This is a genomic window from Pseudomonas sp. G166, assembly GCF_037027455.2.
Classification (GTDB): Bacteria; Pseudomonadota; Gammaproteobacteria; order Pseudomonadales; family Pseudomonadaceae; genus Aquipseudomonas.
Genome location: NZ_CP146985.1, coordinates 6,417,472 through 6,475,142 on the forward strand (window position 1 = coordinate 6,417,472; position 57,671 = coordinate 6,475,142).

The 57,671-nt window shown below is 61.1% G+C and carries 50 protein-coding genes (2 of these 50 only partly in view); 26 read left to right on the forward strand and 24 right to left on the reverse strand.

Features of this window, described 5'->3' with window-relative positions; translation table 11 throughout:
* The 3 genes in view from spoT to SGN16_RS28605 are tightly spaced (at most 55 nt apart) and all read left to right on the forward strand, a layout consistent with a single transcriptional unit that may run on beyond the window.
* Positions 1-8, forward strand: partial view of a bifunctional GTP diphosphokinase/guanosine-3',5'-bis pyrophosphate 3'-pyrophosphohydrolase gene (gene spoT / locus SGN16_RS28595; protein ID WP_053190083.1) — the final stretch only. 2,098 nt of this gene lie to the left of the window's left edge; 8 of the gene's 2,106 nt are visible here — the last part of the coding sequence; its start codon lies off the left edge, out of view; it ends in the stop codon at positions 6-8.
* A gap of 36 nt (positions 9-44) precedes the next feature.
* The gene (locus SGN16_RS28600; protein ID WP_014340863.1) at positions 45-425 is read left to right on the forward strand and encodes a RidA family protein; all 381 of its coding nucleotides are present in this window, start codon (positions 45-47) and stop codon (positions 423-425) included.
* Between the two features lie 55 nt (positions 426-480).
* Positions 481-1,221: a hypothetical protein gene (locus SGN16_RS28605; protein WP_335944547.1), complete on the forward strand. Its 741-nt coding sequence runs from the start codon at positions 481-483 to the stop codon at positions 1,219-1,221.
* 48 nt (positions 1,222-1,269) lie between these two features.
* On the opposite strand, the gene SGN16_RS28610 is transcribed toward SGN16_RS28605, so the two are convergent.
* Together SGN16_RS28610 and SGN16_RS28615 are read right to left on the reverse strand one after the other, a co-directional pair.
* Positions 1,270-2,169, reverse strand: coding sequence for a DMT family transporter (locus SGN16_RS28610; protein WP_210642026.1), 900 nt, complete (start codon positions 2,167-2,169; stop codon positions 1,270-1,272).
* 294 nt (positions 2,170-2,463) lie between these two features.
* The gene (locus SGN16_RS28615; RefSeq protein WP_335944548.1) at positions 2,464-3,321 is read right to left on the reverse strand and encodes an NAD-dependent epimerase/dehydratase family protein; all 858 of its coding nucleotides are present in this window, start codon (positions 3,319-3,321) and stop codon (positions 2,464-2,466) included.
* 188 nt (positions 3,322-3,509) lie between these two features.
* Here SGN16_RS28615 and exbB point away from each other — a divergent pair, with 188 nt between their 5' ends.
* The 6 genes from exbB to SGN16_RS28645 all read left to right on the forward strand — a co-directional run bounded on the left by exbB (position 3,510) and on the right by SGN16_RS28645 (position 10,330).
* Positions 3,510-4,490, forward strand: coding sequence for a tonB-system energizer ExbB (gene exbB / locus SGN16_RS28620; protein WP_210642028.1), 981 nt, complete (start codon positions 3,510-3,512; stop codon positions 4,488-4,490).
* A 6-nt stretch (positions 4,491-4,496) separates the two neighbouring features.
* Positions 4,497-4,925 carry a TonB system transport protein ExbD gene (gene exbD / locus SGN16_RS28625; RefSeq protein WP_025216142.1) on the forward strand — a complete coding sequence of 143 codons (429 nt, stop codon included), beginning with the start codon at positions 4,497-4,499 and terminating at the stop codon, positions 4,923-4,925.
* Positions 4,922-5,677 (forward strand): energy transducer TonB, encoded by a 756-nt coding sequence (locus SGN16_RS28630; protein ID WP_335944549.1) that lies wholly within the window; start codon positions 4,922-4,924, stop codon positions 5,675-5,677. The genes exbD and SGN16_RS28630 overlap by 4 nt, the downstream gene beginning before the upstream one ends.
* A gap of 171 nt (positions 5,678-5,848) precedes the next feature.
* Positions 5,849-6,769, forward strand: a complete 921-nt coding sequence (locus SGN16_RS28635; protein ID WP_210642030.1) for a hydrogen peroxide-inducible genes activator — start codon at positions 5,849-5,851, stop codon at positions 6,767-6,769.
* A gap of 9 nt (positions 6,770-6,778) precedes the next feature.
* Positions 6,779-8,854, forward strand: coding sequence for an ATP-dependent DNA helicase RecG (gene recG, locus SGN16_RS28640; protein WP_210642031.1), 2,076 nt, complete (start codon positions 6,779-6,781; stop codon positions 8,852-8,854).
* Positions 8,855-8,932: 78 nt separating this feature from the next.
* Positions 8,933-10,330: an HDOD domain-containing protein gene (locus tag SGN16_RS28645; RefSeq protein WP_335944550.1), complete on the forward strand. Its 1,398-nt coding sequence runs from the start codon at positions 8,933-8,935 to the stop codon at positions 10,328-10,330.
* 240 nt (positions 10,331-10,570) lie between these two features.
* On the opposite strand, the gene SGN16_RS28650 is transcribed toward SGN16_RS28645, so the two are convergent.
* The gene (locus SGN16_RS28650) at positions 10,571-11,878 is read right to left on the reverse strand and encodes a hypothetical protein (protein WP_335944551.1); all 1,308 of its coding nucleotides are present in this window, start codon (positions 11,876-11,878) and stop codon (positions 10,571-10,573) included.
* A 142-nt stretch (positions 11,879-12,020) separates the two neighbouring features.
* On the reverse strand, positions 12,021-12,404 hold the full coding sequence (locus SGN16_RS28655) for a helicase (RefSeq protein WP_335944552.1): 384 nt from the start codon (positions 12,402-12,404) through the stop codon (positions 12,021-12,023).
* 528 nt (positions 12,405-12,932) lie between these two features.
* Between SGN16_RS28655 and SGN16_RS28660 the strand changes: the two genes are divergently transcribed.
* Complete coding sequence (locus SGN16_RS28660; protein ID WP_335944553.1) at positions 12,933-13,316, forward strand: DUF6124 family protein; 384 nt, start codon at positions 12,933-12,935, stop codon at positions 13,314-13,316.
* Positions 13,317-14,055: 739 nt separating this feature from the next.
* On the opposite strand, the gene tagQ is transcribed toward SGN16_RS28660, so the two are convergent.
* The 12 genes from tagQ to tagH form a co-directional block, all read right to left on the reverse strand.
* A complete protein-coding gene (tagQ, locus tag SGN16_RS28665) occupies positions 14,056-14,997 on the reverse strand; it encodes a type VI secretion system-associated lipoprotein TagQ (RefSeq protein WP_335944554.1) in 942 nt (313 codons plus the stop codon).
* A gap of 86 nt (positions 14,998-15,083) precedes the next feature.
* Positions 15,084-16,826 carry an SUMF1/EgtB/PvdO family nonheme iron enzyme gene (locus SGN16_RS28670; RefSeq protein WP_210642036.1) on the reverse strand — a complete coding sequence of 581 codons (1,743 nt, stop codon included), beginning with the start codon at positions 16,824-16,826 and terminating at the stop codon, positions 15,084-15,086.
* A complete protein-coding gene (locus SGN16_RS28675; RefSeq protein ID WP_335944555.1) occupies positions 16,804-18,000 on the reverse strand; it encodes an FtsX-like permease family protein in 1,197 nt (398 codons plus the stop codon). The genes SGN16_RS28670 and SGN16_RS28675 overlap by 23 nt, the downstream gene beginning before the upstream one ends.
* Complete coding sequence (locus tag SGN16_RS28680; protein WP_335944556.1) at positions 18,000-18,716, reverse strand: ABC transporter ATP-binding protein; 717 nt, start codon at positions 18,714-18,716, stop codon at positions 18,000-18,002. Before SGN16_RS28680 ends, SGN16_RS28675 begins: the two co-directional genes overlap by 1 nt.
* Positions 18,716-21,811, reverse strand: coding sequence for a serine/threonine-protein kinase (locus SGN16_RS28685; RefSeq protein WP_335944557.1), 3,096 nt, complete (start codon positions 21,809-21,811; stop codon positions 18,716-18,718). Before SGN16_RS28685 ends, SGN16_RS28680 begins: the two co-directional genes overlap by 1 nt.
* Positions 21,808-22,539: a protein phosphatase 2C domain-containing protein gene (locus SGN16_RS28690; protein WP_210642039.1), complete on the reverse strand. Its 732-nt coding sequence runs from the start codon at positions 22,537-22,539 to the stop codon at positions 21,808-21,810. Before SGN16_RS28690 ends, SGN16_RS28685 begins: the two co-directional genes overlap by 4 nt.
* On the reverse strand, positions 22,540-23,193 hold the full coding sequence (gene tagF / locus SGN16_RS28695; RefSeq protein WP_335944558.1) for a type VI secretion system-associated protein TagF: 654 nt from the start codon (positions 23,191-23,193) through the stop codon (positions 22,540-22,542).
* Positions 23,190-26,690, reverse strand: a complete 3,501-nt coding sequence (gene tssM, locus SGN16_RS28700; protein WP_335944559.1) for a type VI secretion system membrane subunit TssM — start codon at positions 26,688-26,690, stop codon at positions 23,190-23,192. Before tssM ends, tagF begins: the two co-directional genes overlap by 4 nt.
* A complete protein-coding gene (locus tag SGN16_RS28705; RefSeq protein ID WP_335944560.1) occupies positions 26,687-27,997 on the reverse strand; it encodes a DotU family type VI secretion system protein in 1,311 nt (436 codons plus the stop codon). Before SGN16_RS28705 ends, tssM begins: the two co-directional genes overlap by 4 nt.
* 6 nt (positions 27,998-28,003) lie before the next feature.
* Positions 28,004-29,338 carry a type VI secretion system baseplate subunit TssK gene (tssK, locus tag SGN16_RS28710; protein WP_335944561.1) on the reverse strand — a complete coding sequence of 445 codons (1,335 nt, stop codon included), beginning with the start codon at positions 29,336-29,338 and terminating at the stop codon, positions 28,004-28,006.
* 15 nt (positions 29,339-29,353) lie between these two features.
* The gene (gene tssJ, locus SGN16_RS28715; protein WP_210642044.1) at positions 29,354-29,860 is read right to left on the reverse strand and encodes a type VI secretion system lipoprotein TssJ; all 507 of its coding nucleotides are present in this window, start codon (positions 29,858-29,860) and stop codon (positions 29,354-29,356) included.
* Positions 29,861-29,928: 68 nt separating this feature from the next.
* Positions 29,929-31,377 (reverse strand): type VI secretion system-associated FHA domain protein TagH, encoded by a 1,449-nt coding sequence (tagH, locus tag SGN16_RS28720; RefSeq protein WP_335944562.1) that lies wholly within the window; start codon positions 31,375-31,377, stop codon positions 29,929-29,931.
* 415 nt (positions 31,378-31,792) lie between these two features.
* Between tagH and tssA the strand changes: the two genes are divergently transcribed.
* From tssA to SGN16_RS28775, 11 genes are all read left to right on the forward strand, one after another.
* Complete coding sequence (gene tssA, locus SGN16_RS28725; RefSeq protein ID WP_210642046.1) at positions 31,793-32,830, forward strand: type VI secretion system protein TssA; 1,038 nt, start codon at positions 31,793-31,795, stop codon at positions 32,828-32,830.
* An 81-nt stretch (positions 32,831-32,911) separates the two neighbouring features.
* The gene (gene tssB / locus SGN16_RS28730) at positions 32,912-33,418 is read left to right on the forward strand and encodes a type VI secretion system contractile sheath small subunit (RefSeq protein WP_003177230.1); all 507 of its coding nucleotides are present in this window, start codon (positions 32,912-32,914) and stop codon (positions 33,416-33,418) included.
* Between the two features lies 1 nt (position 33,419).
* Positions 33,420-34,916 carry a type VI secretion system contractile sheath large subunit gene (gene tssC, locus SGN16_RS28735; RefSeq protein WP_072407496.1) on the forward strand — a complete coding sequence of 499 codons (1,497 nt, stop codon included), beginning with the start codon at positions 33,420-33,422 and terminating at the stop codon, positions 34,914-34,916.
* 221 nt (positions 34,917-35,137) lie between these two features.
* Positions 35,138-35,626 (forward strand): type VI secretion system tube protein Hcp, encoded by a 489-nt coding sequence (locus SGN16_RS28740; protein WP_003206927.1) that lies wholly within the window; start codon positions 35,138-35,140, stop codon positions 35,624-35,626.
* 81 nt (positions 35,627-35,707) lie between these two features.
* Positions 35,708-36,163, forward strand: coding sequence for a T6SS effector amidase Tae4 family protein (locus SGN16_RS28745; RefSeq protein ID WP_134926465.1), 456 nt, complete (start codon positions 35,708-35,710; stop codon positions 36,161-36,163).
* Positions 36,160-36,609, forward strand: a complete 450-nt coding sequence (locus tag SGN16_RS28750; protein WP_335944563.1) for a hypothetical protein — start codon at positions 36,160-36,162, stop codon at positions 36,607-36,609. The genes SGN16_RS28745 and SGN16_RS28750 overlap by 4 nt, the downstream gene beginning before the upstream one ends.
* A complete protein-coding gene (gene tssE, locus SGN16_RS28755) occupies positions 36,603-37,115 on the forward strand; it encodes a type VI secretion system baseplate subunit TssE (RefSeq protein ID WP_335944564.1) in 513 nt (170 codons plus the stop codon). Before SGN16_RS28750 ends, tssE begins: the two co-directional genes overlap by 7 nt.
* On the forward strand, positions 37,112-38,971 hold the full coding sequence (gene tssF / locus SGN16_RS28760; protein ID WP_335944565.1) for a type VI secretion system baseplate subunit TssF: 1,860 nt from the start codon (positions 37,112-37,114) through the stop codon (positions 38,969-38,971). Before tssE ends, tssF begins: the two co-directional genes overlap by 4 nt.
* Positions 38,935-39,987 (forward strand): type VI secretion system baseplate subunit TssG, encoded by a 1,053-nt coding sequence (gene tssG, locus SGN16_RS28765; RefSeq protein WP_210642050.1) that lies wholly within the window; start codon positions 38,935-38,937, stop codon positions 39,985-39,987. The genes tssF and tssG overlap by 37 nt, the downstream gene beginning before the upstream one ends.
* The gene (gene tssH / locus SGN16_RS28770; protein ID WP_210642051.1) at positions 39,980-42,658 is read left to right on the forward strand and encodes a type VI secretion system ATPase TssH; all 2,679 of its coding nucleotides are present in this window, start codon (positions 39,980-39,982) and stop codon (positions 42,656-42,658) included. The genes tssG and tssH overlap by 8 nt, the downstream gene beginning before the upstream one ends.
* 171 nt (positions 42,659-42,829) lie before the next feature.
* A complete protein-coding gene (locus SGN16_RS28775; RefSeq protein WP_335944566.1) occupies positions 42,830-44,770 on the forward strand; it encodes a type VI secretion system tip protein VgrG in 1,941 nt (646 codons plus the stop codon).
* Between the two features lie 77 nt (positions 44,771-44,847).
* On the opposite strand, the gene SGN16_RS28780 is transcribed toward SGN16_RS28775, so the two are convergent.
* The 7 genes from SGN16_RS28780 to SGN16_RS28810 all read right to left on the reverse strand — a co-directional run bounded on the left by SGN16_RS28780 (position 44,848) and on the right by SGN16_RS28810 (position 49,267).
* Positions 44,848-45,111, reverse strand: coding sequence for a hypothetical protein (locus SGN16_RS28780; protein ID WP_335944567.1), 264 nt, complete (start codon positions 45,109-45,111; stop codon positions 44,848-44,850).
* Complete coding sequence (locus SGN16_RS28785; protein WP_335944568.1) at positions 45,108-45,413, reverse strand: hypothetical protein; 306 nt, start codon at positions 45,411-45,413, stop codon at positions 45,108-45,110. The genes SGN16_RS28780 and SGN16_RS28785 overlap by 4 nt, the downstream gene beginning before the upstream one ends.
* A 19-nt stretch (positions 45,414-45,432) precedes the next feature.
* On the reverse strand, positions 45,433-46,644 hold the full coding sequence (locus tag SGN16_RS28790) for a PAAR domain-containing protein (protein WP_335944569.1): 1,212 nt from the start codon (positions 46,642-46,644) through the stop codon (positions 45,433-45,435).
* Positions 46,645-46,765: 121 nt separating this feature from the next.
* Positions 46,766-47,188, reverse strand: coding sequence for a GTP pyrophosphokinase (locus SGN16_RS28795; protein ID WP_210642057.1), 423 nt, complete (start codon positions 47,186-47,188; stop codon positions 46,766-46,768).
* On the reverse strand, positions 47,185-47,403 hold the full coding sequence (locus SGN16_RS28800; RefSeq protein WP_335944570.1) for a hypothetical protein: 219 nt from the start codon (positions 47,401-47,403) through the stop codon (positions 47,185-47,187). Before SGN16_RS28800 ends, SGN16_RS28795 begins: the two co-directional genes overlap by 4 nt.
* A 1-nt stretch (position 47,404) precedes the next feature.
* A complete protein-coding gene (locus SGN16_RS28805) occupies positions 47,405-48,778 on the reverse strand; it encodes a PAAR domain-containing protein (RefSeq protein ID WP_210642059.1) in 1,374 nt (457 codons plus the stop codon).
* Between the two features lie 54 nt (positions 48,779-48,832).
* On the reverse strand, positions 48,833-49,267 hold the full coding sequence (locus tag SGN16_RS28810; protein ID WP_135847818.1) for a DcrB-related protein: 435 nt from the start codon (positions 49,265-49,267) through the stop codon (positions 48,833-48,835).
* 248 nt (positions 49,268-49,515) lie between these two features.
* Between SGN16_RS28810 and SGN16_RS28815 the strand changes: the two genes are divergently transcribed.
* The 3 genes from SGN16_RS28815 to SGN16_RS28825 all read left to right on the forward strand — a co-directional run bounded on the left by SGN16_RS28815 (position 49,516) and on the right by SGN16_RS28825 (position 52,766).
* Positions 49,516-51,447, forward strand: a complete 1,932-nt coding sequence (locus tag SGN16_RS28815; protein WP_335944571.1) for a type VI secretion system Vgr family protein — start codon at positions 49,516-49,518, stop codon at positions 51,445-51,447.
* An 18-nt stretch (positions 51,448-51,465) separates the two neighbouring features.
* Positions 51,466-51,900, forward strand: coding sequence for a DcrB-related protein (locus SGN16_RS28820; RefSeq protein ID WP_210642061.1), 435 nt, complete (start codon positions 51,466-51,468; stop codon positions 51,898-51,900).
* Positions 51,901-52,292: 392 nt separating this feature from the next.
* On the forward strand, positions 52,293-52,766 hold the full coding sequence (locus tag SGN16_RS28825; protein ID WP_339101911.1) for an SMI1/KNR4 family protein: 474 nt from the start codon (positions 52,293-52,295) through the stop codon (positions 52,764-52,766).
* Positions 52,767-52,833: 67 nt separating this feature from the next.
* Here SGN16_RS28825 and SGN16_RS28830 read toward each other — a convergent pair whose 3' ends face one another.
* Positions 52,834-53,550 (reverse strand): class I SAM-dependent methyltransferase, encoded by a 717-nt coding sequence (locus SGN16_RS28830; RefSeq protein ID WP_339101912.1) that lies wholly within the window; start codon positions 53,548-53,550, stop codon positions 52,834-52,836.
* 717 nt (positions 53,551-54,267) lie between these two features.
* On the opposite strand from SGN16_RS28830, the gene SGN16_RS28835 reads away from it, so the two are divergent.
* Together SGN16_RS28835 and SGN16_RS28840 are read left to right on the forward strand one after the other, a co-directional pair.
* Positions 54,268-55,959 carry a trypsin-like peptidase domain-containing protein gene (locus SGN16_RS28835; protein ID WP_339101914.1) on the forward strand — a complete coding sequence of 564 codons (1,692 nt, stop codon included), beginning with the start codon at positions 54,268-54,270 and terminating at the stop codon, positions 55,957-55,959.
* Between the two features lie 930 nt (positions 55,960-56,889).
* Positions 56,890-57,671, forward strand: partial view of a reverse transcriptase domain-containing protein gene (locus tag SGN16_RS28840; protein WP_335944950.1) — the 5' portion only. The gene runs 472 nt beyond the window's last position; 782 of the gene's 1,254 nt are visible here — the first part of the coding sequence; it begins with the start codon at positions 56,890-56,892; the stop codon falls past the right edge of the window.

The following is a 57,671-nucleotide window of genomic DNA, read 5'->3' on the forward strand; positions in this document are numbered from 1 at the left end:
GCGCATAGCCCCCCAATAGGCCCATCCATTACAAGGAGTCATCAATGACCAAAACCGTTATCACCAGCGACAAGGCCCCGGCCGCCATCGGTACTTATTCCCAGGCGATCAAGGCGGGCAACACCGTGTACATGTCGGGCCAGATCCCGCTGGACCCCAAGACCATGGAGCTGGTGGAAGGCTTCGAAGCCCAGACCGTGCAGGTGTTCGAAAACCTCAAGGCCGTGGCCGAAGCTGCCGGTGGTTCGTTCAAGGACATCGTCAAGCTCAACATCTTCCTCACCGACCTGAGCCACTTCGCCAAGGTCAACGAGATCATGGGCAAATATTTCGACCAGCCTTACCCTGCCCGTGCCGCCATCGGCGTGGCAGCCCTGCCAAAGGGCGCGCAGGTTGAGATGGATGCCATCCTGGTCATCGAGTAATAAGGTCGGCGCAGCCTCCCCCGCTGCGCCGTTTTCGTCTTGAAAGGATTCCACCATGCGCAAAGCGCTTGCTTTCTCGTTGGTCGCCCTGCTCCTGGGCGGCTGCGCCAGCGACCCTGCCGACCGTGACATCAGCGGTACCTGGATCAACCAGGCAGCCATCGACGCTGCCGCCAAGGGTGGCCCGCTTCGCGAGGCATTGCAGGGCTATGGCCCCAACCTGGAATGGGACGTCAACACCCGGGCTGGCCAGGCGCGCTACACCAACGGCTTTGAAAATGTCGAAGGCAAATTGCTGGGCGAAGAAGACGGCGCCTGGAAAGTCGATTTCTACGGCAGCTCCGCCAGCGAACTGAAGCGCGACGGCAACCAGTTGAACCAGGCGGCTACCGAGAACGAGCCGCAGCAGGTGTTCGACCGCGCACAAGTCCAGGTCCCGGAAGGCGCGCCCATCGGCGCCAGTTTCGAGCGAGCGCTGTATGCCGCCTACCTCGGCGGCACCTGGAACATCGTCAACGGCCCCGGCCAGGGCGCCAGCGTGCAATTCCAGCCCGACGGCCAGGTCAGCGGCCTGCCGGGTGCTGATCGTTACGCCCTGTGCCTGGCGGGCGACTGCGCCTCCATGAGCGGCGGCAACGATAATATCTGGCTGCAGCACAATGGCCAGGGCAACACCTGGATCTTTGCCCGCGACGGCAAGAAGCTGGAAATCTTCCAAACCGTCAATACCGCGCTGGCCGATGAAATGCCGTCGTTCACGCCGGGTACTCGGCAGTGGTTGTTGGAAAAGCAGTAAGCGAGACGGCGCCTTGAAATAAATGTACGGGCGCCCTCCGGTCAAGGTTCACGCGCGAGATGGGACAGGCTTTTTTCTGCCCAGGCGGATCAGCTCATTGGAGAAACACAACCCAACGATGATCAGCAGCGCTCCGGGATACAGGCTTTCGCGGGGCACTTCATTGAGCACTACAAACGCCAGCAGCGCGGCGAAAAGCGGCTCGGTCAGCTCCAAGGCTTGCACCTGGGATGGCTTGAGGTACTCGATTGCCTTGGTGGTGCAGAAAAAGCCGAGGATGGTCGGCAGCGCAGCCAACCCCAGCAGTGCGGCAATTGCCAAGGGCGACAGTTCACCGATGACGAAGCCGTCGGCCGAAGCCGGCATAAGCAAGTACAGGCTGCCGAAGAACAGCAACTGACGAGTAAAGTGCAGCCCACCGGACACCCCCATCCCCTTCATGGCTACCGAAAACGCCCCGTAGCCGCAGCCCGCCATGGAAGCGAGTGCAACGCCTTGGAGCGTGAAGCCCTGTCGCAGGTCGGCGCCGAAGATCACCGCGATTCCGGCGATAGCCAGAGCGGCACCCACGGTGGCGTTCGCGGTGATCGCATCCTTGAGAAATATGCGTGCGAGCACAATCGAGGAGATGGAAGCACTGGCCATCAGCATCACCACTACGCCCGCCGCGGCGTAATGCCGATAGGCAGCCGTTTCGAAGTGGAACAGCACAAAGATACCGAGAAACGCGCAGATCGCCGCCTGGGTCCATTTGGCCGTCGTTGTCGGGCGCTTGAGAAATAGCAGCAAGGCTGAGAGCAGCACACAACCCAGGACCGTCTTTATGACGGCGACACTGCTGGCAGTGAAACCATTACTCATGAGCACTTTACTGAGCACGCCTATCGTGGCGTTAAGCGCGGCGGCGGAGAGTGCAAAGATAACGCCTTTGCTGAAACTAGCTTGCATTGATGACGGTCCCTGTCGCTGTTAGGTAGGCTCGAACGGATTGACTGAAGCGGTTGCGGGTGGCCTGCACATCGCTCTTGGCTTGGGCAAGCGTCGGACAATGCTCCGCGAGCTCGATGAAACAAGTCAAGACCGGAAGGTGCTGAGCTACGGTAAGAGCCAAACAGGAAACCCCATCGTCAGGCACACGCCGAGCAGGCTCTGCCTGAACGAACAAGCCCGCTTGCCACAGGACTCGGCGTTTGGCTCTCCGGCAATGAGTGAGCCTTTGCCTAAAGACCCGTTGATGCCGGGTCAGCAGCGCCCTTCCAGAATCGCTGCATACCCCTCACGAAAACTCGGATACCGCGGCGTCCAGCCCAAGGCCTTGGCCCGGGCATTGCTGCAGCGTTTACTGCCGGCGCGGCGTACGCTGGCGTTTTCAGCCCATTGGGTGACGCCCATGTATTCACGCAACCAGCCCACCACCTCGGCCAGCGCGGCGGGGGCATCGTCGACGCCGATGTAGCAGTCTTCCAGGGTTTTGCCCTGGCGATCGGCGTCCAACAGGAACGCCAGCAGGCCCGCCGCATCGTCGGCGTGGATGCGGTTGGCGTACAGGGGTGGGTCTTCCACCACGCTATAGCCCTGGCGCACCTGGCTCAACAGCCACTCACGACCCGGGCCATAGATGCCGGTCAGGCGCACGCGGCTGGCCGGGATGCCGCTGTCCAGCGCCACTTGTTCGGCCTCGAGCATCAGCCGACCGGAGTAACCGCTGGCCTCGGTGACCGAGGTTTCATCGACCCACTCACCCTTCTGCTGCCCATAGACACTGCTGCTGGACACAAAAAGCAGACGCTTGGGCCGCTGGCCGTGCTGCTTCAACCAACCCAACACATGCTGCAACCCTTCGATGTACGCCGCGCGATAGCCTGCTTCGTCATGCTCGGTGGCGGCGGCGCTGTACACCAGGTAATCCAGCGCTCCGGTGGGCCATTCGACAGGACACTGCTCGCCGAACAAATCCCCAGCCACCCCGACAACCCCGGCCGGCAGGTGCGAAATCGTACGGCGCAAGCCATGGACCAGCCAATTTTCGGCCACTAACCGGCTGGCCAGGCGACCGCCGATATCACCGCAGCCGGCGATCAAAACAGAAGGCGCGGACATCAAAAACTCCTCTGGCAAAGCCCCAGACTAGCCTCCGTAGAGGATGAGCGGCTAGCCATGCGACAAAAAAAGTAACTGTATTACTTTTGTTAACAAGAATTACTTGCAATAATGCCCACCACTTTTGTTCTCGGCCCCACGAGGCCTGGAAGAACATCAACCTTCTTTTCCTCTCAGGTCCGGCCAGCATGAAACGCTCAATATCCCTCGCTTCGCCAACCAACCGACCTCGCGCCTGGAGCGCTGTGGCAGCCCTGCTGCTGAGCCTGCTACTGGCGCCCGCCGCCGCGTTCGCCGATGCTCAGGCGCCAGCCACCAATCCGGCTACCGCACCCGCATCTGCCCAGGCACCCGCCGACGCCAGCGCTCCCGTAGCGACGCCGGTGGCCACCGAGCCGGCCCAAGCCGTCGAGGCTAGCGCCGCCGATGCCCCCGAAGTGCTCGAAGCCGATAACTCCCTGGGCATGGCCCACGATCTGTCACCTTGGGGCATGTACAAGAACGCCGACATCATCGTGAAGATCGTGATGATCGGCCTGGCCATCGCCTCGATCATCACCTGGACTATCTGGATCGCCAAGGGCTTCGAGCTGTTGGGTGCCAAGCGTCGCTTGCGCGGCGAAATCGCCGCCCTGAAAAAGGCCACCACCCTCAAGGAAGCCAGCGCCAGCGCTGCTAAGGAAGGCACCCTGGCCAACCTGTTGGTGCATGACGCGCTCGAAGAGATGCGCCTGTCGGCCAACAGCCGCGAGAAGGAAGGCATCAAGGAACGCGTGAGCTTCCGCCTCGAACGCCTGGTGGCCGCCTGTGGCCGCAACATGAGCAGCGGCACCGGCGTGCTCGCCACCATCGGTTCCACTGCGCCGTTCGTCGGCCTGTTCGGCACCGTGTGGGGGATCATGAACAGCTTCATCGGCATCGCCAAGACCCAGACCACCAACCTCGCCGTCGTCGCTCCCGGCATCGCCGAAGCCCTGCTGGCGACCGCGCTCGGCCTGGTCGCGGCCATCCCGGCCGTGGTCATCTACAACGTCTTCGCCCGCTCCATTGCCGGTTACAAGGCCCAGGTCTCCGACGCCTCGGCCGAAGTCCTGCTGCTGGTCAGCCGCGACCTCGACCACCTGCCGCCCGAGCGCGGCTCGCAACCGCACATGGTGAAAGTGGGGTAATCGGCCATGGGCCTGCATTTGAAAGAAGGCGCAGACGACGATCTGGCCGAGAACCACGAAATCAACGTCACGCCCTTCATCGACGTGATGCTGGTGCTGCTGATCATCTTCATGGTCGCCGCCCCGCTCGCCACCGTGGACATCAAGGTTGACCTCCCCGCCTCGACGGCCAAGCCCTCGCCGCGGCCGGAAAAACCGGTGTTCCTGAGCGTCAAGGCCGACCAGCGCCTGTTCCTCGGCGAAGACGAGGTCAAGACCGAAAGCCTCGGTGCGACCCTCGATGCCAAGACCCAGGGCAAGAAGGACACGACGATCTTCTTCCAGGCCGACAAAGGCGTGGATTACGGCGACCTCATGAACGTGATGGACGCCCTGCGCGCCGCCGGTTACTTGAAGGTCGGCCTGGTCGGACTCGAGACGGCGCCCAAGAAATGATCACGACGCGCCAAAAGCTGACGCGTTACAGCGGTAGCCTGGCCGTGGTGCTGGGCGTGCACGCGCTTGCCATCGCGCTGGCGCTGAACTGGACGTCCCGCCCACCCATCGAGTTGCCCCCCCAGGCGATGATGGTCGAGCTGGCGCCAGTGCCCGCCCCGCCGCCGCCCGCACCGCCGAAAGTCGTCATGCCGCCGCAACCGCCGGAGCCGGTCGAAGAATTGCCGCTGCCTAAACTGGCCGAAGCACCGAAAGCCGAGATTTCCGTGCCCAAGCCGGTCAAGCCAAAGCCCAAGCCTCAACCGCCCAAGCCCAAGCCGGTGGAAAAAAAGCCGGAGCCGCCCAAGGAAGTCCCGTCGCAGCAGAAGCCCAGCGACACCCCGCCAACCCCGGCACCGACCGAGAAATCGGCGCAACCGGCCCCCGGCCCGTCGCCCGCTCAATCGGCCGCCAAGGCCAATTGGCAAGGCACGCTGCTGGCGCACCTGGGCAAGTACAAAAAGTACCCACCCAGGGCCCAGCAGATGAACAAGGAAGGCACCAACCGCCTGCGTTTCGTGGTGGATGCCGAAGGTAACGTGTTGTCATTCGAATTGGTGGGCAGTTCCGGCACGGACTCTCTGGACCGTGCCACCCTGGAAATGATCCGTCGTGCCCAGCCGCTGCCCAAGCCGCCGGCCGAGCTGTTGACCAACGGCACCGTCGAACTGACAGCGCCGTTTGTGTACTCCATCGACAAGCGTCGGCGCTGATCCCTCGCCACAATGATTAGAACCGACCAAAAGGCATCGAAAGATGCCTTTTTCATATCCGGCAACCACCCAACAGGCATTGGACAGTGTCATATCCCGCCTCCAGTCTGATAACGTGCGTCTATCGATTGCAGCCGGTATGCTTGGCTCGCAACTTCATGGACGCTTGCTATGACCCTCACAGAATTACGCTACATCGTCACCCTCGCCCAAGAGCAGCATTTCGGCCACGCGGCCGAACGTTGCCATGTCAGCCAGCCGACACTGTCGGTGGGTGTGAAAAAGCTTGAAGACGAGCTCGGTGTGCTGATTTTCGAGCGCAGCAAAAGCGCCGTGCGCCTTACCCCCGTCGGCGAAGGCATCGTGGCCCAGGCACAAAAAGTACTGGAACAGGCCCAAGGCATCCGCGAACTGGCCCAGGCCGGCAAGAACCAACTGACCGCCCCGCTGAAAGTCGGCGCGATCTACACCGTTGGCCCCTACCTGTTCCCACACCTGATTCCGCAACTGCACCGGGTTGCCCCGCAGATGCCGTTGTACATCGAAGAAAACTTCACCCATGTGCTGCGTGACAAACTGCGCAACGGCGAACTGGACGCGATCATCATCGCCCTGCCGTTCAACGAAGCCGACGTCCTGACCCTGCCGCTCTATGACGAGCCGTTCTACGTCTTGATGCCGGCCCAGCACCCCTGGACCCAGAAAAAAACCATCGACGCCGCTCTGCTCAACGACAAGAGCCTGCTGCTGCTCGGTGAAGGCCATTGCTTCCGCGACCAGGTGCTCGAAGCCTGCCCGACCCTGACCAAAGGTGGCGAAGGCGCCAAGCACACCACGGTGGAATCCAGCTCCCTGGAAACCATCCGCCACATGGTCGCCTCGGGCCTGGGCATTTCGATCCTGCCGCTGTCGGCGGTGGACAGCCATCACTACGCTCCCGGCGTGATCGAAGTCCGCCCGCTGACAGCACCCGTACCGTTTCGCACCGTCGCCATCGCCTGGCGCGCCAGCTTCCCGCGGCCCAAGGCCATCGAGATCCTCGCTGACTCGATCCGCCTGTGTTCCGTGGCCAAGCCGCCCACAACCAAGTAAGCCGTCGCCATGACTGAGCTGTCGAAAGTGCCGGTCACGGCACTCAAGGGTGTCGGTGAAGCCATGGCCGAGAAACTGGCCAAGGTCGGCCTGGAAAACCTCCAGGACGTGCTGTTCCACCTGCCGCTGCGTTACCAGGACCGCACCCGTGTGGTGCCCATTGGCCATTTGCGCCCCGGGCAGGACGCCGTGATCGAAGGCACCGTCAGTGGCGCCGACGTGGTCATGGGCCGGCGCCGCAGCCTGGTGGTGCGCCTGCAGGACGGCACTGGCGGGCTCAGCTTGCGCTTCTATCACTTCAGCAACGCTCAAAAGGAAGGCCTCAAGCGTGGCACCCGCGTGCGCTGCTACGGCGAGGCCCGTCCCGGTGCCTCGGGACTGGAAATCTATCATCCGGAATACCGCGCCATCACCGGCGACGAGCCGCCGCCCGTGGATGAAACCCTGACCCCGGTCTATCCGCTCACCGAAGGTCTGACCCAACAACGCCTGCGCCAGCTCTGCCAGCAAACCCTGACTCTGCTCGGCCCCAGCAGCCTGCCCGATTGGCTGCCCACGGAACTGGCCCGGGACTATCAACTGGCGCCGTTGGCCGATGCGATCCGCTACCTGCACCACCCACCCGCCGATGCCGATGTCGACGAACTCGCCCTCGGCCATCACTGGGCACAGCACCGCCTGGCTTTCGAAGAACTGTTGACCCACCAGCTGTCGCAGCAACGCCTGCGCGAAAGCCTGCGCTCCCTACGCGCCCCTGCCATGCCCAAGGCCCGGGATCTACCGGCCCGCTACCTGGCCAACCTCGGTTTCACCCCCACGGGTGCCCAGCAGCGGGTCGGCAATGAAATCGCCTACGACCTGAGCCAGCCTGAACCGATGCTGCGACTGATCCAGGGCGACGTGGGTGCCGGCAAGACCGTGGTTGCCGCCCTTGCCGCACTCCAAGCTCTGGAAGCGGGTTATCAAGTGGCGTTGATGGCGCCCACCGAGATTCTCGCCGAACAACATTTCATCACCTTCCAGCGCTGGCTCGAACCCTTGGGCATCGAAGTCGCCTGGCTGGCCGGCAAGCTCAAGGGCAAGAATCGCGCAGCCGCCCTGGCACAGATCGCCGAAGGCGCACCGATGGTGGTGGGCACCCATGCCTTGTTCCAGGACGAAGTGCAGTTCAAGAACCTGGCGTTGGTGATCATCGACGAACAGCACCGCTTCGGTGTACAGCAACGCCTGGCCCTGCGGCAGAAAGGCGTGGGCGGGCGGATGTGTCCGCATCAGTTGATCATGACCGCGACCCCGATCCCGCGGACCCTGGCCATGAGCGCCTACGCCGACCTCGACACCTCGATCCTCGACGAACTGCCCCCGGGCCGCACGCCGGTCAATACAGTGCTGGTCACCGATACCCGGCGGGTCGAAGTGATCGAGCGCGTGCGCAGCGCCTGTGCCGAAGGGCGCCAGGCCTACTGGGTGTGCACGCTGATCGAGGAATCGGAAGAGCTGACCTGCCAGGCCGCTGAAACCACCTATGAAGACCTCACCGCCGCCCTCGGCGAGCTGAAGGTCGGGCTGATCCATGGCCGCATGAAACCCGCCGAGAAAGCCGCCGTCATGGCTGAATTCAAGGCCGGCGCCCTGCAACTGCTGGTCGCCACCACAGTGATCGAGGTTGGTGTAGACGTGCCCAACGCCAGCTTGATGATCATTGAAAACCCCGAGCGCCTGGGCCTGGCGCAGTTGCACCAGTTGCGCGGCCGTGTCGGCCGGGGCAGTGCGGCCAGCCATTGCGTGCTGCTGTATCACCCGCCGCTGTCGCAGATCGGTCGGCAGCGCCTGGGCATCATGCGCGAAACCAACGACGGCTTTGTCATCGCCGAAAAAGACCTCGAACTGCGCGGCCCCGGCGAAATGCTCGGCACGCGCCAGACCGGTCTGCTTCAATTCAAGGTAGCCGACCTGATGCGCGACGCCGATCTGCTCCCCGCGGTACGCGACGCTGCCCAGGCTCTGCTGGAACGCTGGCCCGACCACGTCAGCCCGCTGCTGGATCGTTGGTTGCGTCATGGGCAGCAATATGGCCAAGTGTGAGCACGCTCTCAGTTTCTGGACGCACCTGCCCGGCAAGCTGGTTATACTGCTCAACTTGTAGGAAAACGGATACAAACCATGACTGAAGCTGCCCTCGTCCCAGAACCTCCGCATGCTCCGTCTGTTATTCGGCTGCTGCTTGAAAAGCTGGGCATCGCCTTTGACGAAGTCGTCGAGCGACCGGGCCTGAACCCTGCCCGCAAAGTGCAGGCCGTTCTGTTGCACGATGCCGTCGGCGCACTCATGGTGCTGTTTCCACAAAGCCAATTGCTGGACCTCAACCGTCTGGCCGAACTCACCGGTCGCAAGCTCACGGCGGTGCCAACCGAACGCCTGGAACGCATGCTCGGCAAACACAGCCTGAGCTTGCTGCCCGGCCTGCCGGCGCTGACCAGTTCCCCCTGCCTGTACGAAGAAAGCCTGCTGCGCGAACCGAAGCTGTTGATCAATTCGGGGGAGCCGGGCCTGCTGCTGGAAGTCACCAGCGAAGCGTTCAAGACCATGCTCACCAAGGCCAGCGCCGCGACATTCGGCGAAGCCGTGAGCAATATCACCCCCAACCTGGACCGCCCGCACGACGACCGCGCGGAAATCACCCAGGCCGTCCAGGCGTTTACCGCGCGGCGTATCCAGCAACGGCTGGAAGAGACCATCGAGATCCCACCGCTGGCCGAAACCGCGCAAAAAATCATCAAGCTGCGGGTCGACCCTGACGCGACCATCGATGACATCACCGGCGTCGTGGAAACCGACCCGGCCCTGGCCGCGCAAGTGGTGAGCTGGGCCGCATCGCCGTACTACGCCTCGCCAGGCAAGATTCGTTCAGTGGAAGATGCCATCGTCCGCGTCCTGGGCTTCGACCTGGTGATCAACCTGGCGCTGGGCCTGGCCCTGGGCAAGACCTTGAGCCTGCCCAAGGACCACCCGCAACACACCACGCCGTACTGGCACCAATCGATCTACACCGCCGCCGTCATCGAAGGCCTGACCCGCGCCATGCCGCGCGCCCAGCGCCCGGAAGGTGGCCTGACCTACCTGTCCGGCCTGCTGCACAACTTCGGCTACCTGTTGCTGGCCCACGTATTCCCGCCGCACTTCTCGCTGATCTGCCGACACCTGGAGGTTAACCCGCACCTGTGCCACAGCTACGTGGAACAACACCTGCTGGGCATCAGTCGCGAGCAGATCGGCGCCTGGCTGATGCGCTACTGGGACATGCCCGACGAACTGGCCACCGCCCTGCGCTTCCAGCACGACCCGCACTACGACGGCGAGTACGCCGCCTACCCGAACCTGGTCTGCCTGGCCGTACGCCTGCTGCGCTCGCGGGGTATCGGCTCCGGCCCAGACGAGGAAATCCCCGATGCACTGCTCGAACGCGTAGGCCTGTCTCGGGACAAGGTCAACGACGTAGTCAGCAAAGTGCTTGAGGCGGAAGTGCTGCTGCGCGAACTGGCTTCGCAGTTCAGCCACTGACCACCGGCTGATCGATGAGCTTGTGGTGAGGGAGCCACCGCCACGTCTTCGACGCTGCTGTCGCGCAGGGAACTAGAACGACGTCCACGAGATATCTGTTTTTAATCGTTCCCACGCTCCACGTCACGTTTCAGAAGCGGAACGCTCCTGCTCCCCTAGCGGCATGCAGGGGAACAGGAGCGATAAGGATGTCATTCAAGCCCGTCTTTCTAACGGAGCATAGCCCGCGTCGCGTTATAACTAACCCAGATAGCGAAGGACCCAATTGTTATTTCTGTCAAAGCCCAAACCGCTTATAACGATCCGTCTATCATCCATGTCTGCCATATCTGACGGGGATCTAGACCCGTCAGGCCCAGCATAAACAACAAAGCCTTGACCGTCGTTGAATTCCGAATCCAAAGTGCCATCATCACGATAACAAGCGGTCAGCGTACCACCGTCATGCAACTCATCGCTCCCAAATCCGACAGCGATTATTGAACCATCATTACGTGCATTGCAGTTGGACCACCAAAAACTCCCGTAAGAAAATTTAGAGTACAGCGGTTGTCCTTCGTTAAATAGCGGATCGTAATACCCATCACCGTCGAGCACCACCATAAAGCCGCTGTAACTCCCGCCGGTTGCAACATGGCCTGCCAGTACTATTCTTTCAGTACCATCTTGCCTCATATTCACTGCAACAGAGCTGAGCCTGGAGTCGGCATTTGTGGGAATTACTACTGGCGCACCATTGTTGAATCCCGCGTCCGGACTACCTGAATTATCGAAACGTACTATAAACACCCCCCGAGACGTATCGCCACCATATACGCCAGTTGCCACCACGCGTCCATCTGACTGAACGGCGAATCCTCCGCGCGAAAGCCACTGATATTCGACGCCAGGAAGTTCGACAATTGCTCTGCCCCCATTAAAATTTTCATCAAAAGAACCATCGGACTTCAGGCGATTCACCACAACCCTGGCGCGCCCAAAGATGTCAATCTCGTCGATTAAAACTATGTTGCCGACTGGATCTTCTAACGCAGAGTACCGCCGTCCTCCCTGCGCTTTTCCTAATGGTTCATCATTTACTTGCAGGCTTCCAGCCCCTTCGCTTTGTTGTGAACGATTCCAGCCTAAAATCCTGACCACACCGTTATTTCCGAAGGTGTTATTGAAACTACCGTCCGAGCGCAACTTTATTATTATGCTATATATATTCCCATTTTCCGGGTATCTAAAGCGAACCAGGGCTCCTCCATCCGCAAGGGCATTAATACCACTCAAATCCTCACCTGACATAAAAGGTAGCTCAGTGTAACCGGCTCCCGAACCACCGAAATTGGTATCGAGTGTCCCGTCTTCATTTAAACGCACAACCACCACCGGCGCCCTTGCTCCTAATAACGGCATGATGGCAAGCAGCTTATTGTCCGGAAGAGCGCAAAGCGCCGGCACGTTGTTTGCGCTGATTTCCGGTATCGGAACGAGGAGTACGCCATCGGTGCCAAAAGATGGATCAAGGGTGCCTGGCTTGAAATTTTTGCTTGGAGTAATCATGGCATTGCTTCCACTAAAAATGATGCCCACATTGACATCAAACTATATGGAAACCTAAACCAAGCACTTACACACCTGTCAGAGTTAACAGTTCGGTTTCTTTAATCGGAATAAAAATTCATTTAATGAGCGTAATTCCTCATTAAGACTTCGGCTTGGCCTTCTTCGGCTTCAAATACTTGGTCAGCCCCTGGAACCAGATCACCAGCGCCGGGTTGCCCTTGATCTGGATCGACTTGTCCTGAATCCCCGTCATGAATGCCAGTTGCTTGTTCTTGGCCTGCATCGTGGCAAAACCATAGGCGGCGTCCTTGAAGGCGATGGCGAAGGCAGGCTCCGGGTAAGTGCCGGACCGGCTGGTGATGCGCTGGTTTTTCACGGTGAAATGCCGGGCGACCTTGCCGTCCAGGGTTTGCAATTGAAACACCAATTCCTTGTCGCCCAACTGCTGCTGGAACGCCGGATTGGTCCGACTGGCCTTGCCCATCAACAACCCCAGCATCCACAGCAGAAAACGAAATTTCATGGGCACCGCCTCGTGAGAAAAGATCAATGGCAGGCAGTTTAGCGATTCTTCGGCGCAACGCCATCATCGGATCGCTTTAGCGGAAGATAAGCTTGTTTTCGCGAAAGATGACTGCCAAGTCACAAAACCAGGATCAAAAGATCGCAGCCTTCGGCAACTCCTACACCCATTTCCGTAGGAGCTGCCGAAGGCTGCGATCTTTTCGTCTTTTCCCCCGCCAAACCCTCGGACATTTCCTTCAGCACGCCGGGCTGTTCATGAACTAGGCAGTGCTTTCGAGCGTCGCTAACCTTTGTTCGTCATCGCAAAAAACGGTGACACGGACGTGCAAGTCCGATCTAGGAACGCATTCGTTATGGCTATTCGCCGAGCATTTTTTTATGCTCGCCGACTGTTATGGCGGCTGCGCGTGGGAGACTTTCGGGTCTGCCGGGTTCCTGGACCGGTCTTGCACACCTACGTACAGCTGCCACCCATTTTTCGACGTGCAATCGGAGGGTGCCGGCTCCACTTCCAGGAAGTTTCATTATGTTCAAAGCAACTCCGAATCCCCCGCAAAGCGGCCACAAATCCCGCGTCGAAATGCAGGAAGAAAAAAAGCTCGAAGACGCCGTCACCCGCGCCCTCGACTACTACCTCAAGCCCCAACCCTCCTCCCCACCTGAACCCGAAAAAAACCAGCTCTTCATCGTCTCCCCTCACATCGACACCGAAACCCTGCTGGCCAACGCCTCCGAAGACCTGCAATCGATCAGCACCATCGCCGCCGACCTGGCCGACGACGTGGATGACTCACGCCGCTGCGTCGCCCTGGCAATCAGCCGCATGGCCGATGGGGTGCAGTTGTTGGTTGAGCGGGCGCTGGATCATTTGGAGGCCAAGGAGATGGCGGCGCCTGGGGCCAAGGGGTAGCGCTTGCATTGATGCAGGCTGAGCCGACGCCATCGCGAGCAAGCTCGCTCCCACAGGGGGAATTGGGTTGTCGCGGATATCACAGTCAACTCAAAACAACTGTGTGCGAGCTTGCTCGCGATAGCGGAGTGTCAGGCAACAATGATGCAAGCTGAACCGACGCCTTCGCGAGCAGGCTCGCTCCCACAGTTGGATCGGGGTATGGCCGGAGAGCCAGGTCGGCTATAAGGCCGCCTCGCGAGCAAGGTCCTGCTCAAACAGATCTGAGAGGTGTTCGACCGGGAGAGCCAGGCCGGCTGTCAGGCCGCCTCGCGGTGGACGTTGATTTCGGCGCCCCGTTAACCACGATGGCCGAACGCAGGCATTGTGGAGTGGGCATCCCGGCATGGATGCCGGGATAGCCGCGCTGGGCCATGGATGGCCCTTCGCGGCGGGCCCATGGAGCAATGCCTTCGTTCGGGCATGCCGAGCCTAGGCGAGGCACCGAGTGGTGGGGCATAAAGCGTTTTGCTTACTTTTGCGCTTCTCAAAAGTGAGCCGCTGTAAGAGCGGAACCATAAGCCGCCGTTACCGCAGCAACGGATATGTACCCAGAAACAACTGTGGGAGCGAGCTCACTCGCGAAGGCGGTGTATCAGTCGACATTAATGCCAACTGAACCAGCGCTATCGCGAGCAAGCTCGCTCCCACAAGGTTTTGGGTTTTGGCTGCTGATCAACGATCAACCGCCATCACTCAATCAAACATTCGGGCAAGGAACCGGCGCCCAATCACCCAGGTCCGGGTTCTTGCACATGCTGTTGACCTGAGTGGTACCCGCGCTGGCAACCTGCTTGCTTTCATCCTGCTTGGCCTTGGCGGCCTGCAGAGTTTTCTCGGTGGTCACCGCTTCTTTCGGCACAGTCGGCAGGTCTTTCTTCTTCGCCGGTTGTACGTTCTTGTTCTTTTTCTTGGTGCTGGTCGGAGCCACGACAGGCGTAGTGTCAGCAGTAGCCACAGTCACCACGTCAGTACGCTGCACACCCACTTGCTGCAGGTCTTTCTCGTAAGCCTGGGTGTAATTGTTCAAGTCTTCGGAAGCCTTACCGTTGACCGCAACGATCAGGTCATTCGACTCTTTCAGGCCAGCGACGATTTCCGCCAGGCGCTTGCGACCTTCAGTGTCGTTGACAGTCTTGGCCTTGCGGTCGGCAACCAGTTTGCTGAACGCGTTCTGGTAGCACTGCTGCGAAGTCCGTGCGTAGGCGGTGCTGCGGTCGATGTCGGAGACGCTTTTGTTGACGTCGGCAGCGTAGGACGCAATGCGCTGGTTGTCATCGGCGATCTGCTTCTGGCGCTCGGTGTAGTAACCGGCTGCACCACCGGCCAGGGCACCGCCAGCAGCACCGATGGCAGCGTTGCGACCACGGTCTTCCTTGTCGGCGGTCAGGACGCCCAGCAACGCACCGCCCACCGCGCCGACGGCCGCGCCGGTGACTACGGACTTGGTCATGTTGCCCTCGGTGGAGCGCAGGTGCTGCACCGGCTCGTAGCAGTTAGGGTAGTACTCGACCTTGGTGCTCGAGGCGACCTTGGAGGTCGGCGACGTGGCGCAGCCGGTCAGTACGGTGCTGAAGCCGACAGCGACCATCAGCAAATGACGCTTGGAACCCGAAGCAAAAGGTTTACGGGAGAAAAGCATAGTTGTGTTCTCGTTTTAAGTTTTGACCAGCTCAGCGCAGCCCCATTGCCGCCTGAGTCCCTTCCAAGCTCGCTGACAACGAACACTCAAGACCGCTGAGCGTTCGATGCGAGCAATTCCTTCAATATCGCCGCCGGGTCGGCGCGTTTTTGCTGACGATAGTCCCCGACGTGACGAACGAATAACGTTGCGCGCGCCACCAGGCTCTTGCCCAGTACCGGCTTGCGCTCCAACTCTTCCTTGATGCGTTGAAACTGCGCCTGGATCACGGCATCGGTGTAGCGCGTGCCGGTGGCCAGGTTGTCGATGTAGATCGCCACCGCCCCATCCAGCGCACTGCGACCGTTGTCGATGGCCGTGGCAAACAGCTGGGCGCTGGCCTCGTCCTTGGCGTCCAGGGCGACTTGCCGACTGTTCTGCAGATTGGTCAGGCGAATGTTGTAGTTGTTGACGGTCTCAGCCACCAGGGCCGACGACTGAATCAGGTTGCCCGCCGCTTCCTCGCGCTGCTGGGCGATGAGCGAGACGTTGCGCTTGAGCTCTTCGTTGACCAGCCCCAGTTCGGCTTGCAGGCGCGGGTCGACGCTGGCGGCGATAATGCTGTCCAGGCGTTTGGTCGGGTCTTCGGCGTCATCGATAGCATCGGTCAGCGAAGCCAGTCGGCCTTCTTTCTGCCACTGGGCAAACAGTTCCTTGTAGCGCGAACGCGGCGCCGACAACGCCCCGACGGCCACGCGAAAACCGGTGGTTTCGTTGCTTTGCTCAGTGCCATCGGCGGCGAACAGCGGGTATTCGCGGCGCATGCCGGTGAACAACGTGCCCTCGCCTTCCAAGTAGTTGCCGCCCTTGACCACGAAACCGCCATAAGCGCCCTGGCGGCGGCCGGCGTGCACCAATTGGAAGGACTCCTGGACCATCTCGGCGGCGTTGCCAACCACGTCGAACAGGCCGATAGGGTTCGGCAATTTGGTGCCGATGGGCATCAGCCGCGCCGCCTGGCCGGTGCCGCCGGCAACTTGGTTGAACACCGCCCAATCGGCCAGCGGTCCGTCGCTTTCACTGCCTTCCAGGCGCCGGGGAAACAGGCGCCCTTCCAGATCCTGACGGCTCACGGCCTGCCCGCCTCGGGCGGCGAACTCCCACTCCACTTCCGTCGGCAAGCGCACAAAACCAAGCCCGCCGTCTTCAGCAGAGGTGCCGCGACCGCTCACCGGCAGCAGGTCCTTGTGGTACTTCATCAGCCAGGCGCTGTACACCGCCGAGAAACGCTCGGCCTCGAACTTCGACAGTTTCACTTTGGGCAAACGCCCGGCCACGCCCTGAGGCAAATCGGCTTGCAGGGCTTCACAGGCCGGCGCCGCTTCGCCGCTGGCCAGCGATTGCGCCTGGGCCATGACTTGGGCGTATTGGCGCGCGGTGACTTCGTACTTGCCGATGAAGTACAGCATCGGCTTGAGCGGCGTCTTGGCGTCGGTCTTGGGCATCAACGGCGTGATGGTTTTGTTCCAGTCCTTGGGCAGGTCCTTGAGGGTGAACTGGCCGTTGATGAAGTCACGCCGGTAGCCGGAAATGAACGATTGCTGGTAACCGGCCTCGCCTTCGCTGAACGGATAACCGAGGCTGATCTCACGGTCGTCCAGGGTGCCCTGGGCGAGGATGTAGACGTAGCGGAACACCATCTGCCCTTCGCATGGCAGCGGCAGGCTGACGTCGTCGGGTAACGGCTTGGGATTGTCCAGCTTGTCCGTGCCTTCATCAGCCCATGTCAGGCTGGCCAGGCTCAGCGCCACGGCGGCGCCCAATAACTTATACATCGCGAATTCCTTCACACGCCTGGATGCGCGCCACCCGCCAGCCGCCACACGCCGCTGCCACGGCGCTGACGCCGAGCACGGCCAGCAGGGCCAAGGTGTAATGACGCACCAGCAGATGGCTGGCGTACTCGCCCGGCATCTGCGCAAATAAATGGTTCAGGCCCGACTGCGCCAGGCCATACAGCCCGACACTCAGCAGAGCCGCAAAGGTGGCGCTGTAGAGCGCCTGCAACACAACGAACAACAGAAGCGCCGCGGTGGAAACCCCCAGCAGGCGCAACACCGACAGCTCCCGGCGCTTACGCTCGACCGCCGCCAGGGCACCGGCAAAAATCGCTGCGAAGGCCCCGACCAACGCCAACCCGGCGATGATCCAGAAGACGATCGACAGGTTGCGGCTCAACGATTGCACTTGGGCGATGGTCTGGGCCTGAGTCGATACCAACAGGTTCTGCCCAGCGAAATACTGGCGCAGCGGCTCGACGTCGGCGAGGCGGCGTGCGTACAGGCGAAACGCTGGATACACCCGCTGCCCGCTCACGCCCACCGCGTCACCCGGCCAGCCGAACGCGGGCACGGCACGTCCGTCGCGGTAATCCTCGGCCGCCTCCAGCAACGCCAGCGGCGCGAATAAACCATCGCGGGCAAAGGCTTCCAACGGCAGCACGTGCAACACCTGCACCCGCGTGCGCTGCGCCTCGCTGCGCCCGGCCACCTGCCGACCAAAACTGGCCTGCAACCAATCACCGGGCTTGGCGCCGAGCTTTTCAGCGGCAGTCTGGCTGAGCACCACTTGATCCAAACCCTGAGGCACCGGCAGGTGATCGAACAACGGATCGTTGGCCGCGGTGGGAATCATCTCGACCGTGACGAGCGACGCATCGCTGCTCAGTTCCGCCGTGGCGGCGATCTGTCGGGTGCGCGGCAAGGCAAAAGCAACGTCGCCGCGCTGGCTCAATTGCTCGACGAACTCGGCACTGAAGCGACCGCCGCCCAAGGGGATGATTTCCCGGGTGGCTGGGTCGTTCTGCAGGCGTTCGGTGAGGCTGCTGACCAGGCCGAATTTCAGGCCAAACAACACCAGCAATGGCGCCACCACGGCAACCAGGGCCAGCACCGAACAGGCCGACAGCCAGGCATCGTTGCGGTAATCCTGCCAGGCCAGGGAAGCCACCAGCGCGCCGCGCATCAGCAAGCCTCCCCGAGGGTGGCGGTGACGCCGCCATCGACATCGCGGCGGCAACTGATCCGGCGCACCTGCAAACCGCTGGCGCGGGCCAGCGCCTCGTCATGGGTGGCGACCACACAGCACACACCGTGTTCGCGGGCCTGGGCCACCAGCAACTGCATGACGCGCTCGGCGTTCAGCGGGTCGAGGGCAGCCGTCGGCTCATCGGCCAGCAACAGCCGCGGAGCATGGGCCAGCGCCCGGGCACAGCTGACCCGCTGGCGTTGGCCGACGGATAAATCCGCCGGTCTCTTGTCCAGTTGATCGGCAATATCCAATTGCCTAGCCAGGCGCATCACGCTGCCGTCATCCTTCAAACCCAACAGTTTTCGCGACAACTCGATGTTGCCGCGCACGTCCAGGAAACCCAACAGGCCGCCGGTTTGCAGAACATAGCCCAGGTGGCGACTGCGCAGCTCGGCCAAGGTGCCCTGTTGCGACGCACGCCACAATTTGGCGATGTCCAGCGGCGCGTTGGCAGGGCTGAAGTCGAACCGCCCGGCCTGATCCGGCGCCAGCACCAGCGCCAGCAGATCCAGCAAGGTGCTCTTGCCACAACCACTGGGCCCAACCACTGCCAGTTGTTCACCGCCGCGCAATTGCAGCCGTGGAATCACCAGGCTGTAGCGCTGGCTGCCGGCGCCCCGGCTTTTGTGCACTGCGCTCATGTCCAGCATCACGGCAGCGTCGACAACGGCACGCGGTACAAGGCGTCACCCGGCTCGGCATCGCCGAAACGCACCCAGTTCGCCAAGTCGTTGTGGAAGGTCTCGTAGAGGCGGATTTTCGAATCCAGCTCGTCGATGAAGTCTTCCTGCTCGGCCACGCTCAAGGACAGCCATAAATCCTGGGTCATGTTCAACGACTTGCTGCGGTACGGCAGCCCTTCGAGGTACTCGCCGAGGATCCCGCCATCGGCCAGGTTGCCGCCCTTGCGCAAGGCCGATGGGTCGCGGCTCATGTAGGCGCTGGCACTGGCGATTTCCTGGAAGAAATCCTTGGGCGAACTCTGGGTCTTGCGGGCCGCGTCGACGATCAGCTTGAGCGATTGCTGCAAGTCGTTGAGTTGCAGCTTGGTCAGCATCACACAGACCTGGAACGCCGGCAGCGCCGGGTTGGTCAGGTCGCGGTCGGCAGTCCAGGCGCTGACCAGTTGCGGGGCCTGGCTGGCGGATTTGCGCCCCAAAAAGTCCATGTGCATCGCGTAGCCGACTGCCGCCGATTTGTCGGCCAGGCTCGGCGCGGCGCTCAGCAGCGGCACGGCTTGCGGCTTGTTGCTGCGCACCTGATGCACCAGGCCGGCGAACACCGAGCCGATCTCGTCCACCCGCTCGCCGAACTTGCGTACATCGGCGCCCGGCACCGGAATGTACAGGTCACCAATCTGTGGGTTGGCGTCGGCGGTCAGGGTGCGGTACTGGCTCTGGGCGCCGGCGTGGGTTTTCTTGCCGGCGTCGCTGAGCAAGTGCAGAGCGTAGATCTTGATCTGCTTGCCCAGCGCCGCCTGGCGCACTTCGGCCTCGTTCATTTGCGTGGCGGCAAACGGGTCGTTCTTGCGCAGGGCACCGGCGTCGGTGACCAACAGGATCAAGCGCCCGCCGTAACCGGACCAGTCCATGCCTTCGACAGCTTCCATGACCCCGGCAAACGCATCTTCGTTGAACGAATGGCTCGACACCGTGGACGCCTTGACCTGCCGCGCCAACTCCATGAAGCGTTGCGGGTCGCGGCCCTGTTCCAGGGTGATCAAGGTCTTGGCGACGTATTCCAGGCCCGGGGTTTTCTTGATGCTGCTGCGAAAACCCACCATGCCGAAGCTGACGCTGTCCAGCTCGCCACGCTCGGCGATGCGGGTTTGCAGTTCGTGGACCACGTCGCGGACCTGGTCGATGTAGGGCTGCATCGACACGGTGGTGTCCACCACCAGCACCACGGCGGTACGGAATGCGTCGGCGTTGGCGGTGGTGATGGGCGTATTGGGCGTCGCCCTGGGCGTGTTGCCCGGGTCGATGGACGCCACGTTCAGCAACTGCACCGGCTGGCCGTTCTCATCCAGGCTCTCGCGGGAATCGAAGATCGGCAACAGGTAGAACTGGCTCTGCGGCACGGCGCTGGCAGCCGGTTCCAGGGCCAGCACTTGCTGGTCTTCTTGCGGGCTTTGCTGGGCCTTGAGCAGCACGTTCTTGGCCGCCGAAGGGTTAGCCAGCAGCTTTTCCACTTCGCCGGGCTGACGCAGGAACATCACCGGCGCCCGGCCGGAACGTTCGGTGAACTTGAGCACCAGGCTTTGCTTCCAGTCGCTGACCTGGGCGGCGGGCAGCCAGCCGTCGCTGCGCCCATCGGTGGCGGCGCCGACGCGCACCCACGCGCTGCCGTCGACGTCCTTGCGCTGATACACGTACAGCACGGAAAACGCCGGCAGCGCCTTGCCCGGCGCGGCACCCGGTGCATCGGCGAGCTTCGCCCCCGGTTTGCTGAGCACGCGCTGGAACAGGGTTTTCTTGCCGGCCATCAACAGCGGACGCTGGCCGCCGTCAGCTTCGGTCGCCACGGGTGGCTGAGCGGGAGGGGCAACAGGAGGCTTGACCGCTGGCACTTCGGGGGCCTTCGGCGGGGACACCTCGGGAGGCTTGGCCGACGTCGTCGTGGCAACCGGCGTTTTCACCGCTTTGCCATCGTCACCGGACAACCACCAATAACCGGCACCACCTAAGGCCAGCGCCACGGCAACCGCGACAGCGGCGAGGGCGAACACCGGCCCCTTGCGCTGTTCCGACACCGAGGACTGAGGCGTCGGTTTTGCGGGCGGCGGAACGGGCTTGGGCTGCGATTGTGGCTGCGGTTGTGAGTAAGCCGGGCCGCTGGGAATGTCGATGGACATGGGCGTCAAACCCGCCAAGTCATCAACCGGCTTGGGCGTTTCCGGCAGTTGCAACGACAACGGCCGGATCAGCGTCGCTTCCGATTCCTGAGGCAGGTTATCCAGCGCCCGCAGCAACGCCGCCGCATCCGGGAAACGCTCCGCCGGATCCTTGGCCAACAGCTTGCGCAGCACATCCTGGTAACGGCCATGGTGCACCGGCAATTCCGGCAACGGTTCAGTCAGGTGCGCCAGGGCCGTGGACAGCGCATCGTTACCGGTATACGGCAGTTTGCCGACGAGGATTTCATAGAGCACCACGCCCAGGGCATACAGGTCGGCGCGGCCATCGATGTCCTGCCCGCGGGCCTGTTCCGGGCTCATGTAGCTGGGCGTGCCGACGGCGAAGCCGGCCTGGGTGAATTGGGTGCGGTCGTCCAGGGACTTGGCGATGCCAAAGTCCGAGAGCACCGCCGTGCCGTCGGCACGGAACAGAATGTTCGCTGGCTTGACGTCACGGTGGACCAGGCCCAGACCGTGGGCATAACCCAGGGCCGAAGCGATCTGGCGGATGTAGGTCAGGCCCTGCTCTGGCGTCAGGCCCGCCGCGATGCGTTCCTTGAGCGTGCCGTTGGGCAGGTACTCCATCGCCATGTAATACAGCTCACCGACGTTGCCGATGTCATGGATGGTCACGGTGTGCGGGTGCGACAGGCGCGCCAGGGTCTTGCCTTCGCGCAGGAAGCGCTCGCAGAAGGTCGGGTCAGCCGCCAGCGCAGCGGCCATGACTTTCAACGCGACCTTGCGTTCCAGCGAGCGCTGGGTCGCCAGGTACACACTGGCCATCGCACCTTCACCGATCGGCCCTTCGATGTCGTAGCCGGGGATGACAATGTTCAGGGTCAAGCTCATGACGGCACCTTCACGACAACCACGGTGATGTTGTCTGGGGCACCGCGCATCAGGCCCAGGGACACCAGGCTGCTGGCGATTTCGCCGGGCTCGTCGTGGCTCAACACTTCGCGGATTTCATCGTCCTCGACGGTCTTGGTCAGCCCGTCGCTGCACAGCAAGTAGCTGTCGCCGGGGACCAACAACAACTCGGCCATCGCCAGGTTCAGTTGCGCCTCGACGCCAATGGCCCGGGTGACGATGTTGGCCCGTGGATGCACCCGCGCCTCGGCTTCGCTGAGCAGGCCACTGTCTTGCAGGTCCTGGACGTAGCTGTGATCGCGAGAGACGCCTTCGAGCACGCCATCGCGCAGGCGATACAAGCGACTGTCGCCGGCCCACAGGCACATGCCACGCAGGTCGCGGGTAGCCAGTACCACCACGGTGCTGCCCATCATGGTCACGCCACGGTTGGCGGTTTCCTCACGCACAGCGGCGTTGACCCGCAACAGGTCGCTTTGCAGCGCCGCGACGTATTCGTCCAGCGAGCGGCCCACGGCAATGTTGCGCAGGCTGTCGACGATCAGGCTGCTGACATAGTCGCCCGCCGCGTGCCCGCCCATGCCATCGGCGACCACCCACAAGCCGTTTTCCGGCAGGTCCAGGCAGGCGTCTTCGTTGACCTGGCGGACCATGCCGACGTGGCTCTTGCTTGCAGACTTGAATGCTTTTCCGGCACTTGGACGCATCTACACAACACCCTCTTGGCCGAGCAAAAATTGCGCAAAATCGGCGGCGGCCGGTAGGCCGTGGCACCGCATCAAACCGGGCGCGATGCGCTCCGAACCCTGGCCCCACCACAGGCTGACGCCTTCGCAAGCCGACTCAGCCAGGGCACTCATTCGCCGCTGCGGGTCAGTGGCATCGAAGTGGTGCAGGCTGGCAAACCGGCTGCTGGGGGTGCGCGGCAGGTACATCGGGCTCCCCAGGTTTTCCAGTTCTGCGCCGAAGGCTTCGAAACTGCCCTCCACGTTCAACGTGCTCAGCAACAGGTTCTCCACCCGTTCGAACCAGTCGTCCGCACCGCCCACCACCGATGCCGGGTCCGCGTCGGGCTCCAGCAGCACCGCGACGGTCAGCGGAAAATAGCGGCCGACCCGGTCGATACTTGGCATCACCACGCCGACGGCGGCGTCCGGCCCACACACCCCGGGCGCCACCATGAAGCGCCACAGCGGGCTGACCAGGTAGGCATCCAGCCAACGCTCGCCGAGACTGGCCTGGCTGGCGAGCAGACCCGCCGCCAGCCACGAGTCCCACGGGCTGATAAAGCTCTGCGGCAAACCACGGCTGACGAAGTCGCCGCGGCTGGCCAGCTTTCCGTAGAAGCCCGGCGTACTCATAGCCGCTCCGGCAGGCTGAAGCCGCTGAGCACCCGGCTCTTGAACGGGTTGAAGGCGCTGTTGGCGCGCAACTCGTAAGAGGCGCTGGCGCCATCGACCCGCAGCCGCAGGTTGAAGCGATCCGGCGAGTTGCCGGCGGTCAGGTCCGATTGCTCCAGCAGTCGGAACCAGGCCCATGGCCCGTCCAGGGTGATGCCGGAACGACCGCTGGAGGAAGGCGGCATGATCGAGATCCGCACCACGCCAATACTGCCCGGGTTAGGCCATTGCATGGCGGTCGGACGGCTCGGGCCGTGGTCGTAGCTCAACTGCTGGCCGTCGAGGTCGAGCAGAAATTGGGTGATGGTCGAGTCCATCGCCACCGGTTTGAGCTCGAAACGCACCATCGGCTGGGTGCCGCCGGAACGGAAGAACGCATCGCGGATGGTCGCCGCCCGCTGGAAGGTCTGCAGCACGCCAGGGGCGATGCCAAGCTTCTGCGCCGCGCCCGGCTGCCAGCGCCAGGTCGGAGTCGAGGTGTCGACGTAGGGTTGCAGGTACTTGCGGAAGTAATTGTCCATGACCCCGCCAACCCCGAAGAACTGACCAAAGTCATCCAGGGTCGCGTCCCGCGCACTGCCCGGCGACATCGGGTAACGCCCAGCCAGAGACTGGCGGTAGATGTTCACCACTTCGCTGGTCCAGGCGGCGTTCAGTTGGTTGCGTACCCCACCCATCATGCTGTTGGTGGTGGAGTTGACCACCGACTTGACCAGGCCCTGCACCAGCGGCGGTTGACGTTCAGCGTTGAGGCTGACGCGGGTGGCCGCGGCCGCTGCCTGGTTCTTGGCTTCACCGAGCAAGGCATCGCCGCTGGCACCGACCATGGCACTGACCTGCACGTACAAGGCGTTCATGTCGGCCAGCAGGCCGTCGATGGCCGCCGGTTCGCCTTCTTGCTTACTGACGATGCTGTTGAGCTCGGCGAAGTGCGTGGTGATCGGATCATCGCTGGTCGCCGGTGCGTTTGAGCTCGCCTGCTCCTGGCCGAGCAAACTGCCCAGGCGCTCCTTGAGCTTGTCCACGCCACCCTCCACCGGCGCGCCTTGGGCGGCCAGCAGGCGTTCATCCTGTTGCAGGTCGGTTTCCTTCGCCACGGCCACCAGCAGCTTCTTCAACGGCGAGCTCGGGCCGGAAAGCACCCGCAGCACATCGGCGGCCTGGGCCACGCTGGTGATCGGCACGAAGTCGATATCCGCCAGCAAGGCGTCCCATTGGCGCTGATAGTCCTGGAAGTACAGGCGACGTACATCGGCGGCCAGGCTGGCGACGTTCTGCTGATCGGCCTGTTCGTGACCCAGTACCCACTGCTCTTCGGCCAGGGTGCCGGTCTGGCTCAGACTGGTGAGCAGGAAGCCCTGACGGTAGCCCTTGACGGTGAAGAAGCCGCTCAATGGCTCGCCCAACGGCTTGCCGCTCTTGCGGCTGAACACCAGTGCCGCGTCACGCCCGGCGGCTTCGTTGATGCGGAAGTCCGGGATGCCTTCGGGCAGCTTCTGGCGCTTGATCCGGTCGTAGACGCGCTGGGCCACGGGCAATTGCTGCAACTGCCGGCGCAGGTCTTCGACCAGGCGCGGGTCGAGACGCGCCAGCGGCGGACGCCGCTCGAACAGCGCCTGCAAATGCGCGGTCAGGGCCTGGCGCTGCTCGGCCGGCAAGTCTCGCGGCAGGCTGCGGTCCCAATCCAGGGCGATCCAGGCCTTGATGAAGTCGGCATCGTAATGCTCGGTGTCAGCGAGCATCAGGTAGGCCTTCAAGCCTTCGTAGAGGAAATCCGAATTACCGCCACTGTGCAGTTGCTCTTCGATGCGCGTCAGCAGCCGCGGGGCGAACACCGCAATCAACAACTTGCGATAGACGCTGCCGGATTCGGCTTCGAGCATGTCGCCCTGGTACAGGCCCAGGCCTTCGGCCCAATCGGGCGCATCGTCGGCCAGGTGTTTCACGGCGTTGAGCAATGGCAACACCGCCAGTACGTCGCGCTGGGCCGGGCTGAGGTTTTGCACGGTCTGGCCCAACGGCGCGACCTTCTGGTCGACCTGAGTGATGTAGGCCTGGTTGGCGCGGTAGCTGACCCACCACAACGTGCTGACCACCAACACCAGCACCACGGTGGAGGCCAGTACGCCGCGGGCGATCCATTTGCGCCGACGCTCGACCTTCGGATCGACGCCCACCAGCCCGCGCTCGGCGAAAGCCACGGCGGTGAAGAGTTTTTCGATGAAGTAACTGCGCCCGGTGCCGGTCTGGCGCGCCAGGTGCTGACGGTCCAGGTTCATGCTCTGGGCCATGGAACCGATCAGGCGATCGATCGGGCTGCCTTCCTGGGTGCCGCTGGTGAAATACACCCCGCGCAGCAACACGCGCTCTTCGAAGGCGTTGGGTTTGAACACGCCTTCGAGAAAGCTTTGCAGGCAATCTTTCAAGGCGCCGAACTGCTGCGGGAAGCCATAGATCAGATCGCGCCGCGCCGGGTCGCGCTCTTGCTGCAAGCGCTCGACCAAGCGGTCGTTGAGGCGCTGCTCCAGGCCGGTGAATTCGCTTTGCAGGTGCGCCAGCGGGCTGTCGTTGCCCTTGCCATCGTCCAAGGCGAAGGTCATGCCCCAGACCTGGGCGCGCTCTTCCTTGCTCAGGGTATCGAAATACTCCATGAACCCGGGCACCAGGTCGAGCTTGGTGAGCATCAGGTAGATCGGGAAGCGCACGCCCAATTGGGTGTACAGCTCCTGGATCCGCAAGCGGATCGCCGCGGCATGGGCGGCGCGCTCGGCGTCGCTGCCCAGCAGCAGGTCGGACAGGCTGATGGCGATGAAGGCGCCGTCAATCGGACGCCGGGCCCGTTGTTTTTTCAGCAGGCCAAGGAAGCCCAGCCACGCAGCCTTGTCGACGGTCGCGTCACTGTCCTGGGTGGTGTAGCGGCCAGCGGTGTCGAGCAGGACAGCCTGGTCGGTGAACCACCAATCGCAATTGCGCGTGCCCCCCACGCCACGTACCGCACCGGCGCCCAGTTGCGCGGCCAGTGGGAAATGCAGCCCGGAATTCACCAGCGCAGTGGTCTTGCCCGAACCCGGCGGGCCGATGATCACGTACCACGGCAACTCGTAGAGGTTGCGGCGCTCGTCACCGCCCAGCTTGGCTTTCTTGAGCAGCGCCAGGGCTTCGTCCATGCGCTGGCGCAGGGTTTCGAGCTCTTCGGCAGTGGCGATGCTGCTGGGGTCGGGCGGGGTTTGCGCGGCCAGGCTGCGCATCACTTCGGCGGCCTGACGGCGGGCCTGGATGATGCGGAATACCCGGTAGGCGATCCACACCGCGAACACCAGGATGATCAACGCCCAGCGCCGGCCTTCGGGCACCAGCCACTCCAGCAGCGGGCCGACGAACCAGATGATCAGGCTCAGGGCAATCAGCCCCAGCAACGGAATGACCCAGCGGGTCATAAAACTGAAAAACGCCTTCACTCGACCCCCTCCGCCAATACTGTGATTTCAACCCGACGATTGCGTGCACGCCCCTCTGGGGTGGCGTTGGAGGCAAGCGGCTCGGTGTCGCTGCGGCCTTCAGCGCTGAAGCGCTCGGGCTGGCCGGTCTTGGCCGAAAGAATCTCCAGCACCGACCGGGCCCGCGCCTCGGACAAGGCCCAGTTGGAGGGGAACCGGAGGGTGGCAATCGGCCGATTGTCGCTGTGGCCGGTCACCAGGACCTGGCCCTTGACCTTGCGCACCGCATCGGCGATGCGCAGCATCAACGGCTGGAAATCGTCCTTGATGCTGGCGCTGCCAGAGGCAAACAGCTCATCGCCACGGATGGTCACCACCGAGCGGTCAACGGCGTCCTCCACAGCAATCCGGCCGGCCCTGATCTCATCGGCGAGGAAACCGGCCAGGCGTGGTCGTTCGATCACTTTCGGCTGCGCCACGGGACGGTCGATGGTCTGCACCGGGATTTCACCCAGGAAATGAATGTTCTTGAACACCGGCTCGGCATCGGAAGCCAGCTTCATGCGCAGGCCGAACAGCAGCGCCAGCAGCAGCGCCGCGCCGATGGCCACGGCGATCCACGGCGGCATGAATTGGGCCAGTCGATCGCGGGCCACGGTGACACCGCGCCAGTGCGCCGACAGCTCACGCTCGTAGTCGCCACGGGCGCTGCGGATCACGCCCGCGGTGCGCTCACGCAAGGCTTCCAATTGGCTGCGACCGTCGTTCATCACCCGGTAGCGCCCCTCGAAACCCAGGCACATGCACAGGTACAACAGCTCCAGCAGATACAAGCGCTCACGCGGGCTTTGCAGGCAATGCTCCAGCAGCTGGAAGACCTTCTCACCGCCCCAGGCTTCGTTGTGCACGGTGATCAACAGGCTCTGCTTGCCCCAGTCGCTGGTGCCGCCCCACGGCGTGCTCAACACCGCCTCATCGAGGGCGGTGCACAAGGCGTAGCGAGCCAGCAACACCTCGTTGCGCACCACGCCGGCGGCCTCGGCGCGCTCTTCGAACTGGCGCAGGTAGGCCAGCAGTTGCGCGCGCAAGCTGGCTGGCGCCGGGTGAGCAATGGTGCTGCGCAGGCGCGTCAGCAGGGCCAACAACGGGCCGGCGGCGCTTTCCAAGGGGTTGAGGCCTTGGGCTTTGCCCGTCAGCACCGGCGCGGCCGGCATCGACAGTGGTGCCGGCGCAGGTGTCGGCTGTGGACGACCAGCGTCCGGGCGGAAGGGATCTCCACCACGGCCACCGGGCGTTGGCATGAACTGGGTACGATCGTCGTTACTCATCGCGGTTTATCCTCGGATCGCCCAGAAAGCCAGGTTCAGCCCCGGGAACTGGCCGGCGATGTGAAACGCAAAGCCGCCGGAGTTGCTCAGTTGTTGCCAGTGGTCGCTGCCCCGATCGAGTTCGTAGTAAGTCGAACCGGCGTGGTACGGCAGTTGCCGTGGCGCCACCGGCAACGGCAGCAGGCCGATGCCCGGCAGCTGCAGGTTGACCAGGTCGCGGATGTGTTCCACCGAACCGACCTTGCTCTGCTGGCCGAAGCGCCCGCGCAGGGTTTCGGCCGGCACATCGGCGCGCACCACCAGGATGAAACTGGCGCTGTCGAGCAGGGTTTTGTCGGCCAGCATCGCCACGTGGATGCCGTAGGCTTTCTCGACAATCGGGATCGGCGTGGCCTTGCTGTCGATCAGCATCGACAGGGCTTCACGCAGGGCCTGCATCACCGGCGCGTAGCTGAGCGCCAGGTCATCATGCTGGTATTGCGGGTATTCCTGCGGTCGCCGCCCGGAAGCGGTGAACGTGGAGAACTCGCCGGCCAGGCTCACCAACTCGCTGTAGAGACGCTCTGGGTGCAAGGGGCTCAACTGGCTCAGGTGCTGGATCAGCGGCTGGGCACGGTTGACCAGTTGCAGCAGCATGAAATCGGCGATCTCCGAAGCGCCACCGGCACCGGAAGCCACCACTCGCCCGGCCAAGGCTTCGCCGCGCTGATGAAGCAGGCCCAGCAGTTCGCTGCGAAACGCAGCCAGCGGTTTGGAGGCGGCCACATCCAGCAGCGGTGGGATGTAGCTGTCGTCGAGCACCAGAGCGCGGTCGGCACGTTTTTCCTTGATGCGCACCACACCGACAGCGGCGTAGTCACCGATGCCATCCTGTGCGGTCAACAGGCGCAGCGCCCGGGAACCCAGGGCCACCGGCGCGCGGTTTTCGAAGGGCGCGTTGTCGTCGCGCACTTCGCACACCTGGCTCACATAGCGTGCAGCGCCGAGGTCTTCGCCTTCATCCACGGTGTCACGGGCGCCGGCACGCTTGAGCGGCAAGGCCAGGTACACCAGGCCATCGCGCAGGTTGTCATCGACGTTCAGCGGTGTGGGCGCCAGGTCATCCTGGGGAATGTTGAACGGCGTGCCGTCCGGCAACAGGCCGCGCGCCGAGATGATCGCCAGCTTGCCCTGGGCCAGCAGGCCCTGGTCGATCAGCAATTCGGAAAAACCCCAGGCGCCGGCCGACAATGGGCGGCTGCGAGCGTCGATGAGGTTTTCCAGATAACGGTCGTGCTGTTGGAAGTGCTGCGTTCCAATGAACATGCCTTCCGACCAGACCACGCGATTGTTCCAGGACATGGGGGCTCCGATTGCTTATTGGGCAGGGCTGGATGGGGGGACGACGACGGCGCTGCGCACGGCGCGCACATCGAGGCTGATCTGGTATTCGGTGTATTCGCGCGCCGGGACGTTCATCACCGTGCGCCACAGCGACTGGTCCAGCTCGCGATAGCCCACCAATATGCCGATGTGCCGCGTGGCCGGGTCGAGGTCGCGTTGCAGGCTCAATTGCTGGCCGGGCTGGATCAGCACCTCGTCCTGATCGATCAGGTCGGCGCCCAGCGTTGCTTGGGCGCGTTCGGCCAGGGCGAAATAATCGGAACGGCCGAAGGTGGCAGCATTTTTCAATTCGAAAATGCGCACCCGGACTGGGGCCGGCTGGCCGGTGGCACCGGGGTTGAGCCCGGCAATGGCATGGAAATGCAGCTCGACGGCAGCGGTGTCGGCCTCAGCTTCTTCGGGCTGGGGTTTGGCCGCATCCTTGGCGCACGCCGTCAGCAGAAGCGCGGTGGCGACTGCGAGTAAAAACCTGGGAATCATCCTGCGTCCTCAATGACGTTTGAGCTATCCGTTGTTGGCTTATCAGTATTGTTATAGGACAGCGCCGCTCAACGGCGTCGCTGTCGTGTGCTGTGTTCTTCGTAGGCGCGACTGAATTCACGCCCGAACAAGTCTTGGAAATCCTCCTGGGCCTCCCGGGAAATATTGCTGTAGAGCTCGGTGAATTGCTGCCAGTACTGGGCCTGTCGCGAGCCGCTGAAAATCCCCGACAACCCACCGGGCTTGCCCATGCGCTCTTCCAGTTGTGCCGGCTCGAAGCGCGTCAGCAAATGCTTGATCGCCGCTTCCACGCCAGCCATCACCGCCAGTTGGTGAGCGCGCAGGTCATCGAAGCTGTCACGCACCGCCGCGTCCGGGGCCATGAACGCCTGATTGCCGTGACGCAGCAGCAACAGCAACGCTTCGTCGACATTAGGCGCGAATTTCAGTGGGTTGTTTTCCACCGGCTGGATCATCGTCTGCTGGATGCGGAACTCACCCTTGAGGCTGCTGCGCGCGCGCAAGACATCGATCAAGCCTTCGACCATCAACCGATAACTGCGCCCGATGCTTTCCATCTGCGCTTCGGCCTGGGCCTTGTCCAGGCGCAACTGATCGAGCCCGGCGCCGCGCAGGAAGGCCTGCAGCAGGTCGGGCTGCGCGGTGTCGACCGCAGTGGCCGGGGGTTCAGCACGGGTGACTGGCGCCTCACGCAATGGCGCGGGCTCCTTCGGCACACTGACCTCAGCGACCGGAATCGGGGGCACGGGAACCGGCACCGGCTCAATTACCGGGGGTGGTATTACCGGTGGCGGCGCAACGGAAACCGGGGTGACGGGCACCGATGCAGGTTTGTCACTGAACGGGTCCCAGTCGTCCGGGATCACCGAGGCAGACGCCGTTGCCACGGGCTCGATCACGGGCGGCGGACTTGGCCGAGGGATCGGCGTCGGCGGACGAAAATTGTGCTGCTCAGCTGGAACATGGTCCGGCTGGGTGGCCGGCGGAACGCTGGTCGGGGCCAGGAAATCGAACAGATCCGGCAGGGTGTCCATGGCCGACCCACCCTGGAAATGCGCCGGCGGGGCCGCTGGTATCGACGATGGCGTATTCACCGCGGCGCCCTGGCGCCCCATCAACGCTTCGAAGCTGCTGGGTGCTTCGGCGAACGGGTTGCTGTCGGTGACCGGCAGGTTGAAATCGACGCGCGCCTGGATTTCATAATCACCGATGCGGATAACTTCGCCATCCTGCAGCGGCTCGCTGTTGCCTTTGCGAAGGCGAATGCCAGCCTTAACCAATTCCACACCATTAGTACTGTTATCGGTTAAGTAATAGCGCCCGTCTTTGTATTGGATAACGCAATGTTTGCCCGAAACCAGGCGCTCAGGATCCGGCAATACCCAGTCATTATCGGAATTACGGCCAATTGCCATCACTCCCTGGTCCATGGACTTTTCAGAACACTGACCCGGGGTAATCTTGTGATAACTAGTGATAGTCAAACACAGCGGCATCTCGCCTCCTTGCTGAAATACTTGTCGTGTCGCCGCACGCAGGTGGTGGACAAGCCCACGCTCCGACGACTCGCTATCAAAACCCTGCCAGCACCGCTAAAACGGCTATTTGCCAGCATGATTGCTAATCTTAACCGGCTTGCGTGACAAAAAACCTGCATTGGTACCGGCTTCGACTTACGGGTCGCGCGGGCTGTTAAGCACCTCACAACTGTAACAAAGCCGAAATAGCTTACCTTGACAAGCGATAAGTACTACACCAAAAATGCACAACTTCTTGAATATACATGATGGCACTTTAAGATCATTGAGCATCTAAAGGGCCATTAGCTTCGAGGGACATGCGAAGTTTCATCCGAAACTTGTGTGTGAACTGCCCGACTTCTTCAAGCGGGTGATAGGGAGATCGATCCAAGTGGATGTGCCTTTGCTGCTCGCCGCCGTTTCCGCGACTTCGCCGTGCGGTGAAGATTTGGAATATGACGCGGATTTCTTGCGCCTGGAACGCGATTCCCGAGGCCAGCCCGAGCGCAGCATGGGCGACTCGATTCTGCCTGCCGAACCCCCTGAGTGGCGCAGCATCCAGCAGCAAAGCCTGGACCTGCTGCAACGCAGCAAAGACCTGCGCATCACCCATTACCTGCTGCAAAGCTCCCTGGCCCTGGAAGGCATCCCGGGCCTCGCCCGCTCGCTGACGTTGATCAGCGAATTGCTCAAGCAATACTGGGCCGAGCTGCACCCGCGCCTGGACGCCGACGACGACAACGACCCCACCGTGCGTATCAATGCCCTCGCCGGCCTGACGTCCGATGTCACTATTCGCCTGCTGCGCGAAAGCCTCCTGGCCCGTTCGCGGACCTTCGGTGCCGTCAGCCTGCGCGCCGCCGCCAACGCCAGCGGCCTGCAAAGTTTCCCGGATGAAAACCTCGGTGCCGAACAACTCGCCGGAGCCTTGCTCGACAGCGATCCCGAGCAGTTGGAAATCACCCGTGCCGCGCTGCTGGAAGCCCGCAGTGCCGCCGAAGCCATCGAGCAGCAAGTCAGCGACCAGGTCGGTTCCGCCCAGGGCGTGGACCTTGGCCCGCTGAAGCAACCGCTCAAGATGGCGTTGCAGATTCTCGGTCAGTTCGCCCCGCAGAGTGGCGACAGCGCCGTATCCGATCCCGTGAGCGACGACAGCGCAACGACAACGGAATATGCCAGCGCGCCAAGCACACCGCGCAACACCGGCACCAGTACCGTCAGCGGTGAAATCAACAACCGTGATGACGTGCTGCGCAGCCTGGACCGGATTCTCGCTTACTACACCCGTCACGAGCCCTCCAGCCCCCTGCCGGTGCTGTTGAACCGGGCCAAGAATCTGGTGCACGCCGACTTTGCGGCCATCGTGCGCAACCTGATTCCCGACGGCATGAGTCAATTTGAAAACCTGCGCGGCCCAGACAGCGAATAAAAAGCGAGCTGATCACGCAGTCACGTCATCGGTACCCCCGATGACGCCAACACCGTCGCTCAAGCGACCAGGAGCAGCAACGTGGCGAAGCAAAGTTCTCAGAAGTTCATCGCGCGCAACCGCGCGCCTCGAGTGCAGATCGAGTACGACGTCGAGCTCTACGGCGCCGAGAAAAAGGTCCAGTTGCCCTTCGTCATGGGGGTAATGGCCGACCTCGCCGGCAAGCCCGCCGAGCCTCTGGCACCGGTAGCCGATCGCAAGTTCCTCGAGATCGACGTCGACAATTTCGACTCGCGCCTCAAGGCCATGCAGCCGCGCGTGGCGTTCCATGTGCCCAACGAACTGACCGGCGAAGGCAACCTGAGCCTGGACCTGACCTTCGAAAGCATGGACGACTTCAGCCCGGCGGCCGTGGCCCGCAAGGTCGATTCGCTGAACAAATTGCTCGAAGCGCGCACCCAGTTGGCCAACCTGCTGACCTATATGGACGGCAAGACCGGCGCCGAAGAAATCATCATGAAGGCGATCAAGGACCCAGCGCTGTTGCAGGCCCTGGCGAGCGCGCCGAAGCCAGCACAGGATCAATGACATGACTGACAATACCGCCCGCGAAGGCGCTCAGAACCTGGGTGCCACCCAAGAAACCAGCGAGTTCGCGTCCCTGCTGCTGCAAGAATTCAAGCCCAAGACCGAGCGCGCCCGCGAAGCCGTCGAGACCGCCGTGCGGACCCTGGCCGAGCAGGCCCTGGCGCAGACTGACCTGGTGTCCAACGACGCCATCAAGTCGATCGAATCGATCATTGCCGCCATCGACGCCAAGCTCACCGCCCAGGTCAACCAGGTCATCCACCACCCCGACTTCCAGCAGCTGGAAAGCGCCTGGCGTGGCCTGCACTACCTGGTCAACAACACCGAGACCGATGAGCAGCTCAAGATCCGCGTGCTCAACATCTCCAAGACCGACCTGCACAAGACCCTGAAGAAATTCAAGGGCACTGCGTGGGACCAGAGCCCGATCTTCAAGAAGATGTACGAAGAAGAATACGGCCAGTTCGGCGGCGAGCCTTACGGCTGCCTGGTAGGCGACTACTACTTCGACCAGTCGCCACCGGATGTGGAACTGCTGGGCGAACTGTCGAAAGTTTGCGCGGCCATGCACTCGCCGTTCATCGCGGCGGCATCGCCGACTGTAATGGGCATGGGCTCGTGGCAGGAACTGTCGAACCCACGCGACCTGACCAAAATCTTCACCACCCCGGAATATGCCGGCTGGCGCTCGCTGCGTGAATCGGAAGACTCGCGCTACATCGGCCTGACCATGCCGCGCTTCCTGGCGCGCCTGCCATATGGCGCCAAGACCGACCCGGTGGAAGCCTTCGCCTTCGAAGAAAACACCGACGGCGCCGACAGCTCCAAGTACACCTGGGCCAACGCCGCCTACGCGATGGCGGTGAACATCAACCGTTCGTTCAAACACTTCGGCTGGTGCTCGCGCATTCGCGGCGTTGAGTCTGGCGGCGAAGTGGAAAACCTGCCGGCCCACACGTTCCCTACCGACGACGGTGGCGTGGACATGAAGTGCCCGACCGAAATCGCCATTTCGGACCGCCGTGAAGCGGAACTGGCAAAGAACGGTTTCATGCCGCTGCTGCACAAGAAAAACACCGACTTCGCCGCCTTCATCGGCGCCCAGTCGTTGCAGAAACCGGCCGAATACGACGACCCGGACGCCACCGCCAACGCCAACCTGGCCGCGCGCCTGCCGTACCTGTTCGCCACCTGCCGGTTCGCCCATTACCTCAAGTGCATCGTGCGCGACAAGATCGGTTCCTTCAAAGAGAAGGACGAGATGCAGCGCTGGTTGCAGGACTGGATCCTCAACTACGTCGACGGTGACCCGGCGCACTCCACCGAAACCACCAAGGCCCAGCACCCACTGGCAGCGGCCGAAGTGATCGTTGAAGAAGTCGAAGGCAACCCGGGGTACTACAACTCCAAGTTCTACCTGCGCCCGCACTATCAGCTCGAAGGGCTGACCGTGTCGCTGCGCCTGGTATCGAAACTGCCGTCGGCCAAGGGCGCATAACGGTTTACAGAACGGTGCAAGGCCCATGTGGGAGCGAGCTTGCTCGCGATGGCGGTGGATCAGTTGTCATGTGTCTGTCTGACATTCCGCTATCGCGAGCAAGCTCGCTCCCACAGGGAATCTTCAGTGAGTCGGAGATCATCGGGGCCGTTCGGCACACGTAATTTCGCAAGGTCAGCGTCAACCAAACAATGTGGTTAGAAACCACACAGGGAGAAAACATGGCTGTTGATATTTTCATCAAGATCGGCGACATCAAGGGCGAGTCCATGGACAAAGCCCACAAGGACGAGATCGATGTCCTGAACTGGAGCTGGGGCATGTCCCAGTCCGGCAACATGCACGTGGGCAGTGGCGGTGGTGCCGGCAAGGTCAACGTCCAGGACCTGTCGCTGACCAAGTACGTCGACAAGGCGTCGCCAAACCTGATGATGCACTGCGCAAGCGGCAAGCACATCGACAAGGTCAAGCTGACCGTGCGCAAGGCCGGCGGTGAAAGCCAGGTCGAGTACATGATCATCAACCTGGAAGAAGTGCTGGTCACTTCCCTGAGCACTGGCGGCTCGGGCGGCGATGATCGCCTGACCGAAAACGTCACCCTGAACTTCGCCAAGGTGCTGGTGGACTACCAGCCACAGAAAGCCGACGGCACCAAGGAAGGCGGTCCGGTCAAGTTCGGCTGGAACATCCGTCAGAACGTCAAGGTTTGATCGAACGCGCCCCCGGCGCCACGCGCCGGGGGTGTTTGGTGCTTGCTCGAATCCAATTCTTTTCCACCCGGTATCTGAGTCATGGCCAAGCCTTCGTTTGTCAATTTGTGGAAAGCGTATTCCGATCTGCTGGTGGCCCATCCTGATGCAAAACCTTGCGACGGTCCCTGGGCAAACCAATGTGCGATTCGCATGAGCATCACGCTCAATACCGAGCTGACCATCAAGGTCAACAAGTCCACCTACACCGAACCCAAGTGTGCCCATGAGCACGCCAGGGGCGCCGAATCGCTGGCGAACTGGCTGTGGAAACATCACCTGGGGCGCCCGTTGATCCTCGGCGGAACTGCCGCGGACCGACGCAAGCTGCAAGACAAGACCGGCCTGATTTTCTTCAAGGATTGTTTCCCGCAAGTGGGAGAGTCCTCGGAAAGTCGCACCGGCGATCATATCGACCTCTGGAACCGAGGCCTGACCCTCGGGTATGACGATCCGGCCTATCGATCTCGAGCGATCTGGTTCTGGGAGCTCCTATGACCAAGGCTCACTGCGCGATATGGCTCGGCTGCCTGCTAACCAGCCTGACCGCCTGTGCCCAGCAGCAATCCCCGTCGGCAGCGTCCACCGCAGCGGTGGAACATGTCGTCTCGATGGGCGGGCAAACCCTGGTGCTGGAGAACGACCAGGCGCGCTGCGCGCTGCGCAAGCCCGACCAGACCCTGATGCCACTCGACCTGGCGTGGCCCTGCCAGTTCACGGTCGATCGACAAGGCAAACCCCATGTCGAGACCTTCGGCAACGTGCCCATTGTCATCGTTGTCCACGTGGCCGGTGGCCCTCAAAACAATCAGGAATGTCGCTCCGAGTACCGCGCCATACGCCAGATCAATGGACAACTCGAGCCTTCGATAATCGCTCGCAATGCCAGCTGCATGCGCGGCACAGGTGACCAGAAGAATTACACGGGCCTATTCACTTGGTAACCGAAATCGCCACCCGCGATCGCCTGCAACCGTCCCTGCTGGACCGGCTGACCGACGACGATCCGACCAACCCGAAGGAAAGCGCCGACAAGCGCGTGCTCTCCCTGACCCAATTGAAAGCCTCGGTGCTGCGTGACTTGGCGTGGCTGCTCAACACCACGTCATTGCTCAGCGCCGATGCCACGCTGCATACCCCGGCGGGCACCTCGGTGGTGAATTTCGGGCTGCCGGCCCTGGCCGGTAACAGCGCCTCGAACGTCGATGTCTCGGCCCTGGAAACCTTGATCCACCAGGCCATCGCCACGTTCGAACCGCGCATCCTGCGCCACACCCTGCGTGTGCGCGCTCGGGCAACCGCCGAGATGAACCACAACGCCTTGAGTTTCGAGATCGAAGGCGATCTCTGGGCCCAGCCCGTGCCGCTGCGCCTGATGCTGCAAACCGACCTGGACCTGGAAACCGGGCACGTGCGGGTGGTTAACGCCGACCAGCGGAGGCGCCCATGAACCCGCGCCTGCTGGAGCTGTACAACCAGGAACTGCACCACGTGCGCGAAAGCGCGGCGGAGTTCGCCAAGGAATACCCCAAGATCGCCAGCCGGCTGTCATTGTCCGGCATGGACTGCGCCGACCCGTACGTCGAGCGCTTGCTGGAAGGCTTCGCCTACCTGACGGCGCGGGTGCAACTCAAGCTCGACGCCGAATACCCGACGTTCACCCACAACCTGCTGGAAATCGCCTACCCCCATTACCTGGCGCCCACGCCGTCGATGACCGTGGTGCAACTGCAGGCCGACCCGGACGAAGGCTCGCTGAGCAGCGGCTTCCCGCTGCCCCGGGACACGGTCCTGCGCGCCGCCCTGGGGCGTGAAACCCAGACCTGCTGCGAGTACCGCACCGCCCACGCGGTGACGTTGTGGCCGTTGCAGGTCAGCCAGGCCGAGTACTTCGGCAACCCATCCGCCGTGCTCGGGCGCCTGGCCGCCAGCGAACCGAAAGCCAAGGCTGGGCTGCGCATCACACTGCGCACCGGCGCCGAGCTGCCGTTCAACAGCCTGTCCCTGGACAACCTGCCGCTGTACCTCAGCGGGGCCGACGAGCAGCCCTTTCGCCTCTACGAGCAACTGCTGGGCAACACCTGCGCGGTATTTGCCCGCAAGCCCGGTGGCAATTGGGTCGAACGCCTGCCGCAAGACGCGCTGCGCTCACGTGGCTTCGATGATGCCGACGCCGCGCTGCCCGTAGTGCCGCGCGCCTTCCAAGGCTATCGCCTGTTGCAGGAATACTTCGCCCTGCCCCACCGTTTCCTGTTTGTCGACTTCACCCAACTGAGCCGCGCGGTCAAGCGTTGCGACGGCCAGGAGCTGGAGTTGATCGTGCTGTTCGACCGCCACGACCCAAGCCTGGAAGGCAGCGTCGGTGCTTCGCAGTTCCTGCCGTTCTGCACCCCGGCCATTAACCTGTTCCCCAAGCGTCTGGATCGCATCCACTTGTCGGAACGGGTCAACGAACACCACGTGATCGCCGACCGCACCCGGCCGATGGATTTCGAAGTGCATTCGCTGACCGGCCTCACCGGCCACGGCACCGGGCCGGAACAACCGTTCCTGCCGTTCTATGCCGTACGCGATCCGTCCCGCTACGGGCGCGACCAGGCCTACTACACGGTGCGCCGTGAGCCGCGCGTGTTGTCCAGCGACCAGCGTCGCAACGGTCCGCGCTCGACCTACATCGGCAGCGAAACCTTCGTCAGCCTGGTGGATAGCCAACAAGCGCCCTATCGCCACGACCTGCGCCAACTGGGCGTGACGGCCTTGTGCACCAACCGCGACCTGCCGCTATTCATGAGCGTAGGCAGCGGCAAGACCGACTTCACCCTGGCCGACAGTGCGCCAGTCGGCGCGGTGCGCTGCGTCGCCGGCCCGAGCCGCCCTCGCGCCAGCCATGCCCACGACGCCAAGGCCTGGCGGCTGATCAGCCAGCTGTCGCTGAACTATTTGTCCCTCAGCGAGCAAGGCCAAGGCGCCGCCGCCCTGCGTGAACTGCTGCGCCTGTACGGCGACAGCAACGACGCAGCGTTGCAATTGCAGATCGAAGGCCTGCGGGACGTCAGCAGCAAAGCCTGCACCCGACGCTTGCCGATGCCCGGCCCGATTGTGTTCGGGCGTGGCCTGGAGATCACCCTGGAATTCGATGAAAACGCGTTTCGCGGCACCGGAGTGTTCCTGCTCGGCGCCGTGTTCGAGCGCTTCCTGGCACGCTACGTGTCGATCAACAGTTTTACCGAGACGGTGATCCGTACCACCGAACGCGGCGAGATCATGCGATGGAAAGCCAAGCCCGGACGTCGTCCGACCCTGTGAGTACCCTGGACGCGATGCACCAGGAACCCTGGGAATACGACTTCTTCCAGGCGTTGCGGCGCATCGAGTGCGAATCCCCCGAGCTGCCGCGCCTGGGCCATTCCCTGCGCCTGGCCGATGACCCGCTGCGTCTGGGGCAACAGGCCGAATGCACCTTTGCCCCGGCCACCCTGGCCTCGGTGCAACCGGGCCTCGACGGCGCGCCGGCACGCCTGGAGCAATTCTTCTTCGGCCTCGGCGGCCCCAACGGCCCGATGCCGCTGCACATCACCGAGTATGTGCGCGAACGCCAGCGCAACAACGCCGACAGCACCAGCAAACGCTTTTTCGATGTCTTCCACCATCGCCTGCTCAGCCTGTTCTACCGGGCCTGGGCCGAAGCGCGGCCGACGGTCAGCCACGACCGCCCGGACGATGACTACTGGTCGGCGCGCCTGGCCGCCCTCAGTGGCCGCGGCATGCCGAGCCTGCTCAATCAGGGGCTGATCCCCGACACGGCAAAGCTGCATTACAGCGGCCACCTGGCGGCGCAAACCCGCTACCCGGACGGCTTGAAGGCGATTCTCAGCGAGTACTTCGGCCTGCCGGTGGAAATCGAAGAGTACGTCGGCCAATGGCTGGAACTGCCGGAGCGCAGCCGCGTCGGTGTCAGCGCCCATCAGTTGGGCACGGACTTCTGCCTGGGTCGCTACGTGTGGGATCGCCAGCACAAATTCCGCATTCGCCTGGGCCCGCTCAAGCTCGTTGACTACATGGGCATGCTGCCCGGCAGCCAACCGTTCAACGAGCTGGTGGCGTGGGTCGCCGAATACCTGGGCCATGAACTGGACTGGGACCTGAACCTGGTCCTGGAGCAGCCCGAAGTCCCGGCACTACAACTCAACGGTCGTTTCCGCCTGGGGTTCAACACCTGGCTGGGACGTCCCGAAACAGATGCCAACGATCTAATACTGGCCCGGCATTACGCCGAACAGGCCAACACCTCACAGACCTCAAGGAGCCATGAGCATGGGTGAAATCAGTCGCGCCGCGTTGTTCGGCAAACTCAACAGCGTGGCCTACAAAGCCATCGAAGCCGCCACCGTCTTCTGCAAGTTGCGCGGTAACCCTTACGTGGAACTGGCCCACTGGTTTCACCAGTTACTGCAACTGCAGGACTCGGACCTGCACCGCATCATCCGCCAGTTCAACATCGAGCCGGCACGCCTGGCCCGTGACCTGACCGAAGCGCTGGACCGTTTGCCTCGGGGTTCGACCTCCATCACCGATTTGTCGTCCCACGTGGAAGAGGCCGTGGAACGCGGCTGGGTCTACGGTAGCCTGATGTTCGGCGAAAGCCAGGTGCGCACCGGTTACCTGGTGCTGGGCATTCTCAAGACCCCGAGCCTGCGCCATGCGCTGCTGGGCCTGTCGTCGGAGTTCGACAAGGTCAAGGTCGAAGCCCTGAGCGAGCGCTTTGACGAATACGTCGGCGACTCGCCGGAAAACGCCCTGACCGCCAGCGACGGCTTCAATGCTGGTGCCGTGCCTGGCGAAGCCAGCGGCGCCATGGCCCCTAGCGCCATGGGCAAGCAGGAAGCCCTCAAGCGCTTCACCGTCGACCTCACCGAACAAGCCCGCAGCGGCAAGCTCGACCCGATCGTCGGCCGCGACGAAGAGATCCGCCAACTGGTGGACATCCTCATGCGTCGCCGGCAGAACAACCCGATCCTCACCGGTGAAGCCGGTGTGGGCAAGACCGCCGTGGTCGAAGGCTTTGCCCTGCGCATCGTTGCCGGTGACGTACCACCGGCCCTCAAGGACGTGGAACTGCGCAGCCTCGACGTTGGCCTGTTGCAGGCCGGCGCGAGCATGAAAGGCGAGTTCGAACAACGCCTGCGCCAGGTCATCGAAGACGTCCAGGCCTCGCCCAAACCGATCATCCTGTTCATCGACGAAGCCCACACCCTGGTGGGTGCTGGTGGCGCCGCCGGTACCGGTGACGCGGCCAACCTGCTCAAACCAGCCCTGGCCCGCGGCACCTTGCGCACCGTGGCCGCCACCACCTGGGCCGAGTACAAGAAGCACATCGAAAAAGACCCGGCCCTGACCCGTCGTTTCCAAGTGGTGCAAGTGGCCGAACCGTCGGAAGACAAGGCACTGCTGATGATGCGCGGCGTGGCCTCGACCATGGAAAAACACCATCAGGTGCAGATCCTCGACGAAGCCCTGGAGGCCTCGGTCAAGTTGTCCCATCGCTACATTCCTGCGCGCCAGCTGCCGGACAAATCCGTGAGCCTGCTGGACACCGCCTGCGCCCGCGTCGCCATCAGCCTGCACGCCGTGCCGGCCGAAGTGGACGACAGCCGTCGGCGCATCGAAGCGCTGGAAACCGAGCTGCAAATCATCGCCCGTGAGCACGCGATTGGCGTGGTCATCGGCACTCGCCAGACCCACAGCGAGAACCTGCTTAGCGCCGAGCGCGAACGCCTGGCCGAGCTGGAAAGCCGCTGGGCCGAAGAGAAAACCCTGGTGGACGAACTGCTCGCCACCCGCGCCACCCTGCGCGAGCGCGTCGGCGTGGTGGACAGCGAGGATGGCAGCGAGACCAGCCACGAACTGCGCGAGAAGCTGGTGGACCTGCAACAGCGCCTGACCGCCCTGCAAGGTGAAAACCCGCTGATCCTGCCGACCGTGGATTACCAGGCCGTGGCCTCGGTGGTCGCCGACTGGACCGGTATCCCGGTGGGCCGCATGGCCCGCAACGAACTGGAAACCGTGCTCAACCTCGACCAGCACCTGAAAAAACGCATCATCGGCCAGGACCACGCCCTGCAGATGATCGCCAAGCGCATCCAGACCTCCCGCGCCGGCCTGGACAACCCAAGCAAGCCGATTGGCGTGTTCATGCTCGCCGGCACCTCCGGCGTGGGCAAGACCGAAACCGCCCTGGCCCTGGCCGAAGCCATGTACGGCGGCGAGCAGAACGTCATCACCATCAACATGAGCGAGTTCCAGGAAGCCCACACCGTGTCCACCCTCAAGGGCGCGCCACCGGGCTACATCGGCTACGGCGAAGGCGGCGTGTTGACCGAAGCCGTGCGGCGCAAACCGTACAGCGTGGTGCTGCTGGACGAGGTGGAAAAAGCCCACCCGGACGTGCATGAGATCTTCTTCCAGGTGTTCGACAAAGGCGTGATGGAAGACGGCGAAGGCCGGGTGATCGACTTCAAGAACACCTTGATCCTGCTGACCACCAACGCCGGCACCGAGTTGATTGCCGACGTCTGCAAAGACCCGCAGAACGTGCCCGAGCCGGAAGACATCGCCAAGGCCCTGCGCCAGCCGCTGCTGGAGATTTTCCCGCCGGCCCTGCTCGGCCGCCTGGTGACGATTCCGTACTACCCGCTCAGCGACGAGATGCTCAAGGCCATCACCCGCCTGCAACTCAACCGCATCAAGAAGCGCGTGGAAAGCACCCACAAAGTGGCCTTCGACTACGACGACGCGGTGATCGACCTGATCGTCTCGCGTTGCACCGAAACCGAAAGCGGCGGACGCATGATCGACACCATCCTGACCAACAGCCTGCTGCCGGACATGAGCCGCGAGTTCCTGACCCGCATGCTCGAAGGCAAGGCCCTGGCCGGTGTGCGGATCAGCGCGGTGGATAACGAATTGCAGTACGACTTCAGCGACGCGGCTTGACGCTAAGGAACACTGTAAAACCCTGTGGGAGCGAGCTTGCTCGCGATAGCGCAGTCACATTCAACATCCATGTTGACTGACACACAGCTATCGCGAGCAAGCTCGCTCCCACAGTTGTTCCGGTGTCTTCAGGCAATCAGCGGCACAGCCATTATCACAATGAGATAACCGATGTTATTCAACCAAGCCTCGCGCCTGGCCAAGATCACCAGCCCCCTGGGACCTGAGGTGCTGTTGCTCAAGGACATGGGCGGCGGTGAAGAGCTGGGGCGGCTGTTCAACTACGAGTTGCAGCTGCATTCGCTGGACAACGCCATCGACCTCAACCAACTGCTCGGCAAGCCCATGTGCGTGAGCCTGCAACTGGACGGCGGTGGCGAGCGCTATTTCCATGGCATCGTTGCCCGCTGCAGCCAGAACGTCGACCAGGGCCAGTTCGCCAGCTATCAGGCCACCTTGCGTCCTTGGTTGTGGCTGCTGACCCGCACCTCCGATTGCCGGATTTTCCAGAACCTGACCGTTCCGCAGATCATCAAGCAGGTGTTCCGCGACCTGGGTTTTTCCGATTTCGAAGACGCCCTGAGCCGGCCTTATCGCGAGTGGGAATACTGCGTGCAGTATCGCGAGACCAGTTTCGATTTCGTCAGCCGCTTGATGGAACAGGAAGGCATCTATTACTTCTTCCGCCATGAGCAGGGCCGTCATGTGCTGGTGCTGGCCGACGCCTATGGTGCCCACACCCGCGCTCCGGGCTACGGGTCAGTGCCCTACTACCCCAAGAATGAACAACAGCGCGAACGTGACCACATTCACGACTGGCACCTGGCCCAGGAAGTCCAGCCCGGTTCGCTGGAGCTCAACGACTATGACTTCCAGCGCCCCAGCGCACGCATCGACGTACGCTCGGCCATGCCCCGTCCGCACACCGCCGGCGACTACCCGCTGTATGACTACCCCGGCACCTACGTGCAGAGCCAGGACGGTGAACACTACGCTCGCACTCGCATCGAGGCCTTGCAGACCCTGCACGAACAAGTGGAACTGGCCGGCAACGCCCGGGGCCTGGGCTCGGGGCATTTGTTCAGCCTCACCGGTTTCAGCCGCCAGGACCAGAACCGCGAATACCTGATCGTCGGCGCCCGCTATTACATTTCCCAGGAAAGCGGCGAAACCAGCGGTGGCGCGCCGTCGGCCCAGTTCGAAAGCAGCCTGACCTGCATCGACGCCCAGCAAAGCTATCGCCCGCTGGCGACCACCCACCGGCCTATCGTCAAAGGCCCGCAAACTGCATTGGTGGTCGGCCCCAAGGGCGAGGAAATCTGGACTGATCAGTTCGGCCGGGTGAAGGTGCATTTCTACTGGGACCGGCACGATCAATCCAACGAAAACAGCTCGTGCTGGATTCGCGTGTCGCAGGCTTGGGCTGGCAAGAATTGGGGTTCGGTGCAGATTCCGCGCATTGGCCAGGAGGTGATCGTCAGCTTCCTTGAGGGGGATCCCGATAGGCCTATCGTCACCGGTCGTGTCTATAACGCGGAACAGACCGTACCGTATGCATTACCTGCCAATGCCACTCAAAGCGGCACCAAAAGCCGCTCCAGCAAGGGCGGTACGCCAGCGAATTTCAATGAAATCCGCATGGAAGATAAAAAAGGCGCCGAGCAGCTGTACATCCACGCCGAGCGCAACCAGGACATCGCCGTGGAAGTGGATGAAAGCCACTGGGTGGGCCGCGACCGACGCAAGAACATCGACCGCAACGAAACCGTGCGCATTGGCGAAGACCGCCTGCGCGCCGTGCAGCGCAACGATGCGTTGCTCGTCGGCGGAGCCAAGAGCGACAGCATCAGCACCCAATACCTCGTGGAGGCGGGTTCGCAGATTCGACTGGTGTGCGGCAAAAGCGTGCTGGAGTTCAATGCCAGTGGCGAGATCAACATCTCGGGCACCGCGTTCAATATCTACGCCAGTGGCAACGGCAACATCGACACCGGCGGGCGTTTGGACCTCAACTCCGGAGGCGCCAGCGAAGTGGATGCCAAGGGCAAGGGCATCAAGGGTGTGATCGATGCGGCGGTAAAGGCGTTGTTCCCGGCTAAGGCCAAACGCTGAGGCTCACGGCCGGAACATCCGTGGCGAAGGAGCTTGCTCCCTCGCCACGGGTTCATCGTTACCAGACCTTTCGACAATCAGATGGCCGTACCGCGATTCGTTCCCGGCGGGACAATCAACAGCTCGTCCAGCTCGCGCCTTCTGCAACGGGCCACAAACGGCAGCGCGGCATCCGGGTCACGCCTGAACAGCTCAAAGGTTGCACGGTCGATTGCATAGTATTCCTCATAATCGACCATGCCGTTGCTAACCGGTATGGAGACGTAGCATCGACCCGAGTCCTGTTCGGTCCCCACGCAGAACCTATGGTCGCGGTGGACCAAGGCATCTTGAAATTTCACTCGTTTGTAAGCCGGTATTGACCGGGCTGCGTCCACGCGACTCGCAAATACTTGCCCCTCAGCAGTTGCTCGTCACGAAGATATTCGAAAACTTCGGAGGGGCACCATTCCTTGCCCGCCGAAAAGGCCACGCCCAATGAACGGAGCTCATCGAATACCCCAGCCTTCTGCTTGTTGTCCGCGACCTGCAAAACGTAGACATCTTTCTCTGCCGCATTGGAAAACCCGATCGCACGCAGGGACGAATCCAACGCGTTATCGATGACTTGAACACGAATCACGTCGCCGTCCGCTTTTTCCACGTACGCCTTCAGCCCATCATTAATCACTGACAAATACCTCGGTTAAAGTGGTAATACCGTCCGCATCCTTGGTAGGAATCGATTCGACAACCATTTCTGGAGCGCCTCCTGGCAAATGTTTGCCTGGCCCCAGGAAATATTGATTCCCTTCCATCGGACTTCTGGGCATGCGCCCTGCGACATCATCGACCTGCCTGATCTTGAATCCACCTTTAAGCGCATCTTTTTCCAAACCAAAGGCGCGTTCCAGTTCCGCAGCTTTTTTACCACTGATGGTCATCTTGGAACGACCCGAAATGTTCCCGATAACGTCGGTGATGCCTTTCTTATCAGAAACAAAAGTACCGGCCCGGCCAATCGTCGGGTATGCGTCCCACGCCGTCGGGCTAATGTTGAACCCTCGATTGTCCTTGAGCATCTGTTCTTGTCGCTGACGAGCCAAGATCGTCCGCTCGGCCGCCGTCATGGGCTTACGTGCCAGCTTCGGCCCGGCACCGAGAAGGGCCATCCCTGCCACGCCCTGAAACAAGTCCCGATAACCGGGGCCGAGACGATCGCCCAAATCGCCCAGCAGTTCCATGCCGGCATACAGCGCACCACCGACAGCCAAAGCGCCGAAGAAAGCGGCGGCGCCGGCAAAAGCCGCAAGCAACAAGGCTCCGCCCGCCGCCAACAGCCCCAACACTTCCAACCCGGTGTGCATCCACCCTTCGAGATCCAGGACAAACGCCACCGACACCGTTGGCCCACCGATAAACGTATTGGGGCTGCCGCTCTTGATGTGAGCGCCGCAGACCATTTTGCTGTGCAGGCGCGCCGCCGGTTTGCCGTTGATGAATACCGTGGCGCTGCCTTCGGCGATCAGCACCGGAAAGGGCCAGATCGGATGGTTCATCGGCAGCCCGGTGCAGGAAGACGCAGTGTCTTCGCCCGCCCTCATGGCATTGAGGTTGTTGATGTAGACGTTGAAGCTGCCCATTATCAACGCCCCCGTGGTGGGCTCGGGCAGATTGAAAATGGTGGAAAGGCCCTTGACGATCTGGAACATCGACAAGCCGCCCGCCGCAATCGAGCCCGCCATGATGGCCAGCGCCACGCCCCCCGTGGCAACGGTGGCGGCAACGACCGCTGCGCCGATCAAGGCGCCGGCCACGGCACCGGCGACCATCGCGGCCAACCCGAACCCATGGGCTATTTCGTCACCCAGACGTGCTGCTGCCTGTGCATCCATTGCGAAAAATCCAACTTACTGGTGTGTATGACTGCACAGGGGCGTTATCGATGCGGTCAGAGCGAACGCAGCGCCGGTCTTGCCGCGTTGTCCTTCAACGATCAGACGGCGGCGACATGATTCATTGCTCTTGCAGGTAACGCAATGCCCGATGATATTTCGCGGCGCGCTCCAGGTCCTTGTCTCGCACGACGGGCAGCCGGGTGAGGTCAAGATTGTCGTGGATGTCCGCTATTTTCACTTTGGTCGCCAGTGGATTGGGACGAATCCGGGCGATGAATTGTTCATAGGACTCGCCCTGGCGCTTGGTCAGGCAATCGATAGCCGTCACCGCAACCTCGGGAATGCCAAGCCCGCGCAGCTCATCCAGCGTGACATCACCGTCTTCGACCACATCATGCAACAGGCTGACCAGTTGCTCTTCAAGCCCGTCGAACTTCATCATCAGGCGCAACGGGTGGAGGATGTAGGGCTTGCCGGCCTTATCCACCTGGCCCGCGTGGACCCTTGAAGCCAGGGCGATTGCAGCGTCCAGAATGCTCATTGGCGATCAAAGCCCTTCTCGTATTGTTCTTTGGAAATCTCGCGACCATACAAGACGGCGTCGTTGTACAGCCTATTGTCCGCGGGAACCGATTGTTCGCTTTCGGCAGCACCGTAAAATTTCCTGAATACGGTCCCGGTGCGATGGTCCCAACGGAAGGTGACCTCTTCGTAGTCGTAGTCCAGGAACACATTCCGACTGGCGAAGGCACTCAATTCAATTCCCACCGTTCCCCCTGACTGCGTCGTAATAGGCCTTGCTCTTGTCCGCGATAGCTTGCGCCTGCGGACTGGCCTTGTCCAAGACCCGGAAGTCTTCGTAATACTTGTGGCCCAGTCCGCCAGGGACCTGGGTTTTTGCGGCGACGGCATTATAGGTGTCGTCCCCCAGCAACACCCGAGCCAGCGACTCTGGCTCCTTGGCGTAAATCATTTCCGGTGAGTTGACCTGTATTTCTCCCGGTATTCCTGCACGGGTCTGCATCGTGGAATTGACGCCGCTATAGCCCATTTCGTTAGCGGCACCGTCAATCACTTTCACGTTCGCGCCGCGCTTGCCGAGCTCTGCTGCAACAGAACTGATCTGGTCGGATTCGACGATGATCGTATTCCTGGCCAGGTCCTTGATCCGGGTCGCATCCCCACCGTAGTCGTTGTCGATTTTCTCTCGGGCACGCGCCTCGGACTTGATCGGCGCCTTGGCAACCTTGCCCCCATACTGGGCGGCGATTTCATCGGCGACGGTATCGATTTCCGCTTTGGCGGCCGGGGCTTTTGCGTAGACCTCTTCGAAGGTCTTGGGAGCCTTGGGGGTGCTGGCTGGCTTGCCCAGTTTCGCCAACTTCGGCCCCATGCCCAGCAAGGCCATGCCCGCCACACCCTGCAATAAATCCCGGTAACCCGGCCCCAGGCGGTCGCCCAGGTCCCCCAGCAGGGCCATGCCTGCCATCGCGGCACCGCCAATGGCGACGGCTGCAGCAAGGGCGGCGGCGCCGGCCATGGCCGCCAATACCAGCGCAGCAGCCGCAGCCACGATTCCCAGTGCTTCCAGGCCGGTATGCAACCAGCCTTCAAGGTCGAGCACAAACGCCACCGAAACCGTCGGCCCACCGATAAACGTATTGGGGCTGCCGCTCTTGATGTGAGCGCCGCACACCATTTTGCTGTGCAGGCGCGCCGCCGGTTTGCCGTTGATGAAGACCGTGGCGCTGCCTTCGGCGATCAGCACCGGAAAGGGCCAGATCGGATGGTTCATCGGCAGCCCGGTGCAGGAAGACGAAACGTCTTCGCCCGCCCTCATGGCATTGCGGTCGTTGATGTAGACATTGAAGCTGCCCATTATCAACGCACCCGTGGTGGGCTCGGGCAGATTGAAAATGGTGGAAAGGCCCTTGACGATCTGGAACATCGACAAGCCGCCGGCCGCAATCGAGCCCGCCATGATGGCCAGCGCCACGCCCCCCGTGGCGACGGTCGCGGCAACCACCGCAGCACCGATCAAGGCACCGGCCACGGCACCGGCGACCATCGCGGCCAACCCGAACCCGTGTGCTATTTCGTCACCCAGACGTGCTGCGGCCTGTGCATCCATCGCGCGCATCTACCTTACTGATGTGTATGACGGCTCAGTGGGACTTATCGATGCTCAGACGATTGGCGGCTGTGGCTTGAACGAATGCATCGCCAGCTTCCAGGCCGGCTCGTGGTAGGCGAAATCATTCGGTGTGGTGGTCAAGGTGGTGATCAGCACAGCGGGCTTACGCTCGATGAACACCTGGCGCAGCATCAGTTCACGCCCCTCGCGTTGCCAGGTGTAATCCAGCAACGTGGTGGTGTGCCCTTGCAGTACGGTGTCCCAGCGCTGAACCAGCTTGAAGCCCGGCAGTTGCTGCTCCGCGCTTTTGAGTTGGCGGTCCACGTACTCGGCAAAGGGAGCGTCGCCCTGGGTCGCATCGCGACTGATCACGAAACTGGCTTCTTTAGCGGGACCAACTGCTGGCAGCTTGAAAATATTGATGCTCTGATCCTGCCAGGTATCGGGGATCTCGAGATCGGCTTCTTGAATGCGGTAAGAGGTCACAGTAATCGCTTTCCATGGACGTGAGGTGACGCGCGAAGGAGCAGATATTCAAGTAATGCCTGGGAACAATCAAGAACCGGGTTCCTCTGCCCCAAGTAACGAACTACATTATGCGATCAGCGTCACTACTCTGGCGATTTCATGCCTGTGCACGAGCGCTCAAAGGTCGCGATTGCTTGATCTTCAACGTCAAAAGCCGGCAATCTTGCGCAGCGTCAAATGGACTGCGGCAGTAATAAGGACAACCGATGCTATTCAACCAAGCCTCACGCCTGGCCAAGATCACCAGCCCCCTCGGCCCCGAGGTTCTGTTGCTCAAGGACATGGGCGGCGGTGAAGAGCTGGGGCGGCTGTTCAACTACGAGTTGCAGCTGCATTCGCTGGACAACGCCATCGACCTCAACCAGGTGCTCGGCAAACCCATGTGCGTGAGCCTGCAACTCGATGGCGGTGGCGAGCGTTATTTCCATGGCATCGTCGCCCGTTTCAGCCAGAACGTCGACCAGGGCCAGTTCGCCAGTTACCAGGCCACCTTGCGTCCTTGGTTGTGGCTGCTGACCCGCACTTCCGATTGCCGCATTTTCCAGAACCTGACCATCCCGCAAATCATCAAGCAGGTGTTCCGCGACCTCGGCTTCTCCGATTTCGAAGACGCCTTGAGCCACTCCTATCGCGAGTGGGAATACTGCGTGCAGTATCGCGAGACCAGCTTCGATTTCGTCAGCCGCCTGATGGAGCAGGAAGGCATCTACTACTTCTTCCGCCATGAGCAGGGTCGGCATGTGCTGGTGCTGGCCGACGCCTATGGCGCCCACACCACGGCCCCCGGCTACGGCTCGGTGCCCTACTACCCGAAGAACGAGCAGCAGCGCGAACGTGACCACATCCACGACTGGCACCTGGCCCAGGAAGTCCAGCCCGGCTCGCTGGAGCTCAACGACTACGACTTCCAGCGCCCCAGCGCACGCATCGACGTACGCTCGGCCATGCCGCGCCCACATACCGCCGGCGACTATCCGCTGTACGACTACCCAGGCACCTACGTGCAGAGCCAGGACGGCGAACACTACGCCCGCACCCGCATCGAAGCCTTGCAGACCCAACACGAACAGGTCGAGTTGGCCGGCAATGCCCGGGGGTTGGGTTCGGGGCATTTGTTCAGCCTCACCGGTTTCAGCCGCCAGGACCAGAACCGCGAATACCTGGTCGTCGGCGCCCGCTACTACCTCTCCCAGGAAAGCGGTGAAACCGGCGGCGGAGCGCCGACGGCCCAGTTCGAAAGCAGCCTGACCTGCATCGACGCCCAGCAAAGCTATCGGCCGCTGCCCATCACCCACCGCCCTATCGTCAAAGGCCCGCAGACCGCATTAGTGGTGGGCCCCAAGGGCGAGGAAATCTGGACCGACCAATTCGGCCGGGTGAAGGTGCATTTCTATTGGGACCGGCACGACCAGTCCAACGAAAACAGCTCGTGCTGGATCCGCGTGTCGCAGGCATGGGCCGGCAAGAATTGGGGCTCGATGCAGATCCCGCGCATTGGTCAGGAAGTGATCGTCAGCTTTCTCGAAGGCGACCCGGACCGGCCAATCATTACCGGTCGCGTCTACAACGCCGAGCAGACCGTGCCCTATGACTTGCCCGCCAATGCCACCCAGAGCGGTATGAAAAGCCGTTCGAGCAAGGGCGGCACGCCGGCGAACTTCAACGAAATCCGCATGGAAGACAAAAAGGGCGCCGAGCAGTTGTACATCCACGCCGAGCGCAACCAGGACATCGTGGTCGAGGTGGATGAAAGCCATTCGGTGGGCCACGACCGCAACAAGAGCATCGGCCATAACGAAACGGTGACCATCGGCAACAATCGCCTGCGCATCGTCAAGCAGGAGGACATCCTCTCCGTTGGCCAGCGCAAGACCGACAGCATCAGCCAGAGCTACGTGATTGAAGTGGGCGAGAACCTGCGCCTGGTGTGCGGTGAAAGCATCCTGGAGCTCAACGCCAGCGGCCAGATCAACCTGAGCGGCGTGCAAATCAGCTTCTACGCCAGCGGCGATGCCGAGTTCAACACTGGCGGCGTGCTGCACCTGAACAACGGTGGCGGCCCTGGTGCCACGCCGGACGGCCAAGGCGTCAAGGGCAGCATCGACGCCAACATCAGTGCCGCGTTCCCCAAGGGCTAACTTCGAGATTTATGCGCCATGACTTACCGCCTCAATGAATTCCAGCTCCAGTTGCCGCCAAGCGAGTTGCTGGACGCGACGATCAACATCCTCAAGTTCCCCGAACTGGGCACGTCCCTGATCATCAGCCGCAGCATGCTGGCCGAGGGCGAAACCCTGCAAAGCAACCTCGACGACCAACTCAAGCGCCTGGAAAAACAAGTCCAGGACCTGCGCTGCCAACCGGGCGCCACCCTACGCGTGGGCGCCAACCAGGAAGTCGAGGCCATCGAACTGCGCAGCCAGTTCAACAAAGGCAATGAAAAGGTCTTCCAGTTCCAGCTGGCCCTGGTGCTGCCCGGCACTCGCAAGATGCTTGCCTTGAGCTACGTGAAAGCCGAGAAACTGGGTGATGCCGAAGCGGCGCATTGGGCGACGATCAAGGGTTCGCTGGTGTTCGACATCCCAGCCTGACACCCCAACCCTGTGGGAGCGAGCTTGCTCGCGATAGCGGTGGGTCAGCTTGCGGCGATGTTGAATGTGGCGCCGCCATCGCGAGCAAGCTCGCTCCCACAGAGGATCGGCGATGACCGGGATGCTGAGGGCATCACCGCTCCCACAAGGCAGATTGGCAGTGGTTGGGAAGTTGAAAATGGGGGGAGGGGACGGAACAAAAAGTACCTGCCCTGGGTAAGATGTCCTGCCGGTTGCCTGAACAAACCGACGCGGATCAAACGCCAGAAATGGCATTCATGAGCATGCCGTAACCCACAAGGACACAGATGCAATGGAGGGCATCACATTGCTTGAACACACGTTCCTCAGCCGCCCTACCCGCCTGGCGATGCTCATGATTGGGGATTTCGATGCTTGAAAACAAATTCTCAGATTACGAAAAGGCCATTACCCCAGCAGATCTGGACCATCTGGAATCCGTCATCGGCAAGAAGCTACCGGCTCCCTTTCGGAACCATTACCTCAAGTACAACGGCGGCATGCCGGAACGGGCTTATTGGGTCAGCGAAGATTTTTTCGACCCCATCGAAGTCGCCTCTTTCAGGCCCATTGCCTACGGTGAGCCCACGCTGCTGTCCACCTACCAACTGATGCTGAAGAAACAAGTTCTTCCTGCACATCTCCTTCCTTTCGCGGACGACCTGGGCGGCAATTTCTTTTGCTTGAACCTTGATTCGGGAGCCATCAGTTATTTCACGACTGACACTTTTGATAGTGACCTTAGTCCAGAAGAGAACCAGGCCGAATCCGAGAAACCTATTTGCTCGAATGTCCTCCGCTTCGTTCAAGGGCTGATCGATGAGGAAGATTTGGACGAGGAATAAATCAGCGAACGCCACAAGAAACCCGGCGCCTTGCGTCGGGTTTGTTTTAGCTCACGAACCTATCGCCTCAGCCCGTTTTGCACGTCAACCAAGCACTCCAGAACAGGCTGCTGAAGAAGCGGGTGGCGTCGCCGAACCCGGCCTCATGCAACAGTTGCTGAACCGCCGCCTCGGAATGCGGAGGGTCGGCGCCTTGGAGAATTTTCCCCAGTTTGACCTTCACTTCCTCCGGGCTTGCGCCATGCTGCCGCCAGCGTTGGCCCCAGGCCGCCAGCAACAACGGTTGGCTGGCGTAAGCGTATTGATTCCCCGCAACGATCAGCGGCGCACCCGGCTTGAGATGAGCCCGGATAGATTGAAATATCTGGCGCTTGGCATCATCGCCATCGAGATGATGGAACACACCGATCAACGTCGCGGCATCGTATGACTCATCGGCTACCAAATCCTCGACACGCCCAAGGTGCAGGCGGGTGCGTTCGAGCAAATGGTGCGCCTCCAACTGCTGCTTCGCCGCCTCCAGCATCGGCTCGGAGGGATCAACAGCGGTGAAGCGCCAACCTGGCTCCAGCGACGCCATCGCAATAATCTCCTGCGCCGTACCGCCGGCGCCCACCACCAGTACTTTCGCCGAGCGTGCAGGGCCGAGGCTTGCCGCCAGCATGCACGCCGCCAGATCCTGGCAGGCGTCATAGCCGGCCAGGGCGATGCGGCTTTGGCGTGCGTATTCATTGGCCCGTGATGTATCGAATTTTTCAGCTGAGGTGAGCGGGGATGATTTCAAGGCGGTTCTCCATGTCCTCGAATCAAGCTACGTCACCCCTTGTGATAATAAAAATTCATTAATTTTATGCGCCGCATTCCCATCAGGAATGCTTGATTCAAACTTGATCCGTGTTCATTGCCTGCAAAGCTAGGCAGGACAAGCTCGATCTTGCCAGCCGCCCCCCTCCCATTTCCTATCGTCATAACCCAAGGTTGCAGTTATCGCCCCAGGGTGAACACCCTTTTTTGGAGAAAGCAATTATTCGCGCCAGGCAGCAAACGGCCGATTCTGTTGAAAAAGTCGGCCATGGTTTCCACGGCAGAAAAGTACGCGCTTGAGATTGAAATCTTTACTTTGAGCAGAGGATTCCGGGCTCAGATTTCGCATAGCTGCGTGCAAAAAAGGCGTTTTCAGCAGTCAGTATGCGGGCAGTCTGGAAGGACCGACTTTTTCAACACAATCGGCCAATAGCTGCCATTCGTAACCGGCAGCAGTCCACCATCAGCTGCCGGCAACGCCTTAGGATACGCGATCGACTCACTGAGGTTGACCACGAAGTCGGGGCCTCGGTCTGCTGGCTAATTGCTCTTGCGATCCAGGAGAAGCTGAAGTAGGCTCACTTGGCCTCCATTCGGGTATTAAATAGGGTTGTTCAAATGCGACCCGGCTCAAAAATGCTACAAGCAACATCCCTTTGCGACTATGGGGAATTATCTTTAAGCGATAGGGTGAAATATGAATGGAGGTTTTTTCCTCAACTTTACGACCCTCAATCCGTACACCACACCTGCAGACCTGGCAACACTTCTTGGGACGGACTACATAAAAATCAAGCATTTTTACTACCGCGGAGAAATGAAGCGGCATTATCTTGCTTTTGAAATTTCGAAGAAAAGTGGCGGAAAACGCAAAATATTGGCACCGACCGACAAGCTTAAAACTATCCAAGGGCGGATAGCTGGCTTGCTTTCTAATCTCTACAAACCGAGAACGCCAGCCAAGGCATTTCTAGTTGGACAATCAATTGTTGCTAACGCCCGGCCTCACTGTAGAAAAAAATACGTCTTCAATATCGACTTGGAAAATTTTTTCGGAACGATCACTTTTAGACGTATTCGAGGGATGTTAATGGCGAAGCCCTATTCGCTGTCCCCAGAGACCGCATCAGTAATTGCTCATCTAACGACTGTAGATGGCCTATTGCCCCAAGGCGCTCCAAGCTCTCCAGTTATATCGAACATGATATGTGCAAGTTTAGATAGAGAAATTTACTCATTGGCGAAGCGTCATCGCGCAGTCTATACACGTTATGCTGATGATATTACGCTTTCATTCTACACACCAATAGAGTATGTGCCTAGAGAGCTCGTGGAGTGGCGTGAGTTAGACGGCAGACCTAATCATTACAACAGTAAGGTCGGGCGTGAGCTTGCTGCTGTAATCGAAACTCAAGGATTTACAATAAACGAAAACAAGGTCAGGTTGCAGGGGGGGCGTGAGCGGCAACTCGTGACTGGACTCGTAACCAATCAAAAACCGAATGTGCCGAGGCCATACATTAGAAAAACCGCAGCCTTGGTACACTCAGTAGAAAAGTTTGGCTTAGAGGTTGCCACCTCGATTTTTAAAGAAAAAAACCCGAACTCGACTGCAAGTATTGAGACGCACCTACAAGGGCGATTGCTTTATATAAAACAAGTAGTTGGCGAGGAATCGAAGGTCTATAGGAGACTTGCCCAAAGATATAACATGCTACCGATCAAATCCAAGGTTCCCAATACACCAATAGACACTCCTGAAGACTCCGATAATTTTAAAATCGGTAAATTCATAAAGGATAAATGCTGGATAATTGAAATTAACGAGAAGATAAACGGCAAGCTAGTCAATAGTCAAGGTAGCGCATTCCTAATTGGTGGTCGCTTGCTGGTAACTTGCGAGCATGTGCTTGCTGAAAGATTTGATGATGGCGAAAGAATTGAAGTTAATGAGTGCTTGATAAGAAGGATGGGGGACGAAAATATTTACGAGGCAAAGGTCATCATTCGTAGTAAAGACCTTGATATTGCGATACTGAAAATCGTAGACCCTCCCGCTGGTCTAGAGATGTTCTCGCTGGAGGATATCAAAGAGCCAAATATCGGTGATCGAGTGGCGGTCCTAGGCTTCCCGAACTTCAAGGAGGGTAGCAACGACGTTGGAGTTTTGAAGTGCAGGCTTACTAACAAGTATCCATTAAGTGATGTGATGCATAGTGAGGTTGACAAGACATTGTATTCCGGCAATAGTGGCGGCCCTGTTATTAACACGAGCTATCACGTAGTAGGGATTGCAGCTCAAGGTGCCGCTGGAAATCCTGAAGGCAAGAACTCGTTTATTAGAGTTTCAGAGTTAAAAAAGTATCTAGACAAGAGCGGATTAATATAGCCTGCTGATTCCAGCCTAACGCGGAAACAGATTAGATCGGCTTTATTGTTTTAGACGCTTCTGGTTTCGACCGATCCATAAGCATTGGAGCTTGCGCTTTAGACGAATATGGCCTGCATTCAGGGCTCTCTCTTCCGCGATATTTTACGCGACCAGTCTTGTGACCCCGTTCCTCATCCTATCGTTTTTTGCATAAAGAGCCGCCAAATAGATGGCTTTTGGCCGGATGGCTGATTAACATCGGGATGCCTCGCCTGCTTGCTGGTGCAGCCGCCTCACCGCACTGAACCAAGTTTGACAGACGCCAGCCATCTCTCTTCGGAGGTTGCTGTCCGGGTCGCGACCAAGATCGCCGTTAAGGCTTCGCGGTCTCCCGAAGGTAAAGAGCACCGCTCGACTGCTGCGTTAATAACCGTAACTCTGTCTGTACGTTGGGGTCACCAGACGGTTAGCAGCTTTATTTTCAGCGCGGTGTTCGATGTTCAGCTGCACGGCGTGCGTTTGACCTCGAAACCCAAAAAGGTACGATTTGCGCCTTGGCGTGGCCTTCGGAGGACAACAAGCGATCGTGCAAAAACGTGCCAACCTGGCGCATAGCGCGAGTTTAACCGCGAGGCCCAAAAAGCTACGATTTATCGTGTTTTGACGGAATCTTTGGGGGTAATAATGCGTTTATGCAAAAACGTGCCAGCTTGGCGCTCGCCGCGTCACGGAGTTTCGTGACTGCGATCAGCCTCGCCTGCTTGCTGGTGCAGCCGCCTCACCGCACTGAACCAAGTTTGACAGACGCCAGCCATCTCTCTTCGGAGGTTGCTGTCCGGGTCGCGACCAAGATCGCCGTTAAGGCTTCGCGGTCTCCCGAAGGTTGAATGTCCCATGTAGCAGTTGGGTGAGAGTTCACTGGTGTCTCCCAACAAACAAGGAGTTTTTGTGACCTCGTCGCTTTACCGTAGGATCTATAGTGGGGATTCGTTGTATTCGGCTTGGAGGAAGGTCAAAGAAAGCGCCTTTTCTTCATCATCCGAAACTATCCGAAACGAAGCCAAAGATTTCGAGAGCCGGCTCCCTCGGTCACTTTCCGACATCCAGCGCGCGCTATCCAAGAAGACCTTTGCCTTCCAAAAGCAGACCGGCGTGGCAAAAACCAAAGCCAACGGGAACTCTCGCCCGATTGTGCTTTCACCTATACCCAACCGGATCGTCCAACGGGCTCTACTTGATGTGTTATCTCGTATTAAATTCGTGAAAGATACGCTGGCTACCCCCACGAGCTACGGAGGCATAAAAAACAAACGGGTTTCGATGGCGATAGCCGATACCAAAGCAGCCATTGCAAAAGGAGCCACCTACCATATCAGGTCAGATATCGCCGAGTTCTTCACTAAAATTGACAAAAACCGTGTGATGGCACTCGTAGCCCCTCACATCACCTGCCCTGACACAATTGCATTATTCCGAGCTGCTATCACTACTGACCTCGCGAACATTGACTTGCTTCGACGCCAGCGTCTTGCTGAGATTTTCCCTATCGGGGTGGAGGGTATAGCACAAGGATCTCCTCTATCCCCACTAATAGCCAATTTGTACCTGCAAGACTTTGACAGGGCCATGAACGATGGTGACGTCACCTGTTTGCGATACATCGATGACTTCCTAATCCTCGGGAAGGACATGGGCTGCGTGGATCGCGCTTTTAACAAAGCACAGGCTGA

Excerpts from the sequence above, each read along its gene's own strand:
- SGN16_RS28600 (WP_014340863.1), top strand. The coding sequence starts at position 45 with ATGACCAAAACCGTTATCACCAGCGACAAGGCCCCGGCCGCCATCGGT.
- SGN16_RS28605 (WP_335944547.1), top strand. The coding sequence starts at position 481 with ATGCGCAAAGCGCTTGCTTTCTCGTTGGTCGCCCTGCTCCTGGGCGGC.
- SGN16_RS28610 (WP_210642026.1), bottom strand. The coding sequence starts at position 2,169 with ATGCAAGCTAGTTTCAGCAAAGGCGTTATCTTTGCACTCTCCGCCGCC.
- SGN16_RS28615 (WP_335944548.1), bottom strand. The coding sequence starts at position 3,321 with ATGTCCGCGCCTTCTGTTTTGATCGCCGGCTGCGGTGATATCGGCGGT.
- exbB (WP_210642028.1), top strand. The coding sequence starts at position 3,510 with ATGAAACGCTCAATATCCCTCGCTTCGCCAACCAACCGACCTCGCGCC.
- exbD (WP_025216142.1), top strand. The coding sequence starts at position 4,497 with ATGGGCCTGCATTTGAAAGAAGGCGCAGACGACGATCTGGCCGAGAAC.
- SGN16_RS28630 (WP_335944549.1), top strand. The coding sequence starts at position 4,922 with ATGATCACGACGCGCCAAAAGCTGACGCGTTACAGCGGTAGCCTGGCC.
- SGN16_RS28635 (WP_210642030.1), top strand. The coding sequence starts at position 5,849 with ATGACCCTCACAGAATTACGCTACATCGTCACCCTCGCCCAAGAGCAG.
- recG (WP_210642031.1), top strand. The coding sequence starts at position 6,779 with ATGACTGAGCTGTCGAAAGTGCCGGTCACGGCACTCAAGGGTGTCGGT.
- SGN16_RS28645 (WP_335944550.1), top strand. The coding sequence starts at position 8,933 with ATGACTGAAGCTGCCCTCGTCCCAGAACCTCCGCATGCTCCGTCTGTT.
- SGN16_RS28650 (WP_335944551.1), bottom strand. The coding sequence starts at position 11,878 with ATGATTACTCCAAGCAAAAATTTCAAGCCAGGCACCCTTGATCCATCT.
- SGN16_RS28655 (WP_335944552.1), bottom strand. The coding sequence starts at position 12,404 with ATGAAATTTCGTTTTCTGCTGTGGATGCTGGGGTTGTTGATGGGCAAG.
- SGN16_RS28660 (WP_335944553.1), top strand. The coding sequence starts at position 12,933 with ATGTTCAAAGCAACTCCGAATCCCCCGCAAAGCGGCCACAAATCCCGC.
- tagQ (WP_335944554.1), bottom strand. The coding sequence starts at position 14,997 with ATGCTTTTCTCCCGTAAACCTTTTGCTTCGGGTTCCAAGCGTCATTTG.
- SGN16_RS28675 (WP_335944555.1), bottom strand. The coding sequence starts at position 18,000 with ATGCGCGGCGCGCTGGTGGCTTCCCTGGCCTGGCAGGATTACCGCAAC.
- SGN16_RS28680 (WP_335944556.1), bottom strand. The coding sequence starts at position 18,716 with ATGCTGGACATGAGCGCAGTGCACAAAAGCCGGGGCGCCGGCAGCCAG.
- SGN16_RS28685 (WP_335944557.1), bottom strand. The coding sequence starts at position 21,811 with ATGAGCTTGACCCTGAACATTGTCATCCCCGGCTACGACATCGAAGGG.
- SGN16_RS28690 (WP_210642039.1), bottom strand. The coding sequence starts at position 22,539 with ATGCGTCCAAGTGCCGGAAAAGCATTCAAGTCTGCAAGCAAGAGCCAC.
- tagF (WP_335944558.1), bottom strand. The coding sequence starts at position 23,193 with ATGAGTACGCCGGGCTTCTACGGAAAGCTGGCCAGCCGCGGCGACTTC.
- SGN16_RS28705 (WP_335944560.1), bottom strand. The coding sequence starts at position 27,997 with ATGAGTAACGACGATCGTACCCAGTTCATGCCAACGCCCGGTGGCCGT.
- tssK (WP_335944561.1), bottom strand. The coding sequence starts at position 29,338 with ATGTCCTGGAACAATCGCGTGGTCTGGTCGGAAGGCATGTTCATTGGA.
- tssJ (WP_210642044.1), bottom strand. The coding sequence starts at position 29,860 with ATGATTCCCAGGTTTTTACTCGCAGTCGCCACCGCGCTTCTGCTGACG.
- tagH (WP_335944562.1), bottom strand. The coding sequence starts at position 31,377 with ATGCCGCTGTGTTTGACTATCACTAGTTATCACAAGATTACCCCGGGT.
- tssC (WP_072407496.1), top strand. The coding sequence starts at position 33,420 with ATGACTGACAATACCGCCCGCGAAGGCGCTCAGAACCTGGGTGCCACC.
- SGN16_RS28740 (WP_003206927.1), top strand. The coding sequence starts at position 35,138 with ATGGCTGTTGATATTTTCATCAAGATCGGCGACATCAAGGGCGAGTCC.
- SGN16_RS28745 (WP_134926465.1), top strand. The coding sequence starts at position 35,708 with ATGGCCAAGCCTTCGTTTGTCAATTTGTGGAAAGCGTATTCCGATCTG.
- SGN16_RS28750 (WP_335944563.1), top strand. The coding sequence starts at position 36,160 with ATGACCAAGGCTCACTGCGCGATATGGCTCGGCTGCCTGCTAACCAGC.
- tssF (WP_335944565.1), top strand. The coding sequence starts at position 37,112 with ATGAACCCGCGCCTGCTGGAGCTGTACAACCAGGAACTGCACCACGTG.
- tssG (WP_210642050.1), top strand. The coding sequence starts at position 38,935 with ATGGAAAGCCAAGCCCGGACGTCGTCCGACCCTGTGAGTACCCTGGAC.
- tssH (WP_210642051.1), top strand. The coding sequence starts at position 39,980 with ATGGGTGAAATCAGTCGCGCCGCGTTGTTCGGCAAACTCAACAGCGTG.
- SGN16_RS28775 (WP_335944566.1), top strand. The coding sequence starts at position 42,830 with ATGTTATTCAACCAAGCCTCGCGCCTGGCCAAGATCACCAGCCCCCTG.
- SGN16_RS28790 (WP_335944569.1), bottom strand. The coding sequence starts at position 46,644 with ATGGATGCACAGGCAGCAGCACGTCTGGGTGACGAAATAGCCCATGGG.
- SGN16_RS28795 (WP_210642057.1), bottom strand. The coding sequence starts at position 47,188 with ATGAGCATTCTGGACGCTGCAATCGCCCTGGCTTCAAGGGTCCACGCG.
- SGN16_RS28805 (WP_210642059.1), bottom strand. The coding sequence starts at position 48,778 with ATGGATGCACAGGCCGCAGCACGTCTGGGTGACGAAATAGCACACGGG.
- SGN16_RS28815 (WP_335944571.1), top strand. The coding sequence starts at position 49,516 with ATGCTATTCAACCAAGCCTCACGCCTGGCCAAGATCACCAGCCCCCTC.
- SGN16_RS28820 (WP_210642061.1), top strand. The coding sequence starts at position 51,466 with ATGACTTACCGCCTCAATGAATTCCAGCTCCAGTTGCCGCCAAGCGAG.
- SGN16_RS28825 (WP_339101911.1), top strand. The coding sequence starts at position 52,293 with ATGCTTGAAAACAAATTCTCAGATTACGAAAAGGCCATTACCCCAGCA.
- SGN16_RS28835 (WP_339101914.1), top strand. The coding sequence starts at position 54,268 with ATGAATGGAGGTTTTTTCCTCAACTTTACGACCCTCAATCCGTACACC.